This window comes from Castellaniella sp. (assembly GCF_049651205.1).
Classification (GTDB): Bacteria; Pseudomonadota; Gammaproteobacteria; order Burkholderiales; family Burkholderiaceae_B; genus Castellaniella.
The window spans coordinates 456,604-501,716 of the sequence record NZ_JBASBR010000004.1 but is presented as its reverse complement, the minus strand read 5'-3'; the positions used below and the strand labels follow the sequence as shown (position 1 = coordinate 501,716).

The window sequence follows — 45,113 nt, the reverse complement described above, 5'->3', positions numbered from 1 at the left end:
TAAGCGCCAGGATGTTGGTCTGGAAGGCGATGGAGTCGATGACGCCGATGATGTCGGCCACCTGTTGCGACTTGCTGTTGATTTCGCCCATGGTGCCCACGAGCTCTGACACCAGCGAGCCGCCCTGCGTGGCGGTTTTGGCAGCGGCAGCGGCCAGGGTGTTGGCTTGCTGGGTGCTGTCGGCGTTTTGTCGCACGGTGGCGGTGATTTCTTCCATGGTGGCAGCGGTTTCAGCCAGGGAGCTGGCCTGCTGCTCGGTGCGCGAGGACAGATCCAGGTTACCGGCGGAGATCTGGCCGGAGGCCGCGGCAATCGAAGTGGCGCCGCTGCGCACTTCGCCCACAGCTTGGCGCAGGTTGTCACCCATGGCATCCAGTGCACGCAAAAGCTGTCCGACTTCGTCGGTGCCCTGGGCATGAATATGCTGGCTGAGATCCCGGTGGGAGACGGATTCGGCCAATTGCACGGCCTGGCGCATAGGGTGGGTGACAGAGCGAGTGACACGCCAGGCGATCAGGGGGCTGATGATCAGGGCCAGCAAGGCAACCACTCCCAGCACAAGCATGCCCAGGCGATTGTCATGGAAGGTTTTGGCAAATACTTCTTCGGTGAGGCCATTTTGCATGGTGCTGAGCTTGTCGATCGTGCCGGTAATCTGTTGAGTCAGCTCTGGCATCTGGTGGCTGAAAAAGGTGTTGGCCTTGCCAACTTCCCAGTTTTCGAGCCACTTAAAGGCCTCTTTGCGTTTTTCGGCATACGCATCCTGGGCGGCCACGGCTTGCTTGTACAGTGTCTGGGCCGGTGGGTAAGAGATGGCTTTGGCCAGCTCTTTGTGCAGGGAGTCGAGGTGTTGATCAGAGACCTCAAGGGCCTTGCGGGCTTTGCTCTGAGCCTCGGGGTCATTCATGTTGGTGGAGGCCAGGGTGAGGTTATTGTTTACCTCGGTTTCGCGGGCCCACTGCAGAATCAGGGCATTGTTGTGCTGACGCGCTTGCAAGGAGGTACTGGTGGCGTTGCTGTCGAAAATCCGCCACAAGCTGATGGTCGTCAGGATGATCAACATCAAAATGACAAAGCCAAAACCCAAGGCTAGCCGAGTACCAATCTTCAAGTTTTTCATGTGTGCCCTTGCTGGTGTCAGTAAATACCAAATGCCGTGCCGATCAACCATGTGACGTTCTGGTGCAATCAGTTACCGCTTCTGTTTAATCGGTTACCAGCTATTTCAAACTTGATGTGCCGCGTCGGGTAGTGCGGGAAACCCCTAAATCTTGAATTGTTTTAAGATAAGCAGCTTGATTTGTCTGCTCTGGATAAATCTGTGTATTTGCGCCGGCTGCCCGAAGACCCAGGCTAATTGACAAACGCCAATTAGCCGGCTCAAAAGGCGGGCATTCAATCGGGCTTCCATCATGGACACATTTAATTCCACCTCTACCGTGTTTTCAAAGCGCGCTACCCAACTCACCAGTTCCGCCATTCGCGAGATTCTCAAAATCACCGAGCGTCCCGAGGTGATTTCCTTTGCCGGCGGTTTGCCTTCACCCGAGGGGTTCCCTATTCCCGAGCTGCGGGCGGCGTTTGATCATGTTTTGGCCACGCAAGGGGCGACGGCGTTGCAATATGGCCGCACCGAGGGCTATACCCCACTGCGCGAGTGGGTTGCTCAAGACCTTTCACGCCCGGGCGTGTCGATCGATCCCGAAGAAGTGCTGATTGTGTCCGGGTCGCAACAGGCGCTGGATATGCTGGGCAAGCTGTTTATCGATCCCGGCTCACGCGTACTGGTCGAAGCACCCAGCTATCTAGGGGCATTGCAGTCGTTTTCGATGTTTGAGCCTCAGTTTCAGTCGGTGCCCACCGATGCTGGCGGCCTGATCCCCGAATCCCTTACCGCGGATCTCACACAGGGTGCCCGTTTTATTTACGTGCTGCCCAATTTCCAGAACCCCACCGGCCGCTCTCTCGATCTCGCCCGCCGACAAGCGCTGGTGCAACGCTGCGCCACGTTAGGCCTGCCCATCATCGAGGATGATCCCTATGGCGAGCTTCGGTATGCCGGTGAGCCACAACCGGGCTTGCTTGAGCTGGGCCGGCCGGTGGGTGCAACGGTGATTCGCCTGGGTACGTTTTCCAAGGTGCTGGCGCCTGGCATGCGCCTGGGCTATGTTGTGGCACCGCGCGAAATCATCAGCAAGCTGGTGCAGATCAAGCAAGCCACTGATCTGCATACGGCCTCGGTCACACAGATGGCGGTGTTCGAAACCATCCGTCATGGCTTCCTGAAGGCTCACCTGCCCAAGGTGCGGGCCCTGTATCAGCGGCAATGCGGCTATATGCTCGATGCCCTCCGGCAGTACTTTCCGGCAGATGCCTCCTGGACGACACCAGATGGCGGTATGTTCATCTGGGTTACCTTGCGCTCTGGTATCGATACTACCGAGCTTCTGTCGCGCGCCATCGCTCGCAATGTCGCCTTTGTGCCGGGTGCGCCGTTTTACGCCGGCGTGCAGGCACCTGCCAACACCTTGCGGCTCAGCTTCGTCACCGTGCCCGAAGACCTTATCCGCCAAGGCGTGCAAGTGCTGGGAGAACTCATCGGGCCTGCTCAGGCCGCTGCATGAGCGACACCCAGCCATCTCAAGCCCCAAAAACCGCCGGCAATATGCCCGCACCAGGCGCCCTGCCAGATCTGTCTGATATGCGGCAGGACGACTGGGTGGCGCGGTTTTTACCGCCTGCCTGGGGGCCTTATGCGCGCCTGTGCCGGCTGGATCGCCCTGTGGGTACCTGGCTTACTTTGCTGCCCGCGCTGGCGGCTTTGGTGCAGGCGGCCGATGGTTGGCCCACGGTATGGCGTCTGATGATTTTTTCACTGGGCGCGCTGTTGATGCGTGGGGTGGGGTGTACGTTCAATGATATTTTTGATCGCAATTTTGATTACCAGGTTGAGCGCACCCGGTTTCGCCCGCTGACCAGTGGGCAGCTCAGCCTGCGGGCAGCCTTGTGGTTTGTGCTGGCCCAGTTGCTCATCAGTGCCGTTATGCTGCTGGCGATTAATGCATACAGCCGCTGGCTGGCGCTGGTGCTGGTGCCGCTGGTGGTTATTTATCCGCTGTGTAAACGGTTTACCTACTGGCCCCAGGCCGTGCTGGGGATGGCGTTTAATTGGGGCATGCTGATGGCCTGGACAGACACCCGCGATATCCTCCCCTGGTATGGCGTGGCCATGTGGGTAGGGGCGGTGCTGTGGCAAATCGGTTACGACGCGGTATATGCCTACATTGATTTGCGTGACGACCGCATGCTGGGGCTCAAATCCGTGGCCATGTGGTTTGGCAACCATGGCCGCGCATGGATCAGCGGGTTTTATGCCGCCACGGCCGCGCTGTGGTTTGCCGCCGGCTGGGGCATGGGCATGAACTGGCCTTATTACGTGGTGATGGCAGTGATCAGTGGCCATTTTGTTTGGCAGATGGTTCATTTTGATGTGCAGCACCCCGAACGCGGCCTGCGGATTTTTCGCTCCAACATGCAGGTGGGGGTCCTGCTGATTGTGGCTGCGTTGGCCGGAACCGTGCTGCCAGCCTAGTTTTTCCGGCCTGATATTCCGCCAGTCTGATTCCAATTTTTTGTCATGTAGCAGCCCGCTGTTACCCGGGGCTGTTTCTCCCGCACCATAATGAACACACCATATCGAGCAAAGCCGGGCACCTGAATCCGGCCGATTGGTGTTGCATCAAGGTGTATGGCCCGCCCTCCGTGGGTGGCATCCCACATAAACCGGGAGACAAAAATGGAACAACCCGTGATTATTCGCCATCATTCCAGGCGAACATTCCTCAAGGGTGCTGTCGTACTGACAGGCGTACTCACCAGCGGTACCTTGCTGGCGGCACTAGCCCCTTCCAGAGTCTGGGCCCTCGAAGTTCACACGCTCAACCAGCATCAGGCCGATACGCTGCTGACGATGGCCAAACGGCTGTATCCCCACAAAGACCTGCCAGATGCCGTCTATGCAATTCTTGTCAAAGACCTTGATGAGGCTAGCCGGGATGACAAGGTTCATACCCTGGTAAGCGATGGCGTGGCTGCGCTGGACAAGCGGGCAGGGGGCAACTGGTTAAAAGCACCCGCCGACAAGCAACTGGATATCCTCACCGCCATGCAGTCCGATGCGTTCTTCCAGAAAGTACGCGGGCAATGCATTACCTCTCTATACGACAACCAGATGGCCTACAAGCATTTTGGTTATCAAGGTGAGTCCTGGTCCAAGGGTGGCTACATCAAGCGGGGCTTCAACGACCTTACCTGGCTGCCGGATCCTCCCGCATCAGCCAGCCCACCGCCTTTCAATTCCTGAGCATGCGGTGATAACCCAAGGGCATTGTTTTGCCCAAGGTGTGATGCGCGACACATTGAACACAACTTTGTGGGGGCAATATGGCCAAGTATCAACAAAGCGACGACAGCGTGGTGGTGATTATTGGGTCGGGTGCGGGCGGCGGTACGCTTGCCAACGAACTCTGTCAGAAAGGTGTGCAGGTGGTGATCCTGGAGGCAGGAGAGCGGCAAAGCCCGGCCACCTTTATTCAGGACGAATGGGAGTCCTTCAATCAACTGGCCTGGCTTGAACCCCGGACCACTTCGGGATCCTGGCGCATTGCCCGTGATTTCCCCGGGCTTCCGGCCTGGATCTGCAAAACAGTGGGCGGTACCACAACCCACTGGGCCGGGGCATCGCTGCGCCTGCAAGCGCACGAATTCAAGACCAAGAGCACCTACGGGGATATACAGGGGGCCAATCTCCTCGATTGGCCGGTGACGCGCGAAGAAATGGATCCCTACTACGAGCGTGCCGAGAAAAAGATGGGTGTTACCCGTACCAACGGCCTGCCTGGCTTGCCGGGCAACAATAACTTCAAGGTGATGTACAACGGGGCTACCAAGCTGGGCTACAAAGAGGTTAGTACGGGCCATATGGCGATTAACAGTGTTCCTTATGATGGTCGGGGCGCCTGTATCCAGCAGGGCTTCTGCTTTCAGGGGTGCAAGTCGGCAGCCAAGTGGTCTACGCTCTACACAGAAATCCCCAAGGCTGAAGCCACCGGCAAGCTCGAGCTGCGCACGGGCTGCCATGTGTCACGCATCGAGCACGATGCAAAGGGCCACATCAGCGGTGTGGTGTATTTTGATGCCGATGGTAAAGAGCAGCGCCAAAAGGCCCGGGTGGTTTGCGTGGCCGGAAACTCCATCGAAAGTCCCCGGTTGCTTCTGCTGTCCGAATCCTCAAAGTTCGCTCACGGGCTGGCAAATGGGTCGGGGCAAGTGGGGCGCAACTACATGCGGCATACCACGGGCTCGGTGTATGCCGTATTTGACCAGCCCGTCCACATGTATCGCGGTACCACGATGGCGGGGATTGTTCAGGACGAGGTTGTCCATAAGCCGGATCGTGGTTTTGTGGGCGGCTACGAGCTTGAGACCATCAGCCTGGGGCTGTCGTTTTATGCGGCCTTCCTGGATCCGGGTGCTTGGGGGCAAGGGTTTGCCGGCTTTATGGATGATTACACCCGGACAGCCGGCCTGTGGATCGTGGGCGAAGACCTGCCTCAGGCGTCCAATCGCATCACGCTCAATTCGGCGGTCAAGGATCAATTTGGCCTGCCTGTGGCCAATGTGCATTACGATGATCATGCCAACGATGTGGCCATGCGTGATCATGCTTTCCGTCAGAGCGAGGCCATGTACAAGGCTGCGGGGGCTACCCGAACCTTCCGGACGCCGCCGTATCCCTCCACGCATAATCTGGGAACATGCCGCATGAGCCAAAAAGCCGAAGACGGTGTGTGTGATCCGCATGGGCGGGCGCATGAAGTTCCCAATCTGTATATCTCGGACGGTAGCCAGTTCACCACCAGCGGCGCGGAAAACCCGACGCTGACCATCGTGTCTCTGGCAATCCGGCAGGCCGAGCACATTGCGGATCGCATGGCTCGCAAAGAGCTTTGATGTGGGTGTTGCCGGGCCTGTCGCAAGGCTTGTCCGGCAATATGACGGATAGCTTTAACGTAGCAATCGCATGTATAGAGTGGTCAGGCGAAGTGTTTTCCGAGCAGGAGGCGACATGTGTCACATCTATTCCAGCACAGATCCGATTCTCTACGAATCACGCAGCCGGTCTGTGCGCATCGATCGCGTAGTCACCAGCATCAAGCTGGAAAATCTCTTCTGGGATATTCTGTCCCAGATGGCTCACGAAGAAAGCGTCACCACCAATCAGCTGATTTCCCGGCTGCATGACGAGGTGTTTGCCAGTGGTCACGAGGTCGCCAATTTTGCCTCTTTCCTGCGGGTTACCTGTTTGCGGTATTTCGAGCTGCGCTGCCGCTCGATCCGTGATGCCGGCCGGGTGCTCGAGCGCTCGGCGTCTGTCCCCGAGGTTCAGCGTGTGGGTACGGATGTGCTGGCCGCGATGCCCGTAGCTGGGCGCACTTTGGGCTGGGACGATTAATTTTTCATTCTTGCAATGCTTCAAATTTCAAGGAGATCATGATGGCCAAGAAACTATTGATGCTGGTGGGTGATTACGCCGAAGATTACGAAACCATGGTGCCTTTTCAGGCCCTGCAGGCGGTGGGCCACACAGTGCATGCGGTATGTCCGGGCAAGAAATCCGGAGACACCATTGCCACGGCCATCCATGATTTCGAAGGTGCACAAACCTATAGCGAGAAGCGTGGGCATAATTTCACGCTCAATGCCGATTTCGACCAAGTAGACGTTGCGCACTACGATGGCCTGGTGATTGTCGGCGGGCGCGCCCCCGAATACCTGCGCCTGAATGACAAATTGCTGGATATGGTGCGGGCGTTTGATGCAGCCAAAAAGCCCATTGCGTCGATCTGTCATGGTGCGCAGATTCTTGCGGCGGCTGGCATCCTCAAGGGGCGTACCTGCTCGGCGTATCCCGCCTGCGCACCCGAAGTTCGTCTGGCGGGGGGCACGTATGCCGAGATCGGCATCGACCAGGCGCACACCGATGGGCACTTGGTAACCGCACCCGCCTGGCCGGCCCATCCTGCCTGGCTGGCGCAGTTCCTGGCGGTGCTGGGTACGCGCATCTCGCACTAGGTGTTTGTTACGGGTGCCGCCGTCTGGCCGGCACCCGTCTGGCATGGGCATTCATCGGTGTCTTCTCTCATAACGAGCTTGGCGTGGGCTGGTAATTGAGGCTAGACTGATCCATAAAAAAGATCAGGCCCTTTGTATGGCCCATCCAGGAGACATTCGCATGTCCAGCAGTTCGTCTGCACCAGAAACAACGCTTCAGTTCGATTACGTCATTGTTGGGGCCGGATCGGCAGGTTGCCTGTTGGCCAATCGCCTTTCCAAACAGCATCGTGTGCTGCTGATCGAAGCCGGTGGTCCGGATGATTGGCGCTGGATCCACATCCCGGTGGGGTATCTGTACTGCATCGGCAATCCGCGCACCGATTGGTGCTATCACACACAACCCGATCCCGGCCTCAATTACCGCTCTTTGGGTTATCCACGCGGGCGTGTGCTGGGCGGGTCGTCTTCCATCAACGGCATGTTGTACCTGCGCGGGCAAGCTGCCGATTACGACCACTGGCAGTCGCTCGGTAATCCGGGTTGGAGCTGGCAGGATGTATTACCGCTGTTTCGGGATGTCGAAGACCACTACGGTGGTGAAAGCGAGTTCCACGGAGCCTCGGGTACCTGGCGGGTAGAGTCCCAGCGTTTGCGTTGGGCTGTACTCGACGCGTTTCGTGATGCGGCGGCACAGGCCGGCATCCAGCGCACGCCCGATTTCAACCGGGGCGACAACGAAGGCTGCAATTATTTCGAAGTCAATCAGCGGCGTGGTGTGCGCTGGAACGCAGCCAAGGCATTTTTGCACCCCGTCATGAACCGCGCCAATCTGCAGGTGCTTACCGGTGCCCGCGTCGAGCGCATCGAGTTCTCCGGGCGCCGTGCTACCGGCGTAGCGTTTGTGCAAGATGGCCAGCGCCGCCATGCCGTGGCGGGGCGCGAGCTCATCCTCGCGGCTGGGTCTATTGGCTCACCGCAATTGCTGCAGGTGTCGGGGGTCGGGCCCGCAGAGCGCCTGCGCCAGCTGGGGGTTCCAGTGGTGCACGATCTTCCCGGGGTGGGCGAAAACCTGCAAGATCACCTGCAGCTGCGCATGATCTATCGCTTGTCCAAGGGAATGACACTCAATACCCTGGCCAATGCCTGGTGGGGCAAGGTATATATGGGGTTGCAATATGCCCTGTTTCGCCGTGGTCCGTTATCCATGGCGCCGTCTCAGCTGGGGGCGTTTGCGCGTTCTGATGCGTCTCGGACGCGGGCCAATCTCGAATACCACGTGCAGCCCTTGTCGCTGGATAAATTTGGCGATCCTCTGCACCGGTTTCCGGCGCTCACGGCATCTATCTGCAATCTGCAACCCAGCAGCCGGGGGTATGTGCGTATTACCTCGCCCAATGTGGCCGATCACCCCGATATTCTGTGCAATTATCTGCAAACCTCTGAAGATCGTGCCGTGGCTGCCGACGCCCTGCGCCTTACCCGGCGCATCATGACGCAGCCCGCCATGGCGCCCTATCAGCCGCAAGAGTACCTGCCTGGCGAAGCCGTGCAAACACAGGCCCAGCTCGAATCCGCGGCGGGCGATATCGGCACCACCATTTTCCATCCCGTCGGGACATGTAAAATGGGCGTCGATCCTTTGGCGGTGGTCGATCCTCAGCTTCGTGTCCGGGGTATCGAAAACCTGCGGGTGATCGATGCGTCGATCATGCCAGTGATCACGTCAGGCAATACCAATTCGCCCACCATCATGATCGCCGAAAAAGGCGCGCGCATGATTTTAAGCGGCGCCTGACACCCTCCTGGCAAACCCAAAGGCCGTCAGGCAATCCTGTGGTGCCTGTGTTGTCCCTCGCAATACAGGTCATTCGAAGACACCCCTTTACCGGACTCGGACATGGTCAGTCACACCGAAGTCGTGGCCAGCATACTGTTTGCCATTGCTATCATCCATACATTTTCTGTTCCCGTCTTTGCGCGCCTCGCCAATAAGGGTGGACGCCACGCTGGCTTGTGGCACATGCTCTCTGAAGTCGAGGCCGTGTTTGGCGTCTGGGCCTGTGCGCTGTTTGTCTGGATGGCCCTCACGCTTGGGGTCAAGGGTGCAGTCGACTATCTCGATACACGCAACTTTACCGAACCCGCCTTTGTGTTTGTGATCATGGTGGTGGCCGCCAGCCGGCCCATCATCGAGTTGATCCGCATGGCGGTGGAAGTCGTTGCTCGGGCGTTGCCTATTAACAACGAACTCTCTCGCTTCTTTGTCATCCTGACGCTTGTGCCGCTATCGGGGTCACTGATCACCGAACCCGCCGCCATGACGCTGGCTGCGTTGCTGCTGCGCCAGGCGTATTTTTGTCGTCCCGGGCAGGATGGTTTCAAGTACCTGGCCATCGGGGTGCTGTTCGTCAATGTCTCGATTGGTGGTGTGTTAACCGCTTACGCGGCTCCTCCGGTCTTGATGGTGGCAAATACGTTTGGCTGGGACACGGCCTTCATGGCCACCCATTTTGGCTGGCGTGCTGTTGTGGCCGTGCTGTTCAACGGTCTGGTGCTTACCTGGATTTGCCGTCCTTTTTTGCTCAATGGCGATATCGGCGGTGTGCCGGCCGACACCCGGCCGCCAGTGTCCCGCACGGTCATCCTCGTCCATGTACTCTTTTTGCTGGCGGTGGTGCTGTCTTCGCATCACATCAAGATCTTCCTGGGGCTGCTGGTGCTCTTTATGGGCTATGCCCATGCCTATAAGCGCCATCAGTCGCCTCTGCTCTTGCGTGAGGGGCTGATGGTGGGCTTCTTTCTGGCCGGTCTGGTGGTGTTGGGCGGTTTGCAGCAGTGGTGGTTGCAGGATCTGCTGGCAGGTCTGTCGCCCCTGGCGCTGTATGTGGGCGCTACAGCGCTCACAGCGGTTACTGATAATGCCGCACTGACATATCTGGGCTCTCTGGTCGAGGGTACCGATGAGCTTTGGCGCTATATGCTGGTGGCGGGTGCGGTCACCGGAGGCGGCCTGACAGTTATCGCCAATGCACCTAACCCGGCGGGCTTTTCAATTCTCAAAGGCTGCTTCAGCGATGGTTCAATCTCGCCGCTGAAGCTGCTGGGGTCAGCTGCTGTTCCTACGCTGGTGGCAGCCGTGATGTTCATGCTGCCCAATGCCTTCAGTTAAATAATCCTTGCAAAAAGGACTAGAATTCAGGCAGTTGAGATTTACAGGACAAGATTGTGCCTATTTATGTTTACCGGTGCAGCCAGTGTGGCCATCAGCAAGACGTGCTGCAGAAAATTTCTGACCCACGCCTGAGCACCTGCCCGGCCTGTGGTCAGGAAACCTACGAAAAACAAGTGACTGCAGCCGGTTTCCGGCTCAAAGGCTCGGGTTGGTACGAAACCGATTTCCGCGGTAAGTCCGGGTCGCACTCCGAAGGCGTGCTGGGCTCATCCAGCCACTCAGATGCTGCCTCTGGCGGAAATTCAAACACCACACCCGCCAGTGGGACGTCGACGGGCGCAACCAACACGGCGTCTTCGGGCGGCACTGCGTCGTCGTCGGCCAGCACGGCCTCTTCAGGCAGTTCGTCTGCCTCACCGGCTTAAGGCCTGTCACAGGACCCATGCGATTTTTCAAACGCTATTTCGTCACCGGGCTGCTGATCTGGCTGCCTCTGGTGATCACCGTCTGGGTGCTGCTGATGCTGGCAAATACCCTGGATTCTCTGGTGCCTTCGTTTTTGTCGCCAGAAGTTTTGTTTGGTGTGGCTATTCCGGGTTTCGAGCTCGTTCTGGTGCTGTTGATCATCCTGATCACAGGCCTGCTGTGCGCCAATTTTATTGGCCGTGCCATTTTGTCCCGCTGGGAATCCCTGTTGGGTCGCATCCCGTTGGTGCGCTCCATTTATAATTCAGTCAAACAGGTCAGCGATACCGTGTTTGCGCCCAACGGCCAGGCATTCAGACAGGCAGTGCTGGTGCAGTATCCACGCCAGGGTGCCTGGACCATCGGCTTTCTTACCGGCACACCCTGCGAAGAAGTCTCGAAGTGGCTGGTTGACGATTTCATCAGCGTGTATGTTCCCACCACGCCAAATCCTACGTCGGGGTTTTTTCTGATGATGCCGCGTGGCGATGTCCAGGTGCTCGAGATGTCTGTGGATGCCGCCCTGAAGTACGTCGTGTCGATGGGTGTCGTCGCCCCGCCGGTGTTGCCTCAACCTGGCACGCCATTGCCCCCGGATACGCCTGACGTGTCTCTGTCATCACATTAACCGGCAGTATTGCTTTCAAATTTCCCGGAGTTTTTCTTGAACCGTACCTGCTACACCGGTGAGGTGTCCAAATCCCACCTCGACCAGACCGTCACTTTGTTTGGCTGGGTGCATCGTCGTCGCGACCACGGCGGCGTGATCTTCATCGATCTGCGCGATCGTGCCGGCCTGGCACAAATCGTGGTTGATCCCGACAATCAGGCTGTATTTTGCACAGCAGAACGTATCCGCAACGAGTACTGCCTGCGTATTACGGGGCTGGTGCGCATGCGCCCCGAGGGCACGCGCAATCCCGATCTTCAATCGGGCGATGTTGAGATTCTCTGCCGCGAGCTTGAAATCCTTAATCCTTCGGTCACCCCGCCGTTCCAGCTGGACGATGACAATCTGTCTGAAACCACGCGCCTGACGCACCGGGTACTTGATCTGCGCCGGCCGCAGATGCAACGCAATCTGATGCTGCGCTATCGGGTGTCGATGGTGGCGCGCAACTATCTGGATAAGCTGGGCTTCATCGACATCGAAACCCCGATGCTCACGCGCAGCACCCCCGAAGGTGCACGTGATTATCTGGTGCCGTCGCGCGTCAATCCGGGCGAGTTCTTTGCCCTGCCGCAGTCGCCGCAGTTGTTCAAGCAAATGTTGATGGTCGCCGGTTTCGATCGTTACTACCAGATCACCAAGTGCTTTCGCGACGAAGATCTCCGCGCCGACCGGCAACCCGAATTCACCCAGATCGACTGTGAAACCTCCTTCCTCAACGAAGTCGAGATCCGTGAGATCTTCGAGGGTATGGTTCGCGAAATCTATCGTCAGGTGCTCGATGTTGCCCTGCCGGCTTTCCCTGTGATGGGCTGGGACGAGGCCATGCGTCGCTATGGCTCCGATAAACCCGATCTGCGCATTAATCTCGAGTTCACTGATGTGGCCGACCTGATGCAGGATGTGGATTTCAAGGTGTTCTCGGGCCCGGCCAAAGATCCGGCCTGCCGCGTGGTGGCCTTGCGGGTGCCGGGAGGTGCCAGCATGCCGCGCAGCGAAATCGATGCCTACACCCAGTTTGTTGGTATCTATGGTGCCCGTGGCCTGGCCTACATCAAGGTCAACGACGCCTCGGCCATCCCCGAGGGCCTGCAGTCGCCCATCGTCAAAAATATCCACGCCCAGGCGCTTCAAGGTCTGATCCAGCGCACCGGTGCTCAAAATGGCGATCTCATCTTTTTTGGCGCCGATCGCAGCAAAGTGGTCAACGACGCCATTGGTGCCTTGCGCGTCAAAATCGGCCTTAGCGAGTTTGGCCGTCAGCAGGGTCTGTTCCAGGCCGGCTGGAAACCGCTTTGGGTGGTGGATTTTCCCATGTTCGAGTACGACGAGGCCGAAAACCGCTATACCGCAGCGCATCACCCGTTTACCTGCCCGAAGGCAGGCCACGAAGACTTCCTCGAAACCGATCCCGGCAAGGCATTGGCCCGAGCCTACGATATGGTCATGAATGGCTGGGAAGTCGGTGGTGGCTCCGAGCGTATTCACCGTGCTGATGTCCAAACCAAGGTGTTTAAAGCGCTCAAGATCGACGAAGAAGAAGCACGTGCCAAGTTTGGTTTCTTGCTGGATGCCCTGCAGTTTGGCGCACCGCCGCATGGTGGCTTGGCGTTCGGTCTGGATCGTCTGGTTACCCTGATGGCCGGCGCAGATTCCATCCGCGACGTCATCGCATTTCCCAAAACTCAGCGAGCACAGGACCTTCTCGTTCAGGCGCCGTCTCCTGTCGACGAAAAACAGCTTCGAGAACTGCATATTCGTCTGCGCCAGACCGAGGCCAAGTAAGCCAGGAGCACCGGGCCATGGCAGTTGTACGGGTCATCAGCTATAACATTCACAAGGGGCGCTCGGCTTCGGGTGGACGTGAGTCGCTTTCAGATTTGCGGCTGGGGCTCTACGGGCTGCGCCCCGATCTCCTGTTTTTGCAAGAGGTGCAGGGGCGCAACCAGCGCCAGGGCAGCCTGGATGCGCAACACGAATCCCTGGCGGCAGCCATGCATATGGATGCCGTATATGGCCGTAACGCCATCCGTACCGCGACAGACCACGGCAATGCCCTGTTGTCGCGGTTTCCCATTCTGTACCACGAGAATCAGGATATTTCCGATCACCGCCTTGAACAGCGCGGGCTGTTGCATGGTGTCGTGCAGGTCGAGCAGTCACGGGTGCATTGCATCGTGGTGCATCTGGGCTTGCTGGCGGGCGGACGAACCCGCCAGGTACAGGCGCTGGCTGACCGCATTTCTCGTCTGGTGCCTGATGATGAACCCCTGCTCATTGCGGGAGACTTCAATGATTGGAATAATCGTCTGGCGCCTCTGTTCGTTCAGCAGCTGGGGTTGGTCGAGGTGTTTGCAGCCGCGCCTCAGGGCACGGATGAAATCTATCGTCTGCGTCATCGTGTGGCACAGTTGCGCTTGAGGATGCCGTGGTTGTCAGGGCCTCGGATAGGCCCCTCGCCAGCCCTGTCGATGTCAGGGCATTCTGCCCGCCTGACGCCGCCGCCCCGTACCTTTCCGTCGGTGTTTCCGTGGTTGCGCCTTGATCGCATCTACCAGCGTGGGTTTGCCGTGCGCCGTGCGCGGGTACTGCATGGCGCCCCCTGGAAAAAGCTGTCGGATCACGCGCCCTTGGTGGCGGATCTCGAACTGCCCTGACCCTGCTTGCCGTCACGCCGGTAACGGAACTTCTCCGTCTGCCTGTTGTCCAATTCACATCGCAAGGAAATTAGCACTCCACCATATAGAGTGCTAACATAAAACCCGTCTCCCAAAGGATTACCCCATGAGCCACACATCATCCTCCCTGGTGTTGGCGCCGGCCCAGCTTGCGCAGGCCATCTCCAACCCAGGCGCTTTGGGCACCATTGAAGCTTACATTGGTGCCGTTAACCGTTTGCCGATGTTGTCCGCCCAGCAAGAAGCCGATCTCGGCCATCGCTTGCGCGACAATAACGATCTCGATGCAGCCCGAGAACTTGTCCTGTCACATCTGCGGCTGGTGGTTTCGGTGGCGCGTCAGTACCTGGGGTATGGTCTGGCACACGCCGACCTCATTCAGGAGGGCAATATCGGGCTGATGAAAGCGGTGCGCCGGTTTGATCCCGATCGCGGAGTGCGTCTGGTGTCCTTTGCCGTGCACTGGATCCGCGCAGAGATCCACGAATACGTGGTTCGTAACTGGCGTTTGGTAAAGATTGCCACCACCAAGGCTCAGCGCAAGCTGTTCTTCAATCTGCGGCGTATGCGGCCGGATGGCCACTCTCTGGCGCCAGACCAGATGGAAGATATTGCCCGCGAGCTTAATGTGCGCCAGGAAGACGTTGCCGAAATGGAAGTCCGGTTGTCTGGTGGCGATTGCGCCCTGGATGCACCCGCAGGGGACGAAGACCATTTCGCACCGATCGGCTGGCTCTCGGATGTCTCTCAGGCCCCTGATCAGGTGTTGGCTCGCCGCAGCATGGATACCTTGCAGAGTCAGGGTCTTGCAGACGCGCTTGATACGCTTGACGAGCGCTCACAGCACATCGTCAAGTCTCGTTGGCTGGCTGATGACGGCGGTGCCACCTTGCACGAGCTGGCTGCCCAGTATGGCATCTCTGCCGAACGTGTCCGCCAGATCGAGGTCGCGGCACTTAAAAAGCTGCGCTTGGCGCTGGCCGATCAGCAGCCTGATTTTCAGGCAGCCTGAGGGCATATCCCAGCAGTTGGCTCGGCCTGAGGCCGCAGACGCTGTCACGACCATTTACATCTTGATGGGGCACAGCACTGAACCTTTCGGGCAGACACCAGACTAACTGGATATGGGCAGTTGCCAGGCTTGCTGGCCGTGCGCTGCCTGTCGTCCGGTTCAGCTTCTCCTCTTCCCCTCTCTATCGGGCCGGATGTTCACAGGATGCCTTTTTGGCATCCTGTTTTTTGCCCAGTGGTGCCTCGTGGCATACTGACGTACCGAAACCTGTTCAGTCATCATGAAAATAGGCCTTCTGGTCTTTGGCCTGGCCGGCTTGCTGGCCCTTATTTCATTTATGCCACCCCTGGCTGGGCGTCTACGCCTGCCTTACTCAGTTTTGCTGGCCATTGTGGGGTTTGTGCTGGGTGTCATCATCCACGTACATGGCTGGGCACCTGGCGTCGTCGCGGATTTCCTCGATTCTCTCCAGCATTTCGAGATTTCGTCCGAGACCTTCCTCTACGTATTTCTGCCAGTGCTGCTCTTTGAGACTTCACTGGCTATGAATATCCGGCGGTTGATGGATGACATCAGCCCGATTCTGGTCATGGCGATTGTTGCGGTGGTGGTGTGCACCGTGGTGGTGGGCTTTTCGATCTCGGCCATTTCACAGTACGGGCTGATTGTCTGCCTGATGCTGGGCGCTATTGTTGCCACAACTGATCCTGTGGCCGTGGTCGGGATCTTTCGCGAGGTGGGGGCGCCGCGACGTCTCACGACGCTGGTCGAGGGCGAGTCCCTGTTCAATGATGCCGCGTCGATTGCACTGTACTCGGTGCTGCTCAGCGTGATGTTTACAGGCGGCGAAGTCTCCATGACCCAAGTGGCCCGCAGCTTTGTGCTCAGCTTTGTGGGCGGAGGCCTGGCTGGCTTTGCGATGGGGCGACTGGCCACAACACTGTTTGGCTGGCTGCGGGGCTGGCCGGCGGCCGAAGTGACGCTTACCGTGGCATTGGCCTATCTCACATTCTTTATCGCCGAGCACTACCTGGGTGTCTCGGGCGTGGTGGCTACTGTGATTGCCGGTTTGGTGGTGGGGTCAAATGGCCGTACACGGATGTCTCCCACCACCTTTGAACAGTTGGAAGGAGCCTGGGCACAGTTTGGCTTTTGGGCCAATTCGCTGATCTTTCTGTTTGCCGCCATGCTGATCCCGCGGATGATGGCGGAGATCACCTGGATGCAAGTCTTTCTTATCCTGGTGGTGTTTGTGGCAACCCTGTTTGCCCGTGCCGTGATGGTGTATGGATTGCTGCCCTTGCTGGGGCGCCTGCGTTTAAGCACACAGGTGAGCCCCGCCTACCGGGCAGTGATGCTGCTGGGTGGCTTGCGTGGTGCGGTGTCGCTGGCTTTGGCTTTGGCGGTTACCGAGCAGCCAGCCGTGCCGCACGAGGCGCGTCAGTTTATTGCGGTGGTCACCACCGGTTTCGTGTTGATGACGCTTTTCATCAATGGGCTTACCTTGCGGCCCCTGATCGCCCGGCTGGGCTTGGATCAACTGTCGGTGGTCGATCGCACCTTGCGCGACCAGGCCCAGATTGTCGAGCTTGAAGCCCTGCGTGAGCGTATCGATGAAATCGGGCGCAATGAGCATATCGGGCAAGAGGTGCTCGACCGCCTGAGTGCTGTCTTTGATGCCAGCCAGGCGGGGATAGACACGGCACAGGTGCATCAGCTCACCCAAGAGCAAAAAGTGACTGTGGGGATGGGTATTCTGGCTGGCCGCGAGGAAGAGATGTTTTTCGAGACACTCAAGGCACAGGTGGTGGATTGGCGTACGGCAGAATCCCTTCTGGCCCGGGCAGAACGCATGGGGGATGCCGTGCGCACGGGCGGCCTGGCTGGCTTCGAATCCGCGTTGGAGGGCGACTTGCGATATGCGACAGCATTGCGGGTCGGGCTTCGGTTGCATCATATTACTGGCCGGCCTTTTTGGCTGGCTCAGGCGCTGGCGCAGCGCTTTACCAATCTGATGTGCAAGTGGGCTGTCGCGCACCGTCTGATCCGCTTTGCGCGTGATGACGTGCAGCCTTTGCTGGGGCCTGACGTAACCAAGATTATCATCGCCGCACATCGACGGCGGTTAGCTTTGCTGGAGGGCGCGCTGCAGGCCATGACCTTGCAGTATCCAGGCTATGCCCAGCATTTGCAAGAGGCCTATCTGGCACGGATGGCGCGATCAATGGAGCGCATACGTTATCGCGACATGTTGGCGCAAAACCTGATCAGTGGCGAAACCTATTCCGATCTTGTCAAGCAGGTGGAAACCCGTTGGGCCCCCCTTGAAAAGCATGGTGCCCTGGATATTGCCTTGGCTGCGGAGGCGTTAGTTGAGCGGGTGAGCTTCTTTGAGGGGTTGGACGACGCAACCAGATCTGCCATCTGCAAGGTGCTGAAGCCACGCTTGGCGTTTCCCGGGCAAGATATCCCCACGCGGGTGGGACGCAGCCGCGCCATGTACTTTGTGGCATCCGGGGCCGTAGTGCTGGATTTACCCGATAACACCACCGCAGAGCTTGGCAGTGGTCAGATCTTTGGCGAGATGGCCTTGGCCATGGATCATGATTTTCAGGCACGAGTCCGCTCTTTGGGCTATAGCCGCTTGTTGATGCTGCACGAGCGCGATTTCAAGAAACTGCTGGCGCGTTTTCCTGATTTGCGTGACAAGATCGATGCAATCGTGCGTCAGCGTATGCGGGCGGTTGAGGTCTGGCAGCAGTTTCAGTCGGGTGAGCGGCAACATGAGCCCTTGCCAGATTTAACGGCGGTGGCCGCTACAAACATTGAGGGTGAGGAAGTGCTGCTTGCCGCGGCCGCGGATACAGACACATCTGTGGCCAAAGATGTACTGTCAGAAGAAGCACTGGCAAAAGAGGTACCGTCCGAGCGCTTGACGACAGAGCCGCCGGCGGCAGACGATGCGGCAGGCACTACAGCAAAAGCTTGATGTCGTGAGCCATGTCTTCGGGGGTTAACGAAGGCCCCAGCAGCGCACGGGCTTCGCCCTGAATATCCATCAGGTAAAACGCCGACGAGTGGTTCATGGCGTATTGCTCGGGGGTTGGCCCGGCTTCTTTGGCGTAAAACGCCTTAAATGACCGCGCGGTTTTCTCGAGTTGCTCTGGCGTGCCGGTAAGGCCAATGAAATTGGGATCAAATACCTGCACATAGGCTTGCAGCACCGGCGGGGTGTCGCGGGCGGGATCCACAGAAATCATGATGACCTGCACCTTGCTGGCGTCTTTGCCCAGCAGTTGCAGTGCCTGTGCCGCCTGTGCCATGGCTGTGGGGCAGACATCGGGGCATTGCGTGTAGCCAAAGAACACCATCAGCACCTTGCCGGAAAAATCGGCCAGTGTTTTGTGCTGACCATGGGTGTCGGTCATGTCGAGATCGCGGCCCAAGTGGGTACCGGTGATGTCGCTGCCCTCGAAGGGCAGGGGTTTGGCTTCGGAAGAGCAGCCCAGCAGGGCCAATGGAACGCTTGCAAGCAAGCCTGCCAGCACGGTGCGGCGGGCAGGTAAAAAAGAGACAGACATACATTACCTATGTGGCCAGGGGGCTGGGCTGGCCCCGAGGACGCAGAGGGTTAGGTTGCCAGTGCCAACCCGACCCAGTGATCCAGAAGCAGTGCTGCAAAAAGCAGCGCCAGATACAAAATCGAGTACCAGAACAGTTTACGCGCTCTGGCGTCGGAATAGTGGCGATACACCCCCCAGGACTGCCAGACGAAGTAGCCACTGAGCAGGCAGGCGGCGACAAGATAGGCCGGGCCGCTCATGCGGATGACATACGGCAGCAGCGATGCGGCAAACAGCACGACGCTGTAGAGCAGGACGTGCAACTGCGTGAAATTCATCCCATGGGTAACCGGCAGCATGGGCAGGCCGGATTCTTCGTAGTCGTGGTGGCGATACAGGGCCAGCGCCCAGAAGTGGGGTGGTGTCCAGATGAAGATGATGAGGACAAGAATCCAGGCCTCGGCGGGTACGGCATCGGCCATGGCAGCCCAGCCCAGCGCCGGCGGCATGGCACCCGAGAAGCCCCCGATGACAATGTTTTGCGGGGTAAGCGGCTTGAGGATGGCGGTGTAGATAAGGGCATAGCCCACAAAAGTGGCAAACGTAAGCCACATGGTGAGGGCATTGACCCACATATTGAGAATGAACATGCCCGCGCCGCCCAGCACACCGGCCATCAGCAGCACCTGATTGGGGGTGATTTCGCCAGATGCCGTGGCACGCCGGGCCGTGCGCCGCATGCGGGCATCGGTTTCGCGCTCGATCAGGCAATTGACTGAAAATGCCGCTGCAGCCAGCAGCCAGATACCCGCGGTAGCGGCTGCAACGCGCAGGAGATCGGGCAGGCCGGGCACTGCCAGAAACATGCCGATAACGGCGCAAAACACGGCCAGCTGGGTGACGCGTGGTTTGGTAAGCACCAGATATTGATGCAGCAGCGAAGGTGAAGAGGAATGCGGGTTGGCGGTGGTGCTTGTCATGGTGTCATTCTAGGCGTGTTGATGGCCTCTGCCGCTAGGGGGTTTCCCTGCTCGGGACAGACGCCACAGCAGTGTGGTGCTGACCAGTACCAAAGCGGCTGCCCCGCCATTGTGGATCACGGCAATCAGTAGCGGCCATTGGAAGAAAATCGTGGTGAGGCCGGTAAGCAATTGCAGTGCCAGCAGTGCCAGCAGGGCACGTGCGGGGCCTTTCAGGCCGGAGGTATGGCGCCAGCGCCAGGCCAGAACACCCAACAGGGCAATGACCAGAAAGGCGAAATTGCGATGTGTCCAGTGGATGGCCGTCAGGGCGTCCTGGCTGATGATTTCGCCCGAGGAGGCCTGGCCCAGGCCGCGCAGCAATGCAAAGCCGCTGTCAAAGTCCATGGTGGGTAGCCAGGCGCCATGGCAGGTGGGGAAATCCATGCAGGCCAGCGCTGCATAGTTGGTGCTTACCCAACCACCCAGGGCCAGCTGCAAAAATAGTACGACAAAGCCCAATACCATCCAGATACGGCCGTTACCGGCGTGTGCTGGTACTGCCGCGTGTGATTTTTCGCGAGCTGCCAGCCAGGTCAGCATGGCCAGAAGGCTCATGCCCAACACCAGGTGCGTGGTCACCACCACGGGCATCAGGCGATGGGTGACTGTCCAGGCGCCAAAAGCCCCTTGCAGGCACACCAGTCCAAAAATCACGGTTGCCAGCGTGGGGCGATAGGGCAGGCTGCGTCGCAGACGCCAGGCCAGAACCATAAAGCCGATGATCAGCATGCCCAGGATGGCCCCCGCATAGCGGTGGATCATCTCGATCCAGGCCTGAAACGCGCTGACCGGGCCGTAGGGCATGGCTTCGAGGGCTTGCTGAATAGAGGCGTGTGCCCCCAGCGGCGTGAAGTGCCCATAGCAGCCGGGCCAGTCGGGACAGCCCAGGCCCGAGTCGGTCAGGCGCACGAAGGCGCCAAACATGATCAGATCGAATGTCAGGAATGCAGCCAGAAAGACAAGCGTCCGGTAGGTTCGGATTCCTCTGGGTGCAGCCGCCGTTGCGGTTGATGCAGGCTGTGAAGTGTGGTGCGCCACGTAAACGCCTTAGCCGATGCGCGAATTCTTAAGCAGCACGCGGATATCGTCGCGTACGCCTTCGGGATCCTGGCCGTCAGGAAACATCATCATCAGGTGCCCGAGTGGGTCGATGATCCACATGCCGGTGGACAAGGCTGCGGTGGGGTCTGCCGCATCCGGCACCAACCAGGCAGCCAGTTGCGTAGGGTCGGCCCGCAACACATGAGTACCGACATAAGCCTCCGCAACAACCGGTGCAACGGGGGCGTCATCAGTAACCAGCAGGATGCGGTTTATGCGATCAACCTCTTTGCCCTGACTGGCGTGCGAATTACGCAGCACGAACAGTCCGCGCACGCAGGTTTCGGGGCATGCGCCCGGGCCTGTGCTGAGCAGGATCCACTGGCCCTTGAGCTGATTCAGATCGTAGGGTTTGCCGTCGAGCTCTTGCAAGGACAGTTGCTTGGGGATTTCTCTTTGGGGCTCGATGAGCTGGCCGTAATGAGGCTGTGAAGGCGGCCGCAGCCCAAGAGATGGGGCATAGTAGGCAAGCAGGGCAAAGACCACGGGGGCGATGCTGATCAGCAAAATGGCATACACCGGCATCATCGAGCGGTGTCGGGCAGTCGTGGTGGTCATGAGAGGGAATCGTCCGAAGTAGAGAGAGATTTGCGTCGCAGGGTGCGCCATAGTGTGATGGCTGCCGCGATCAGGGCGATGGCTGCAAAACTGGACCATTGCAGCGCATAGTTGTAGTTTTGGCCAGCGTTTTCCGAGGGGCCGGGCCACTCCTGGATCAGGCCGGCATCCTTGGTGGGGGATTGCTGGATAATCACGGGCAATACCGTGAGGCTGGTGGCTTTGGCAAAGGCGTCCAGCGACAAATTCTGCAGGGCCGGCACTGTGCCGTCTGCAGGTGGAAACGGCTGAGGCAAGGTATTATCCGGCGTGCCTGTAAAGACGCCTAGATCCAGCAGGCGGGGAATATGATGCAACAACGTGCCGTTTATTGTCACCAAGCCTTCAGTGGCATACAGCAAGGGCAGTTTTGCAGGCGGCATCGGGCGCGGTAACCAGCCACGCAATACCAGCACGACCGTTTGTGCAGCATCCTGCAGTGCCAGTGGAGTGGCTACCCAAAAGCCGGGCCGGCCCTTTAGGTTACGATTATCCAGCAGTACAGTTAAGGGATTAAGCCAGTGGCCCCGTACAGTAGCACGATGCCAATCGGGGCCATCGGTTTGCGAAGCAGAAAGAACCAGCGGTGCTGCCTGCTGGCCCGCCAGGCGGGCGGCATGGATGGCTTCACGGGTGTGGGCACGACGCAGCTGCCATTGGGCGGCTGCGATACAAATTGAGCCCAGCGCAACCAGCAACACGATGGCTACCCAGGCCTTGGTCCGTGATGTAGGGTGCTGCTGGGTCATAAAGGAAACTATCCATGAAAGTGCTGATTGTCATCCTGTTTCTGGCGATCGTCGCCAGTCTGGGCTCAGCCCTGATCTTTTTGATGCAGGACCGTGGCGGCAGCAACCGGATGGCCTGGGCCTTAACCTGGCGTGTCGGGCTGTCGATTGTGCTGTTTTTATTTTTGCTGTTGGCCCATGCCCTGGGGTGGATTGACGCAACTGGCGTGCCGGTTACCGCAAGGTAAGCCGACACGCCCAAACAGCTTAAATCCAGTAAACAAAAATATACAGGCCCAGCCAGACGACGTCGACAAAGTGCCAATACCATGCGGCGCCTTCAAAGCCAAAGTGATGTTTCGGCGTAAAGTGCCCGCGCACCAGCCGGAACCAGATCACGGTTAGCATGGTAGCGCCCAGAATCACGTGGAACCCGTGAAAACCGGTAAGCATGTAGAACAGCGCGCCAAATGCCCCTGAAGTAAACCGCAGGTTGAGCTCGGTGTACGCATGGTGGTACTCGTATGCCTGGCAGGCCACAAAGGCGAAGCCCAGCAGCACGGTAATTCCGAGCCAGACGATGGTTTTGCTGCGATTGGCTGCACGCAGTGCGTGGTGTGCAATGGTAAGGGTAAGGCCCGAGGTAAGCAGTAGTGCCGTGTTGATGGTAGGCAGCCAGAAAGGCCCGACAGACTCAAATGGAGCAATCGTGCCGGCCGGCCCGAAATTGGGCCAGGTGCCTGTAAACCCGGGCCACAGCAGTGTTTGCGTATCGAGGTTGCTGAGCCACGGTGTGGAGACTTCGCGGGTGTACCAAAGGGCGCCGAAAAACGCCGAGAAGAACATCACCTCGGAGAAAATAAACCACGTCATGCTCCAGCGATAGGAGCGGTCGATGTGATGACTGTTAAGCCCGCCTTCGGATTCGCGAATGGCGTCACCAAACCAGCCAAACAGCACGAGGAACAGACACAGGATGCCTGCCGCGCACAGCCATGGGCCGATGGTGTAATTGTTAACCCACAAGGCCGCCCCCACCAGGGTAGCCAGCATGCAGAGGCTGCCACGGATGGGATGGACGGAATTGGGCGGGACGTAGTAGTAAGGAGCCTTGCCGCTATGTGCCGTCTGTGCCACTGTCATGATGCTTCTCCTCGATTTTTTGTGTTCTAGGCTGCCACCAGCCACACGGCCAGCAACAGCAGCAATACGAAAACCAGACCCCCCAGCAACCCCGCTACCACGATGTGGCCTGGCCCAATCTGGGAGAGGTCTTCGTCGTGGCCGGAGCGCTTGCGCAAGCCCAAAAATGCCCAGGCGATGGTGCGCAGCGATCGCAGGAAACTGCCAGGACCTGTGCTCACCCAACAGCCCCGTACAAGTTGGCGCGTACAAACGTCCAGACCAGGATGGCCACTGCGAAGAGGCCCAAAATCAATCCCAGGCGGCGATTGCGACGACGTTGTTCAGGGGTCATGTCAGGTATCCGTGGTTATAGGTGTCAGCCTTCGTATTGCGGCGGCGTGACAAAGGTGTGGTAAGGGGCTGGCGAAGGCACTGTCCACTCGAGGCCTTCGGCGCTTTCCCAGGGGCTGGCCGCCACGGTGGGGCCTTTGCTGCGCACGGCCTTGACCACTGCCCAGACGAAGATCAGTTGCGAGAACCCGAACCAGAATGCACCAATGGTGGAAATCTGGTGGAAGGTGGTGAACTGTGCGGCGTAGTCGGCGTAGCGGCGTGGCATGCCGGCCAGGCCCAGGAAGTGCATCGGGAAGAACGCGATATTGAAGGAGATCATGCTGCTCCAGAAGTGCAGCTTGCCAAGGCGTTCGTCGTACATGTGCCCGCACCACTTGGGCAGCCAGTAGTAGGCCGCGCCAAAGAGCGCAAATAGTGAACCGGCCACCAGCACATAGTGGAAGTGAGCCACCACGTAGTAGGTGTCTTGTGCCTGTATGTCGATGGGGGCGATGGCCACCACCAGACCCGTAAAGCCCCCGATGGTAAACACGAAGATGAAGCCGATGGCCCACAGCATGGGGGTTTCGAAGGTCATGGAGCCGCGCCACATGGTGGCTGTCCAGTTGAAGACCTTGACCCCGGTGGGGATGGAAATCAGCATCGTGCCGTACATAAAGAACAGCTGTGCGGTAACCGGCATACCGGTGGTGAACATGTGGTGCGCCCAGACCAGGAAGGACAGGATCGCGATAGCGCAGATGGCGTACACCATGGAGGAGTAGCCAAACAGACGTTTACGGGCAAAGGTGGGGATGATCTGCGACACGATGCCGAAGGCCGGCAAGATCATGATGTAGACCTCGGGGTGCCCGAAGAACCAGAAAATATGCTGATACAGCACCGGATCGCCGCCGCCCGCAGCGTTAAAGAAGTGTGTGCCGAAGTGGCGGTCGGTGAGCAGCATGGTGACGGCAGCAGCCAACACAGGCATCACGGCCAGCAGCAGATAGGCGGTAACCAGCCACGACCAGCAGAACAGGGGCATTTTCATGAGGGACATGCCCGGTGCCCGCATATTGAGGATGGTGACGATGATGTTGATGGCCCCCATGATGGACGAGGCGCCCAGCACGTGCACGGCGAAGATGGCGAAGTCCATGCCTGGGCCCATCTGCAGCGACAAGGGCGCGTACATGGTCCAGCCGGAGGCGTTGGCACCGCCCGGCACGAAGAACGAGGTAGTCAGCAAAATGGCGCCCACGGGCAACAGCCAGAAGCTGAAGTTGTTCATCCGGGCAAAGGCCATGTCAGAGGCGCCGATTTGCAGCGGAATCATCCAGTTGGCAAAGCCCACGAAGGCCGGCATGATGGCGCCGAAAATCATGATCAGGCCATGCATGGTGGTGAACTGGTTGAAGAGCTCTGGCTGGAAGAACTGGATGCCAGGCTCGAAAAGCTCGGTGCGCAGCAAAAGGGCCAGGGTGCCGCCCTCAAGCAACATGCAGAACGAGAAAATCATGTACATCGTTCCGATGTCTTTGTGGTTTGTGGCGAAAACCCAGCGCCGCCACCCCGTTGGAACGTGGTGGTGTGCGTGGTCGTCATGACCCACAGTGGGCGGAATGTGGTCTGCGGTGACGCTGCTCATTATTGCCTCCTTCGAGGACGCGCCGCACGTTGGCGACGCGGAAATATCAGTTAATCGATGTGTTCGGGGTGCGGGTCATCAGCGCAGGGCCTTGACATCCGAGGGCTGGACGACGGGGTCGGGCCCTTGTCCGGCGTTGTCCCAGGCGTTGCGGGTATAGGTGATGACAGCAGCCAGTTGCACGTCGCTGAGCTGGTCACGGAACGCCGCCATTGCGGTGCCCGGGTGGCCGTTGAGTTCGGTGAGGATCTGCTCTTTCATGGGTGCCAGAACGTATTTTTTATCGCCATTGAGCGCTGGGAAGGTGCCCGGGATACCCTGACCGTTGGCCTGGTGACAGGCGACGCAGTTGGCGGCAAAAACCTCTTTGCCCTTGGCGACGAGTTCTTCTTTGGTCCATTTCTTGTTGGGATCTTCGGTGACAGCTGCCATCTTGGATTTTTGTTCGTCAGCCCACTTGGCGTAGTCTTCGGCGGATTTGACCTCGACCACAATAGGCATGTAGGCGTGGTTTTTACCGCAGAGCTCGGCGCACTGGCCGCGGTATGTGCCTACTTTCTCGGCACGAAACCAGGTGTCGCGCAGGTAGCCTGGGACGGCATCCTGCTTTACGCCGAAATCAGGCACCATCCAGGCGTGGATGACGTCGGAGGCAGTGAGCACGATACGAACTTTTTTGTCGACGGGCACCACCAGAGGGTTGTCGACTTCAAGCAGGTAGGTATTGCTTTTGGGCTCTGTGCCGTCGATTTGCGCTTGCGGGGTAGAAAGCGTGGAAAGGAAATGCACACCAGTGGCGGGGCCATCGATGTATTCGTAGCCCCATTTCCATTGATAGCCCGTCACCTTGACGGTGAGGTCGGCGCCACTGGTGTCTTTCATGGCGACGACCGTCCGGCTGGCGGGGATGGCCATGCCGATAATGATGAGGAACGGGATGACCGTCCAGGTGAGCTCTATGGAGAGGTTTTCATCAAACTTTGCAGCCTTGTAGCCCTTGGACTTGCGGTGGTTGATGATGGAGTACAGCATCGTCCCGAACACGCCGATGAAGATGATCGTACAGATGATCATGATCATCCAGTGCAGCGAGTAGATCTCGTGGGAGATCGGGGTGACCCCGCGCGTGACGTTTATTTGGTCGACCGCCGGGCCGCCTGGAATGTCCTGTACCTGTGCTGTTGCAGCGCTTACCCACAGCAGCGCACCCATGCCCAACAACCTTCTGACCATCTTCATGTTGTCCCTCTGGTTAGTGTGTTCTTTGGGCGGGTTGACCTTCGTCAAAGACACACGAGGGAAAGACAGGCCCTGCACACATAAATCGGATCGTCAGACCGTAAAATCAAAGTGATTGCGGCCTGCGATGCCCTTATAAGCTTGAAGGGATTATAGCCAAGCGTTGCGGCTTGTACAGTTCTGCGGGCTACTGTTTTCCCTAGTTTAACGGTGTTTGCCGCGTGGTGGCCGGGTTTCTCCCTATCCGGTTCAGGCTTCCACTACAATGCTCCGATGAGCCTCGATTCTGCGGTTTTTACCCTCGACGACATCCTTGCGCGCAACGCGCGGCTAGTGCGTCGTGCGCAGCAGTTGCCTCCGCCCGGCGCGCGTCCTGTCACGCTGTGCAGTCGTGTGGCTGGCTGGATCAACGATCCTGTTCTCACAGCCATCGCCGATCACCCCGCGGTCCACATCGAGCCTGAAGCCGTTCATGTCAATCCCGGGATGGCGGCCCGTTCCGGGCTGGACACGGTGCTGCGTGATCTGGCCGAAGCCTTGCAAAAAGCCGGCCGTATCCGCCACTGGCGCAACGAGCAGCTTGACGTCGTGGCTGAGGGGCGCTTGCTGGGATGCATCGAGCGGGGTGCTGTTCGGCCGCTGGGCCTGCTGACCCACGCGATACATCTCAATGCCTGGGCGCCGGATGGCCGTCTGTGGGTTGCTCGCCGTGCACTGAACAAATCCACCGATCCTGGTCTGTGGGACACCCTGTCCGGTGGGCTGGTGTCTGCCGGCGAGGATCCTGAAGCCGCACTGTTGCGCGAATCCTACGAAGAAGCCGGGCTGGCTGCCGTCGAGCTCTCCAGCCATCAGGCTTTGCGTACGGTGCTGCGGATGCACCGGCGTTTGCCGGATGGTTATCAGGTTGAGAATGTCAGTGTCAGCGACTGCGTTCTGGATGCAGCGGCCGTGCCCACCAACCTGGATGGTGAGGTGCTTGAATTCCGTTGCCTTGCCCTGCCTGACCTCTGGTCGATGCTGACGCAAGGGGCTTTTACCCTAGAGGCTGATCTCTGTATCCTTGATTCTCTACGCCGGCGCCTGGAGGCGCCGGCTGCGCTTGGTCTGTAGTTTGATTCGTGCCGGCATGCTGCTGGCGGAGGTAAACACCATCATGGCTCAAGATTCTTCTAATCCTTTTGTGCTTCCGGGCTTTGGCCAACAAGGCGAGGCAGCCGGCAACCCGCTGCTGGCGGGCCTGGACATGATGCGCCAGGCCTGGCAAAACATGGCAGCCGGCAAGTTGCCGGATGCACCGACCGGCATGCCGTCGATGTCTCTTGAAGACCTCGAACGGCGCATCCGCGAGTTGCAGACCGTGCAAAACTGGCTGCAGCTGAATGCCACCATGCTGGCCAGCACTATTCAGGGGCTGGAGATTCAGCGCAGCACGCTGCAAACCCTGCAATCTTTGTCGGGTGGCGCGTTTGCTTCGGCGGGTGCCCGCAAAGGCCGCGCCCAGGATAAGCAGGCTGCCAGCGCATCTGCAGCTGAGGATACCGGCGGGCAAGCCTATGTTCAGGCTGCCTCCGATTGGTGGAACCTCGTGCAGCAACAATTTGAGCATCTGCGTGAGGCCACGGCTGCCAGCATCGATGAAATGGCTGAAGCTGGCCAGGCGGCAGCCGCGGCCGCAACCGCCCCCAAGGCTGCTGCGCGCAAGGCTGCGCCAAAACGCAGCAAATCCGCTGCCAGCAAGCCGGCTGCCAAAGCCTCCAGCCGCAAGCCGGCCGCCAGAGCATCTGCCAGCCGCAACACCAACACCCGCAAATCCCGTCCTTCCTGATTCACCGCCTCGTTGCGGTTTTTAAATCCTATGTTGAACATCATTATTTTGGCGGCCGGTTTGGGCAAGCGCATGCAGTCTGATTTGCCCAAGGTATTGCACCCCATCGCGGGGCAACCGATGCTCGGCCATGTGCTGGCAGCCGCCCGTGCCCTGTCTCCCGATCGTATCGTTGTGGTGGTGGGGCATGGCGCCGACCGTGTTCAGGCGGCATACGACACACAAGATCTCAAATTTGCCCTGCAGCAGCCTCAACAGGGCACCGGCCATGCCGTGATGCAGGCACTGCCGCAATTGCTTGAGGGTGATGCCGATGACACCAGCCTGGTGCTGTACGGCGACGTACCTTTGGTACAGGTTGATACGCTGCGTGCCCTGTTGCAGGCGCGGGGCAATGGCTTGGCACTGCTTACCGAAACATTGGACGATCCCAGCGGATATGGCCGTATCGTGCGCGACGCACAAGGGCGCGTGCAACGCATTGTCGAGCATAAGGATGCCAGCCCGGCAGAACAGGCCATTCACGAAGTCAATACCGGCATTTTGGCTGCGCCCACGGCGGCGTTGCGGCGTTGGCTGGGTGAGATCACCAACGACAATGCCCAGGGTGAGTACTACCTCACCGATGTCGTTGGCCTGGCAGTTGGCGAGAACCTTCCCGTGGCTCATGCCCAACCCGCTGCGCACTACGAAACCCTCGGTGTCAACAGTCGGGTGCAGCAGGCACAACTCGAGCGCATCTGGCAGGAAGAGCAGGCCAGACGCCTGCTCGAGCAAGGGGTGACTCTAGCCGATCCGGCGCGTTTTGATTTGCGCGGCAGCTTGCAGTGTGGCCAGGATGTCTTCATTGATGTGGGCTGTGTGTTTGAGGGCACCGTGCAACTGGCCGATGGCGTACGGGTGGGCCCGCACTGCGTGGTTCGCGATTCTTCGGTTGCTGCCGGCGCTGTCCTGGATGCGTACTCGCATCTCGAAGGCGCACAAGTGGGGGTGGCGGCACGTATCGGGCCGTATGCGCGGCTTCGTCCAGGGGCGGATGTCGGCCCTGATGCGCATGTGGGCAACTTTGTCGAACTTAAAAAAACCCGTCTGGGGCAAGGCTCCAAAGCCAATCATTTGGCGTATCTCGGGGATGCCGTCATTGGAGAACGCGTCAATATTGGTGCGGGCACCATCACTTGCAACTATGACGGAGTAAACAAGTTTCAGACCGTCATCGAAGATGACGCTTTTATTGGCTCGGATACGCAGCTGGTGGCGCCTGTCACGGTGGGGCGGGGCGCCACCCTGGGTGCCGGCACCACACTGGTGCAAGATGCTCCCCAAGGCCAGTTGACAATTTCCCGTACGCGCCAGCAAAGCATTTCCGGTTGGAAGCGTCCAGTGCGCAAATCCTGACCACATGCGTAAACCCATGCGTTTGATTGTGTTACCTGGCTGGTTACACGGCATGTAATGCAGATCCTACAGATCAACCTCGAAAAAGGCTGGCGCGGCGGCGAGCGCCAGACGTTGTTTATTTTGCAGGGGCTGCAGGCCGCCGGCCATTCGGTTGGCCTTGTCGCGCGTGGCGGTGGGCCCCTGGCTCAACGCGCCAAAGAGGCGGGGATCCCCCTGCTGCCTTGCCGGGGTACAGCCGATCTCTTGCGCACGCTGTGGCGCGTGCGGGCATCCTTTGATGTCATGCATGCCCAGACTGCCCAGGCCATGACTATGCTGGCTGTCTTGCGGCCGGTGCTTAACGCCGCCCTGGTCTTTACCCGCCGCACCGCATTTCAGTCCGGTGGGCGGCCCTGGCGGCAGCGCTGGAAATGGGCACGTGCGGATGCGCTGGTCGCAATCAGCGCAGCAGCGGCGGCAGCCCCCAGAGACTTAGGGCTGGAAGTGCAGCTGATTCCCAGTGCGGTGCAGCCAATGCTGCCTGATCCCGCGCAGGTGCAAGCCCTGCGCGCCCGCTTCGGGCTCGATGGACACCGGGTGCTGGTGACGGCTGCGGCCTTGAGCCCCGAGAAGGATCCCTTGACGCTTATTGAAGCCGTGCATCAGTTGCGTCAGCAATATCCGGATGTGGTGTGTTTGCATTGTGGCGCAGAGGGTGCCGCTGCCGCTGGCGCGCGTGCGCGTGTAGACGCGCTGGGCCTGCAAAAGCACTATCTGTTTGCTGGTTTTCAGTCGCAGGTGGGCAATGCATTGGCGGTTGCGGATGTGTATGTCAGCAGCTCGCGGTTTGAAGCCCTGGGCACCAGTGTGCTGGATGCCTGCCTGGCCGGCTTGCCCGTGGTGGCAACCCGTGTGGGTGGACACCCGGAGATCTTGTTGCCCGATCGCGGTTTGCTGGTGCCCGCAGGTGATGCGGCGCATCTGGCGCAGCGCCTGGCCTGGGTGCTGGATCATCGCGATGCAGCCCGCGAAATGGCCGAACGGGCCCAGGCCCACGTGAGGCAGGAATATTCGGTACCCGCTATGGTAGAGCGTTATCTGCGGTTGTATCGCGGGGTGGTGAGTAATTAAAGCGGCCGCAAGCTTTGGCGGTAGTGGCCGGCACGGGCGGCGTAATCGCGTGCGCTGCGCTCGAGTGCCGCGACTTCGTCGTCTGACAATGTGCGCACCGCTTTGGCAGGGACGCCCAGGATCAGGGAGCGCTCGGGAAATATCTTGCCTTCGGTTACCAGGGCACCTGCACCCACCAGGCTGTGGCGGCCAATCACTGCGCCATTAAGTACCACTGCCTGGATCCCGATCAGGGCACCATCCTGGATGGTGCAGCCATGCAGCATGGCCTGGTGCCCCACGGTCACCTCGCGGCCGATGGTGAGCGGTTTGCCGGCATCCACGTGCAGCACGGCACCTTCCTGGATATTGGAGTTTTCGCCGATATGGATGGGTTCGTTGTCTGCCCGGATTACTGCGCCTGGCCAGACGCTGGTGCCTGCCTCAAGGGTAGCGGCGCCAATAATGGTGGCTTCGGCGGCGATAAACGCAGAAGCGTCGATATGGGGAGACAGGTCTCCCAGTGCGTAGCAGGTCATGGTGATTCCGATGAATAGACAGGGTGAATTGGCTGGTTCAAGGATACTGGCGTCCCGGGGGCTTCACAAGTAATGTCCCCCGGAAACCCATCATCCAGGGCCATGGTGCCGCCTATAATCGCGTCATGACAACCCGTATCCTGATTGTCCGTACGTCCTCTCTGGGCGACCTCGTTCACATGCTGCCCGCGATCAGCGACGTGGCGGCGCATGTGGCCGGCGCAGAGATCGACTGGATCGCCGAAGAATCCTTTGCCGAGATTCCCTCATGGCATCCCGCTGTCCACGAGGTCATCCCCGTGGCGCACCGGCGTTGGCGCAGGCACTGGTGGAGTGCACAAACGCGCCGCGAACGCGCCGCCCTGCGCGAAACCCTGGCCGGGCGCCGCTACGATATCATCCTGGATATGCAGGCTTTGCTGAAATCCGTGTGGCTGGTGCGTCAGGCGCGTGGGCGGCGCCACGGGCTCGACTGGAAGTCTGCGCGTGAGCCCCTGGCATCCCTGTTTTACGACGTCCGCCACCGGGTCGAGTTCTGGCAACCCGCCATTATTCGCCAGCGCACGCTGGCTGCGGCAGCGTTTGGCTATGCCTTTGAGGGCGCTCCCGATTTTGGCCTGCAGGCCATTACTGATGGCGCTGAAGTGCAGCCGGTGGCGCTGATCATGCCGTCGGCCAGCCGTGATGACAAGCTGTGGCCAGCACCTGCCTGGCAACAGGTGTTTGATAATCTGCAGGCGCGCGGGCTGGGCCTGCGTTTGCTGGCGGGTAACGATGCCGAGCAAGACCGGGCCCGGGCCTTGATCGAAGGTCGTGACAATGCCCGGGTGTTGCCGCGTATGGGCTTGCGGCAAGTGGCTGATGAGCTCGCCCAGGCCCGTATCATGGTCGGACTGGACAGTGGCCTGACGCACCTCAGCGCAGGTCTTGGGCGGCCCACCATCGGGATCTACAAAGCGTCCACCCCGGTTCGCACACCCTTGCAGGGGCCTGCCTATACCGCCAGTCTGGGCGAGCGCGGCCAGGCACCGGATGCTGGGCAAGTACTGGCTGCCATCGACGAAGCCCTGGATGCCGCACGGTCGCCCGTTCCTGCGGTGGGGGCTGCATGAGCCGCTACCTGTATTCCCTGCTGTTGATGGTGCTGTCGCCTGTCTTGCTGTGCTGGATGGGTTTGCGGGCACGCCGCGCCGGCGGGAAATGGGCTGTACTAGGTGCCAGCCGGTTTGGGCGCTATGGTAAACAGCCTGTACAAACCGGCGCCATCTGGATTCATGCCGTCAGTCTGGGTGAAACCCGCGCAGCCCACCCCCTGATCCGGGCACTGCTTGATCTCGGTTATTCGGTGTTGCTGACGCATCTCACAGCCACCGGCCGGGCCGAGGGCCAGCGCGCTTATGTGGATGAGATGGCCGCCGGCCGTGTGCAGCAGGCGTGGCTGCCTTACGATTTTCCTGGCGCTACTCGGCGTTTTTTCCATCACTACCAGCCAGCGCTGGGGGTGTTGATCGAACGCGAACTCTGGCCCAATCTGGTGCATGCCTCCACCCAGGCGGAGGTGCCTCTAGTGCTGGCCAGTGCCCGTTTGTCTGATGCTGCCCTGTATCGCACGTTGCGTGTGGGCAGTTTGATGACACAAGCATATGGGCAGCTGGCGCGGGTATATGCGCAATCCTTGGCGGATGCGCAGCGTCTGGAACAGCTGGGCGTGCAGGGCGTCAGCGTGTCGGGCAACTTCAAGTTTGATCTTCCCCTGGATGCTGACAAGGCCGCGCGTGGACGCGCCTTTGCCGGGCAGTTGGGGCGTCAGGTGGTGGCCATTGCCAGCACCCGCGAAGGCGAGGACGCCTGGTTCATTGACGCCATCAAACGTCAGCGGCCACGCCAGGGTGACGGGATCGAAACCTCTTTGCCAGTGCTGTTCATGCTGATTCCCCGGCATCCGCAGCGCTTTGATCAGGCGGCTGATCAGCTGCGTGCTGCCGGGCTTGTATTTGTCCGGCGTACCGAGCTTCTGTCCCTGGGAGACGACAGCAGCTCTGCCGTGTCGGCCTGCAAAAAGGCGGATGTGGTGTTGGGTGATACCCTGGGCGAGATGCCCTGGTATTACGCCGCCTGCGATGTGGCGATTGTGGGGGGTAGTTTTGCACCGCTTGGGGGGCAGAATTTCATCGAAGCCAGTGCCTTGGGCTGCCCTGTGATTGTCGGGCCGCACGTCGCACACTTTGAGCAAGCGGTGGCGGATGCCCGCGCTGCCGGGGCCGCCATGCAGGTTGAAGACGCCGGCCGCGCGGTGCGTCAGGCACTGATGTGGCTGGATCAGCCCGCAGAACGGCACCAGGCCTCAGAAGCTGGACGCCATTGGGTTACCCAGCACAGGGGGGCGGTCAGCCGCGTGGTGCATGGGATTCAGTCCTTGTTGGCTGCTAGTGGGCAGGCAGTGCCGGATCAATCCACAGACAGGCCATGATACTTGCGGCCCAGTGCAATGGTGGCCTTGAAAAAGCCCTCTTTGCTGCCGCAATCGTAGCGCTCGCCATCGTAGCGGTGCCCCACGACCCGTCGTTGTGACAGCATTGCCGATATTGCATCGGTCAGTTGGATCTCCTGACCAACCCCGGCACGGGTCTGGCGCAGAAAATCAAAGATCTCCGGCTCCAGTATGTAGCGCCCGACAACTGCCAGATTGGACGGTGCATCCTTGGGTGCCGGTTTTTCGACGATGTACTCGACACGGGTGTTGCGGCTGTCCATGGCCGGGCCCGAGATGATGCCGTATTTTTGGCTGTCTTGCGGGTCGATGGTCTGGATGGCCAGCACGCTGCCATCGTGCTGATGGGCGGCGTCCACCAACTGGCGGGTCACGGCGGTTTCCGCGTCCAGCAAGTCATCGGCCAGCAACACGGCAAAGGGCTCGTTGCCCACAATGGGGGCGGCGCATAACACTGCGTGGCCCAGGCCCAGGGGTTCTGCCTGACGGGTGTAAATGCAGTGCACGTGATCAGGCAATATCGTGCGGATGACTTCCAGCAACTGGTGCTTGTTCTTGGCTTCCAGTTCGCTTTCAAGTTCCGGCATGCGATCGAAGTGGTCTTCGATTGCCCGCTTGTGGCGTCCGGTGATGAAGATCAGCTCGGTGATGCCCGCTGCCAGCGCTTCTTCTACTGCGTACTGAATCAGGGGCTTGTCCACGATAGGCAGCATTTCTTTGGGCATGGCCTTGGTGGCCGGCAGAAAACGCGTGCCCAGGCCCGCTACCGGGAACACAGCTTTACGGATGGGTTTCATTTTTGTGAGAGTTCTGGAGGAAGAGGGGTGGCGACGATCAGTACTTGCTGATTGCGCTGCGACAAGGGACGTGGCGTGCGCCCGGCATCCGCCGGTGGCGAGCCAAAAAAGCCTTGTCCGTAGGCCAGGACGGCTACGTTGGCTACGACGGCGAGAGTCAGCAAAAAGCGCATGAAGTGTGTGCCGTCAGGGCCTGGTGTGGGTGCACACCCTGGCCTGTGCGGCGGGTAACAGATTGGAGTCGAGTATAGCAATCAGCCCGGTGTGTGGCTGGTTTCTTGTCTCAGGGTGTGTCTGGCGCGTCGTGCCCGGTGTCCCCCTGGCTGGCAAGGAGTGCCAAGCCGTCCAGCACGGGGCTGTCGAGCACATGGACGGGGCCTGGCGGTAAGCTGAGCCGGTGCTGGATGAACGCCAGGCGCGCGCGCACTTCGTCAGCCACCATAGGCCAGCCGCCGCCGCTGGCAAACACAATTGGTGGACGGCCGTGGGCACGGTCGCGGGCCAGTTGCCACTGGCGCATCAGGGCGCCGGCCTGGGCTGCTGCGACACCACTGCTGATGGCATCGTGCGTATTTTGTGGAAAATCGGCCAGGTGGCCGGCCGCCAGTGGCAGTTGTGCCGTGCCCTGAGCCAGGCTGTGCAGCATCAGGGACGGCCCCGGAAAAATCAGCCCACCCAAAAACGCCGGCAGGCAGTCTACCTGTGCAGGCGGTGGCATCAATGTGTCGATAGTGGTGGCCGTGCCGAAGCTGGCCAGTAACGCTGGATGGCCATTTTGCCAGGCAGGATCTGCCCCAAGATGCTGCAACAGGCCCAGCAGGCCCAGCCAGCGATCTGACCCCAGGCGCCCGGGTGGTGTGTAGGGGTTGGAGAGCAAAGTATGCCCGGCCCGGGTATCGCACCAGTGGACGGATACCCCCCAAGTGGCGAGGCAGGCCTGGTTTAACCGCTGGCCGGCCGCAGGGCCCGCCACGTTGGAGCCCAGGATGCGGGTGGGGGGCTGTGGCAGGTAGTGCGCCAGATTGGCCAGATGGCTGTCTTCCAGTGTCAGGGCAGGGGTTTGCCGGGTGTGGGTGACGGGATCCAGCCAGGCGGCTTTACTGCGGGTGTTGCCCGCGTCAATCAGAAGCATCATCGTCGCACCCGCACGGAAATTTCACCCACCGACACCGGGGTGGTGCCGTCGTTGTTACGCAGCAGCAATCGCCCTTGTGGGTCGATGCCGCACGCCACGCCCGTCTGGCGCAGCTTGCCGTTGTCCAGCACATCCAGGATCTGGCCTGCCAGGCCGTCGACTTCTGCGTATTGGGCGGGCAGGTCGGAAAAGCCATGGGCGCTGGCCAGGTTCAGGGCCTCGTGCCAGGTCTGGGCCAGATGGCAGACGCATTGCCCCGCCTGGACGCCCGCTGCCGTCGCGTCGACAGCGCTGATCTCGGACCAGTCGGCTACCTGGCGGTCGAGTGACAGTGAGAGTGCCCGCGCGTCCTGCAAATTGAGTCCCATGCCGATGATGATGAGGTGGTGATCGGCGGTAGGGGCGGTGCCCGCGCGTGTGGATTCGATCAGGATCCCGGCCAGCTTGGCCTGATCCCACTGCACGTCGTTGGGCCATTTCATGTTGATCCGGCTGCGCACTGCCGGGCCAACCAGGCGGCGCAGGGCCTGGCAACTGACCATGCCGATCAGTGGTGCCAGGGTAGGCAGTTGCCGTGCGGGCAAAAAGACATCGAAGGCGCAGGAAAACATCAGGTTTGAGCCCACGCGGTTTTGCCAGGTGCGCCCCGCACGTCCGCGGCCTTGTGTCTGCAGATGCGTGCCCAGCAGCCAGGGCCGATTCATGGCCCCGTGGCGTGCACGATCAAGCAGATCAGCGTTGGTGGATCGCGTCTCGGGCAACCAGTCGGTGTGGCCAAAACGCGGCAAACCGGCCTTGATCTGTGCGGCAAGAACCCCAGGTGGGGGCAATGCAAGCGAAGAAGTATCTGAAGAGGGGGCTGTCATGTCAGTAGAATGACGGTATGTGACATACCGGAGAGCCTTTTATGGGTTTGCGAACGCAACAAGCGGCCTTTCAGGGGATGTCGGGAACCGTTGAATATACCGTGGACCATCCCGAACAGTCACCTGTTGGCTGGGCGCTGGTGCTGCACCCGCATCCTTTGCATGGCGGCACACGCGACAATAAGGTCGTCACCACGGTGGCGCGCACCTGCGTGCAGCGTGGCCTGCTGACCATCCGTCCCAATTTTCGTGGTGTGGGTGGTTCCGAGGGCGTGTTCGATCACGCAGTGGGTGAAACCCGAGATATGGTTGCCTGTGTCGAGCATGTGCGCCAGACATGGCCGCACGCCTGCGCGGGCCCCTGGGCGCTGGCGGGGTTCTCGTTTGGCTCTGCCGTGGCTGCGCAGCTATATGCCGAGCTTGCAGATCTCGACGTGCCGTTGCCGCGCCGCCTGATGCTGATCGGTTGCGCCGTCGAGCGCTTTCGCTATCGTGCCTTGTCGTTGCCACCCGATGTCCTGATGATCCATGGCGAGCAGGATGAAGTGGTTCCGGTTTCCGAGGCGCTGGACTTTGCCAGGACGCATCAGTTGCCGCTGACGCTAGTACCCGATGCCAGCCACTTTTTTCATGGCAGGCTTTTGATCCTGCGCCAGATTGTGCAGCAGGGGCTGGCTGGTCTGCACGAGGCGCCAGACACCGGTGCCTGAACCAATGCACGAGCTGCAAACCATGCTCGCTATGTTTGGGGACGCTTGCGATAAATAGGCTGGATCGCGGCATTTTCACGGCCGTGACAGACAGCCTTCTTTGCGCGTCCTTGTTTCAGTTGCTTTCGTTTTGTCTCGATTTCTCCGGCCCGGGCTTTAAGGCGGCCTTCTGACGCTGCCTATAATGGGCCTCATATTTCGCCTGTTTCAACCTTTCACCGTGAACCTGCCCATGAGATTTTCTCTGCTGACCCTCTCCCGCTTTCGCCTGGCACCTTGGGCGCTTAGTTGCGCCTTGTTGCTTGCCCCGGGCGCGGCGTGGTCGGCTGATGCACCGCAGCCTGCGTCGGCCGAGACCCCTGCTCCCTCCGAGACCATCGGCGTCAGTACCTTGTCCAATATTCCGTTACCCACCTTGGGTGCAAAAGCCTGGCTTACCCTTGACGCCACCAGTGGACAAATCATTGCAGCACAAAATCCCACGGCCGCTGTCGAACCCGCCTCGCTGACCAAGCTGATGTCGGCTTATGTCATCTTTGAAGCCCTGGAGACAGGCAGGCTGAAGCTTGATCAAACTGTACACGTCTCGGAAAAAGCCTGGCGCACCGAAGGCTCGCGGATGTTCATCAACCCCAATACGGATGTTCTGGTGGACGATCTGTTGCAGGGGATGCTGGTGCAATCTGGCAACGATGCCACCGTGGCGCTGGCAGAAGGCGTGGCTGGCAGCGAGTCTGCCTTTGTGGCTCTGATGAACCAGCAGGCTAAGGCACTGGGGATGACGCATACCCATTTCGTCAACTCCACCGGCTTGCCCGACCCTGATCATGTCACCACGGTAGAAGATCTTGCCGTGCTGGCGCGCGCATTGGTGCAGCGGTTTCCGCAATATCGGCACTATGATAGCCAAAAAGAATTTACCTACAACAACATCAAGCAGAGCAACCGCAATCGTCTGTTGTGGGCTGATTCCACCGTCGATGGCCTGAAAACCGGGCACACGCAGTCGGCGGGCTATTGTCTGGTGGCCACGGCCTTGCGTGACGAGCGTCGCGTGGTGTCTGTGGTGGTGGGGGCTGCCAGCGATGCTGCCCGCACCGAAGCCAGCCTCAAGCTGCTGAACTGGAGCTTCAAAAACTTTGACACGGTCAAGCTGCTGGACAAGACCAAGCCGGCAGTGGCGGCGCGCGTCTGGGAAGGCGAGTCTGAAACCGCCGACCTCGGCGTCAACACGCCCTTGTGGATCACGGTTCCTCGTGGCCAGGCCGATCAGATCAAAACGGAAGCCCGCTATACGCAACCCTTGATGGCGCCGCTCACCGAAGGGCAAGCGGCTGGAGATCTGGTGATCTCGCTGGGTGATAAAACCCTGAAGAAGGTGCCGTTGCAAGTGATGCACTCAGTGCCTCAGGCTGGGTTCTTTGGCCGTCTGGTGGATAAGGTTCGGTTGATGTTCCAATAACAGCACATGTCCAGCATTCCTCCCGAAGACTCCCTGATTCGTTACCCCTGCGACTTTCCCATCAAAGTGATGGGGCGGGCGCAGGATACGTTTTTGCCGGCGATGTCCGCACTGGTGCAGGGTTTTATTCCTGACTTCGACCCCGCCACCATCGAGGTGCGTCCCAGCCGCAGTGGCAATTATCTAGGTCTTACCCTCTTGGTCAGGGTGCAATCGCGCCAGCAGCTCGACGACCTGTATCGCGCCCTGCATGGGCATGATCTGGTGTCTGTGGTGCTCTAGGGCGACACCATGCAACTGCGTTGGCTGGATCGTCCCGCGCCATACCTGCCGGTGTGGGAGGCCATGCAGGCCTATACCGAAAACCGCACGGATCAGTCGGAAGACGCCCTTTGGCTGGTTGAGCACGCGCCGGTCTATACCCTGGGCCAGGCGGGGCTGGAATCCCATATCCTCAACCCCCACGGGATCCCGGTGGTGCATTGCAATCGTGGTGGGCAGGTCACTTATCACGGCCCGGGACAGGTGGTGCTCTATACGCTGGTCGATTTGCGCCGCAAAGGGATTTTTGTCCGGGACTACGTCAGCCTTCTCGAGCAGGCTGTTTTGGATACCTTGTCTGTGCTGGGGCTTTCGCAGGCATGCCGCAAACCGGGCGCCCCGGGTATCTATGTGCCGCAATCTGCGCTTGTCCGGCCACAAGGCGAGGCACTGGCCAAAATTGCCGCCTTGGGGATCAAGATCCGTCGTGGGTGCGCCTACCACGGGGTTGCGCTTAACGTATCTATGGATCTCACGCCATTTCTGGGCATCAACCCCTGCGGATATGCAGGCTTGCAGACGGTTGATTTGCAGTCTTGCGGGATCCGTGCCAATCTCGTTGATGTGGGCAATTTGCTGGCCCGGCACTTCAGGCAGGCCTGGCAGGCTGACCACTCTCAAGGAGACCTTGCACATGTCACACTCACCCGATGATCTGGTGCTTGTCGAGCGCCACCAAGACGTGCTCACGCTGACGCTGAACCGGCCCGACCAGTTCAATGCCATGTCAGAAGACATGCTCGATGCACTGCAGGTGCAACTGGACGCCTGCCGCGACGACGCTGCTTTGCGTGCCGTCGTTCTGGCAGCCCGGGGACGAGCCTTTTGTGCGGGTCACGACCTTAAACAGATGCGCACCCACGAAGGCGATGCTGATTACTATCGCGAGCTGTTTACCCGCTGCGGCCGGGTGATGCAGGCCCTGGTAGCGTGCCCTGTGCCCGTGATTGCGCGTGTGCATGGCACCGCCACAGCTGCCGGCTGCCAACTGGTGGCCAGCTGTGATCTTGCTGTGGCGGCCGACAGCGCGCGCTTTGCAGTATCCGGCATCAATGTCGGGTTGTTTTGTTCGACACCCGCGGTGGCACTGACGCGCAACGTACCGCTTAAAAATGCGTTCGAAATGCTGGTGACAGGGCAATTCATCAGCGCTGCACGGGCCGTGGATACCGGCCTGGTCAACCATGTCGTCCCTGATGATCAGCTGGATGTGGCAGTGGCCGGGCTGGTGGACACCATTGTGGCCAAGAGCCCGGTGGCGGTTCGCATTGGCAAAGCGATGCTGTATCGGCAGTTGAATATGCCGCTATCACAGGCCTACGAATACGCCGCTGGCGTGATGACGGAAAACATGCTCACTGATGATGTCTCCGAAGGCATCGATGCCTTCATGCAAAAGCGGGCGCCTCGTTTCACGGGTAAATAAAGGGTTAAATAAGGGTTATCCCTTGTATTTTTGACCCATCTCAAAACGATTGCAAGGGGTTGCGGGTTCAATAAGAGGGTACTTCCGGAGCCCCCTTATGACTGCGCCCTTACCATCCCCCGATCGGCACTCTTTTTTTCATCCCGCGTGGTTGCGCCATTGGGTGCGGGCGGCATGCTCTGTTACCGGCGTTGTACTTTTGTCCGGAGTCATGGCCGCATCGTACGCCTTGGCGTCAGAGTTTGAAACGGTGGTGATTCCGCACGGTACTTTCACTTACCAGGCGCCCGGCGAGTTCCTGGATCACGGCACACCTGTGGATGCCCCCATGATCCAGGGGATGGTGGGCAGCGGCCGCGTGATCATGCGTCGTCAGGTGAGCCAGGCCGAATACGCCGGCTGTGTGCAGGCGGGGGCTTGCAAGCCCCTGGACAAAGGCTTTCGGTCCTTGAATTCTCCGGATTTGCCCGCTGTGGGCGTCAGCTGGGCAGACGCCACAGCGTATGCGGCCTGGCTGTCGCAACAAACAGGGCATACCTGGCGCCTGCCGGAGTATGCCGAGTGGGTGCGTGCCGCCGCTGATCGCTATCGCCCGGAAGGCGCCTTGCCGTCCGATCCGGCTGACCCCGCTGTGCGTTGGCTGGCCCAATATGATCGCGAAATTGCTCGCGCCCGAGGCCGTATCAAGGCTGCCCAGGCGTTTGGCCATTTTGGACTTAACGCGCTGGGCCTGAGCGATATGGCCGGCAATGTCTGGGAGTGGACCAACACGTGCTTTGTCAGCCACCGTGTTGGGGCGCTGGATCTGGCGCCTCGTGAGAACTGTAGTGTGCGCATCCTTGCCGGTGCTCATATTGCTGCCATGCCCGACTTCATCCGCGACCCGCGCAATGGCGCCTGCTCGATTGGCTTACCTCCCGCCAATCTGGGGTTTCGTCTGGTTCGTGAAAACGCAACCGCTTCCTGATGCAGTTTGCGCCAGATCAAACTTTGTTCATCAACCTTAACCTTTGCTGAATAAGTTTGATCTGGCGCAATAAGGGTTAACCCAGCCCATGCCACGATGGTGTTGTCGAACAAGACGACATTATCAAACAGGGAGTTGTATATGAAGGTCTTTCGTCTGTGTATGGCCGCCACGGCTTTGGCTTCGTTGATGGCTGGTGGTGCAGCGCTGGCAGACCCCGCGGATGCCCTGGAGCATATCCGCCCGATGCTGGTCGCCCCGCCCAATGTGATGGCTCATGAGCAAGCCACCAAAGCCAAGCCGCGGGTTGTCGAGTTCACCATGACGATCGAGGAAAAGCAGATCGTCGTCGATGAAGAAAATGGTACGACGCTGCAGGCAATGACCTTCAATGGCACAATGCCCGGGCCAACCATGGTGGTGCATGAGGGTGATTATGTTCAGCTGACGCTCATCAATCCCACCAAAAATACGCTTGAGCACAACATCGATTTTCATGCCTCTACCGGGGCCTTGGGGGGCGGTGCGCTTACCAAGATCAAGCCGGGCGAGCAAACCGTGTTGCGCTTCAAGGCTGATCGCACGGGTGCGTTTATCTACCATTGCGCCCCCGAAGGCATGGTGCCCTGGCATGTGGTATCGGGCATGAGCGGCACGTTGATGGTGCTGCCTCGAGAAGGCCTGAAAGACGGCGACGGCAACAAGCTGCACTACGACAAAGCCTACACGATTGGCGAGTTCGATCTCTATATCCCCAAGGACGAAGAAGGTAATTTCAAGTCGTACGAAACCCCGCTTGAAAGCTATGGCGATACGGTCGAGACCATGCGCAAGCTGGTGCCTTCGCATGTGGTGTTCAACGGCAAGGTGGGCGCGCTCACCGGAGAGGGTGCCCTCACATCCAAAGTGGGTGAGTCAGTGCTGTTTATCCATTCCACAGCCAACCGCGACACGCGTCCGCACCTGATTGGTGGCCACGGGGATTACGTCTGGGCAACCGGCAAGTTCATCAACCGTCCCGAGCGCAATCTCGAAACCTGGTTCATCCCGGGTGGCACGGCAGGGGTTGCTCTGTACACCTTCAAGCAGCCTGGCGTGTATGCCTACGTCAATCACAACCTGATCGAGGCTTTCGAGCTGGGTGCGGCAGGTCACGTCAAGGTCGAGGGCAAATGGGACAACGACCTCATGAAGCAAGTGGTGGCCCCAAGCCCCATCCCCTGACGTAGGGTTTTTCCAACACGCCACATACCAATTACTCACGGAGATTTTCAGATGTTCATCAAGTCCTTAAGCACTGTCGTCCTGGGCATGGCACTGTTGCCCGCCTTGTCGATGGCCAGCGATCACAGCACCCTTAAACAAGGCGAAAAGCTGTATAAATCGGCATGCATTGCCTGCCATAGCACGGGTGCTGCCAATGCGCCCAAGCTGGGTAACAAAAAGGCCTGGGAGCCCATTATCGCCCGCGGCATGGATGAAATGATGTCTGTGGCCACGCATGGCAAGGGCGCCATGCCGGCCCGTGGCGGTACCAAGGCAGATGACGCCGCCTTGCGTGCGGCCGTAGAGTACATGGTCAGCCGCGTGCGCTAAGCCTTGGTACGGTGTGTGGTGTTGCCCGGCCGTTTTGACTCAGGCCTGCCGATGCAGGCCGTCAAAACGAAACAGCGGCTGTTGTTGGCCGGGCTCGTAGACAAGCCACTGTGGGGTATCACCCGAGAGGTTGATATGCACGGTGGCCATGGTGTTTTCGTGGTCGGTATCTTGGGCTGACAGGCGCAGAATCGGCTCTTGTGCATCACTGGTGTCGCGGAGAATCTCCAGGGCGTCGGTGGTGTCTTGCGCGAGTGTGTCGCCCCGTTGCTGCCGGTGTTGCGACGATGCCGTAATGATCTGCGCCAGCCCCTGCTGGGTGTCGTGGATGGCATGGTTGGCATGCACGCGGCGCCCCTGGCGCACGGGCTGCACAGACACGGCCTCTTGGGTGAACTCGACACTGAAGCTGGCGGGTGCGCCCGCCTGGCCAATCCCCAGATGAAACGCCCCCATGCGTGGGTGCTTGCGCAAGATGGTGATCGCTTGTGCGGGCGATTGTGAGGCCAGCAAGGCGCGGGTGAGCATCATGCGGGGCAAGCCCGTAGCCTGCGCTTCTTGCGCGCGGATATTGTTGACGGTGATGGCAACGCCGGCCTGGTTTACCGCAAAGGTGTGCCCGGGCAAGGAGCCCGGATAGACAAACGAGACAAAGGCCGGTGCATCGATGGGCCGAACCCGGGCCAGCCCGCAGGCGCCCGCAAATCCGGGGTCTCCGTCTTCGTTGTGGCTGAGGGATTGTGGTTGCAGCACTGTGGTGCAGCCATCTGGTGCCATTGCCCAGAGATCCCCCCGGCAATTCCATAAAAACACATCCTGGCTGGGCAGGCCCAGGCCTTCGGCCAGGCCGGCGAGCTCGCGATCTATCCACGGAAAATGGCGATGCAGGAGATCGTGCAGGGCGCAGATGCCCGGGTGATCCCGAAATGCCATGACTTGCGCCCAGGCGGCAGACTGCACCAGGTGTCGCTGGCAGGCATCGGCCCCCCATTGCCCGAGTGCCAGGCCGATCTCGTAGTGGGAGCCGTGTGCATCCAGCCACGACAGGGAAGGATCAGGGGACAAATCAGGCATCATAGATAAGCGCCAGTGGCGTGCAGCTGTGCTTCGGCTTGGGAAAGTGCCGTGATGGCGGATCCGCCGCTGTGCATCAGCCATTGTTGGGCCAGCATTTCGACCAATGACTGCAGGGCCACCGTGGAGGGAAAAAACGAGGGCCCCTGGACGGATGCAATGAGGATATGGTCGGCCAGCAAGGCGGTGGGCGCAACCTGGCTGTCGCAAAGTGCCAACAGTGTGCATCCGCGCTGGCGTGCTGCCTGGGCAACTTCCAGGATCTCACGCGAGTAGGGCGCATAGCTGATGACAATGACGGTGTCCTCAGGCTGCAGATGATGTAGATCCAGGCTCATGGTGCCCCCGGCATTGTGCAGCAGATGAACGTTGGGGTGAAATAGGCTGCACAGGTAGCATAGGCTGAATGCTGGTGGGTATGACGACCGAAAGCCGGCGATGGCGATGCGTTTGGCTTTGATCAAGTGCGCCACGGCGCGTTGCATGGCCTGTTGGTTGCTAGATTCCAGGCTGGCGATATTGCGTGCTTGTTGGCTGCTTGCCGTGTGCCAGCTGGCCTCGCCAGGTTCGGAGCGCTCGAGTAGCGATTGTGCGCGAGCGGTATAACTGTTTGGATTGTGTTGGAGGTCGCGGGTAAACACCGCTTTTAGTGTTTCCCAGCCTGGATAGCCCAGGTGCTGTGCCAGCCGCACCAATGTGGCTGGCTGTACTTCGGCTTGCAAGGCCAGCTTGCGGGCCGAAAGCGTGGACACCTGCGCGGGGTGGTCGATGAGGTATCGGGCAGCCTGCTGAAACTGTGGACTGAGCTGGTTGTACTGCGACTGAATATGTTGGATCAGCGCGTCAGGTGTAGCTGGTGGCGGCATAAGAAAACAGATAGACGGTCGTAGAAAGTTGGATTGAATGTTTCGTAATATATGATATCCGAAACATTCGTTG

47 protein-coding genes are annotated in these 45,113 nt (G+C 59.6%); 29 read left to right on the top strand and 18 right to left on the bottom strand.

The genetic code is table 11. From position 1 onward, the window contains the following. The coding region (locus WA928_RS03480; protein ID WP_424299550.1) for a methyl-accepting chemotaxis protein at nt 1-1,120 on the bottom strand (1,120 nt) is incomplete at its 3' end. A gap of 292 nt (nt 1,121-1,412) precedes the next feature. Here WA928_RS03480 and WA928_RS03475 point away from each other — a divergent pair. The 14 genes from WA928_RS03475 to WA928_RS03410 all read left to right on the top strand — a co-directional run bounded on the left by WA928_RS03475 (nt 1,413) and on the right by WA928_RS03410 (nt 18,102). Then, entirely contained in the window at nt 1,413-2,624 is a 1,212-nt protein-coding gene (locus WA928_RS03475) for a PLP-dependent aminotransferase family protein (RefSeq protein WP_424299547.1), read from the top strand. A 41-nt stretch (nt 2,625-2,665) separates the two neighbouring features. After that, nucleotides 2,666-3,592, top strand: a complete 927-nt coding sequence (gene ubiA, locus WA928_RS03470) for a 4-hydroxybenzoate octaprenyltransferase (RefSeq protein ID WP_424299630.1) — start codon at nt 2,666-2,668, stop codon at nt 3,590-3,592. Between the two features lie 204 nt (nt 3,593-3,796). Further along, complete coding sequence (locus WA928_RS03465; protein WP_424299544.1) at nt 3,797-4,363, top strand: tat (twin-arginine translocation) pathway signal sequence; 567 nt, start codon at nt 3,797-3,799, stop codon at nt 4,361-4,363. A gap of 80 nt (nt 4,364-4,443) precedes the next feature. Then, nucleotides 4,444-6,012 carry a GMC family oxidoreductase gene (locus WA928_RS03460; RefSeq protein ID WP_424299541.1) on the top strand — a complete coding sequence of 523 codons (1,569 nt, stop codon included), beginning with the start codon at nt 4,444-4,446 and terminating at the stop codon, nt 6,010-6,012. Between the two features lie 115 nt (nt 6,013-6,127). Further along, nucleotides 6,128-6,514: a ribbon-helix-helix domain-containing protein gene (locus WA928_RS03455; protein ID WP_424299538.1), complete on the top strand. Its 387-nt coding sequence runs from the start codon at nt 6,128-6,130 to the stop codon at nt 6,512-6,514. A 41-nt stretch (nt 6,515-6,555) separates the two neighbouring features. Beyond that, nucleotides 6,556-7,134, top strand: coding sequence for a DJ-1/PfpI family protein (locus tag WA928_RS03450; RefSeq protein WP_350380245.1), 579 nt, complete (start codon nt 6,556-6,558; stop codon nt 7,132-7,134). Nucleotides 7,135-7,294: 160 nt separating this feature from the next. Beyond that, the gene (locus WA928_RS03445; RefSeq protein WP_424299535.1) at nt 7,295-8,911 is read left to right on the top strand and encodes a GMC family oxidoreductase; all 1,617 of its coding nucleotides are present in this window, start codon (nt 7,295-7,297) and stop codon (nt 8,909-8,911) included. A 102-nt stretch (nt 8,912-9,013) separates the two neighbouring features. Then, on the top strand, nt 9,014-10,285 hold the full coding sequence (locus WA928_RS03440) for a putative Na+/H+ antiporter (protein ID WP_424299532.1): 1,272 nt from the start codon (nt 9,014-9,016) through the stop codon (nt 10,283-10,285). A 56-nt stretch (nt 10,286-10,341) separates the two neighbouring features. Beyond that, nucleotides 10,342-10,713 (top strand): FmdB family zinc ribbon protein, encoded by a 372-nt coding sequence (locus tag WA928_RS03435; protein ID WP_424299529.1) that lies wholly within the window; start codon nt 10,342-10,344, stop codon nt 10,711-10,713. Between the two features lie 17 nt (nt 10,714-10,730). Further along, nucleotides 10,731-11,381 (top strand): DUF502 domain-containing protein, encoded by a 651-nt coding sequence (locus WA928_RS03430; RefSeq protein ID WP_424299526.1) that lies wholly within the window; start codon nt 10,731-10,733, stop codon nt 11,379-11,381. Between the two features lie 36 nt (nt 11,382-11,417). Further along, complete coding sequence (gene aspS, locus WA928_RS03425) at nt 11,418-13,208, top strand: aspartate--tRNA ligase (RefSeq protein ID WP_424299523.1); 1,791 nt, start codon at nt 11,418-11,420, stop codon at nt 13,206-13,208. A 17-nt stretch (nt 13,209-13,225) separates the two neighbouring features. Beyond that, a complete protein-coding gene (locus tag WA928_RS03420; RefSeq protein ID WP_424299520.1) occupies nt 13,226-14,080 on the top strand; it encodes an endonuclease/exonuclease/phosphatase family protein in 855 nt (284 codons plus the stop codon). Nucleotides 14,081-14,207: 127 nt separating this feature from the next. After that, nucleotides 14,208-15,113 carry an RNA polymerase sigma factor RpoH gene (gene rpoH, locus WA928_RS03415; protein WP_424299517.1) on the top strand — a complete coding sequence of 302 codons (906 nt, stop codon included), beginning with the start codon at nt 14,208-14,210 and terminating at the stop codon, nt 15,111-15,113. Nucleotides 15,114-15,393: 280 nt separating this feature from the next. Next, the gene (locus tag WA928_RS03410) at nt 15,394-18,102 is read left to right on the top strand and encodes a cation:proton antiporter (RefSeq protein ID WP_424299514.1); all 2,709 of its coding nucleotides are present in this window, start codon (nt 15,394-15,396) and stop codon (nt 18,100-18,102) included. Here WA928_RS03410 and WA928_RS03405 read toward each other — a convergent pair. From WA928_RS03405 to WA928_RS03385, 5 genes are all read right to left on the bottom strand, one after another. Then, nucleotides 18,086-18,694 (bottom strand): SCO family protein, encoded by a 609-nt coding sequence (locus WA928_RS03405; protein ID WP_350380107.1) that lies wholly within the window; start codon nt 18,692-18,694, stop codon nt 18,086-18,088. The genes WA928_RS03410 and WA928_RS03405 overlap by 17 nt on opposite strands. Before the next feature lie 50 nt (nt 18,695-18,744). Further along, on the bottom strand, nt 18,745-19,656 hold the full coding sequence (gene cyoE / locus WA928_RS03400; protein WP_350380105.1) for a heme o synthase: 912 nt from the start codon (nt 19,654-19,656) through the stop codon (nt 18,745-18,747). Nucleotides 19,657-19,665: 9 nt separating this feature from the next. Next, nucleotides 19,666-20,679, bottom strand: a complete 1,014-nt coding sequence (locus WA928_RS03395; RefSeq protein ID WP_424299627.1) for a COX15/CtaA family protein — start codon at nt 20,677-20,679, stop codon at nt 19,666-19,668. A 66-nt stretch (nt 20,680-20,745) separates the two neighbouring features. Further along, the gene (locus tag WA928_RS03390) at nt 20,746-21,357 is read right to left on the bottom strand and encodes an SCO family protein (protein ID WP_424299510.1); all 612 of its coding nucleotides are present in this window, start codon (nt 21,355-21,357) and stop codon (nt 20,746-20,748) included. Beyond that, the gene (locus WA928_RS03385) at nt 21,354-22,145 is read right to left on the bottom strand and encodes an SURF1 family protein (protein WP_424299507.1); all 792 of its coding nucleotides are present in this window, start codon (nt 22,143-22,145) and stop codon (nt 21,354-21,356) included. Before WA928_RS03385 ends, WA928_RS03390 begins: the two co-directional genes overlap by 4 nt. Nucleotides 22,146-22,159: 14 nt before the next feature. Between WA928_RS03385 and WA928_RS03380 the strand changes: the two genes are divergently transcribed. Further along, nucleotides 22,160-22,372: a twin transmembrane helix small protein gene (locus WA928_RS03380; protein ID WP_350380098.1), complete on the top strand. Its 213-nt coding sequence runs from the start codon at nt 22,160-22,162 to the stop codon at nt 22,370-22,372. Nucleotides 22,373-22,391: 19 nt separating this feature from the next. On the opposite strand, the gene WA928_RS03375 is transcribed toward WA928_RS03380, so the two are convergent. The 5 genes from WA928_RS03375 to coxB form a co-directional block, all read right to left on the bottom strand. After that, a complete protein-coding gene (locus WA928_RS03375; protein WP_350380096.1) occupies nt 22,392-23,267 on the bottom strand; it encodes a cytochrome c oxidase subunit 3 in 876 nt (291 codons plus the stop codon). Nucleotides 23,268-23,293: 26 nt separating this feature from the next. Next, a complete protein-coding gene (locus WA928_RS03370) occupies nt 23,294-23,488 on the bottom strand; it encodes a DUF2970 domain-containing protein (RefSeq protein WP_350380093.1) in 195 nt (64 codons plus the stop codon). After that, nucleotides 23,485-23,601, bottom strand: a complete 117-nt coding sequence (locus tag WA928_RS03365) for a cytochrome oxidase small assembly protein (RefSeq protein ID WP_350380090.1) — start codon at nt 23,599-23,601, stop codon at nt 23,485-23,487. The genes WA928_RS03370 and WA928_RS03365 overlap by 4 nt, the downstream gene beginning before the upstream one ends. Before the next feature lie 24 nt (nt 23,602-23,625). Then, nucleotides 23,626-25,233: a cytochrome c oxidase subunit I gene (gene ctaD / locus WA928_RS03360; protein ID WP_424299502.1), complete on the bottom strand. Its 1,608-nt coding sequence runs from the start codon at nt 25,231-25,233 to the stop codon at nt 23,626-23,628. 78 nt (nt 25,234-25,311) lie between these two features. Continuing rightward, the gene (gene coxB, locus WA928_RS03355; protein ID WP_424299499.1) at nt 25,312-26,472 is read right to left on the bottom strand and encodes a cytochrome c oxidase subunit II; all 1,161 of its coding nucleotides are present in this window, start codon (nt 26,470-26,472) and stop codon (nt 25,312-25,314) included. A 273-nt stretch (nt 26,473-26,745) separates the two neighbouring features. On the opposite strand from coxB, the gene WA928_RS03350 reads away from it, so the two are divergent. Genes WA928_RS03350 through WA928_RS03335 form a run of 4 tightly spaced genes read left to right on the top strand, consistent with a single transcriptional unit; the run spans nt 26,746 to nt 30,811 of the window. Then, the gene (locus WA928_RS03350) at nt 26,746-27,585 is read left to right on the top strand and encodes an NUDIX hydrolase (protein WP_424299496.1); all 840 of its coding nucleotides are present in this window, start codon (nt 26,746-26,748) and stop codon (nt 27,583-27,585) included. Nucleotides 27,586-27,628: 43 nt separating this feature from the next. Next, nucleotides 27,629-28,300, top strand: a complete 672-nt coding sequence (locus WA928_RS03345) for a PhaM family polyhydroxyalkanoate granule multifunctional regulatory protein (RefSeq protein ID WP_424299493.1) — start codon at nt 27,629-27,631, stop codon at nt 28,298-28,300. Between the two features lie 30 nt (nt 28,301-28,330). After that, a complete protein-coding gene (gene glmU, locus WA928_RS03340; RefSeq protein WP_424299490.1) occupies nt 28,331-29,698 on the top strand; it encodes a bifunctional UDP-N-acetylglucosamine diphosphorylase/glucosamine-1-phosphate N-acetyltransferase GlmU in 1,368 nt (455 codons plus the stop codon). A 57-nt stretch (nt 29,699-29,755) separates the two neighbouring features. Continuing rightward, a complete protein-coding gene (locus tag WA928_RS03335; RefSeq protein ID WP_424299487.1) occupies nt 29,756-30,811 on the top strand; it encodes a glycosyltransferase family 4 protein in 1,056 nt (351 codons plus the stop codon). Here WA928_RS03335 and WA928_RS03330 read toward each other — a convergent pair. After that, a complete protein-coding gene (locus tag WA928_RS03330) occupies nt 30,808-31,329 on the bottom strand; it encodes a gamma carbonic anhydrase family protein (RefSeq protein ID WP_424299485.1) in 522 nt (173 codons plus the stop codon). The genes WA928_RS03335 and WA928_RS03330 overlap by 4 nt on opposite strands. A 125-nt stretch (nt 31,330-31,454) precedes the next feature. Here WA928_RS03330 and waaC point away from each other — a divergent pair, with 125 nt between their 5' ends. Further along, nucleotides 31,455-32,441, top strand: coding sequence for a lipopolysaccharide heptosyltransferase I (waaC, locus tag WA928_RS03325; protein ID WP_424299482.1), 987 nt, complete (start codon nt 31,455-31,457; stop codon nt 32,439-32,441). Further along, nucleotides 32,438-33,799: a 3-deoxy-D-manno-octulosonic acid transferase gene (locus WA928_RS03320; protein WP_424299479.1), complete on the top strand. Its 1,362-nt coding sequence runs from the start codon at nt 32,438-32,440 to the stop codon at nt 33,797-33,799. Before waaC ends, WA928_RS03320 begins: the two co-directional genes overlap by 4 nt. Here the strand turns inward: WA928_RS03320 and galU are convergent. The 4 genes from galU to WA928_RS03300 form a co-directional block, all read right to left on the bottom strand. Next, nucleotides 33,778-34,617 carry a UTP--glucose-1-phosphate uridylyltransferase GalU gene (gene galU / locus WA928_RS03315; protein ID WP_350380070.1) on the bottom strand — a complete coding sequence of 280 codons (840 nt, stop codon included), beginning with the start codon at nt 34,615-34,617 and terminating at the stop codon, nt 33,778-33,780. The two genes, WA928_RS03320 and galU, sit on opposite strands and share 22 nt — an antisense overlap. Beyond that, nucleotides 34,614-34,790 carry a hypothetical protein gene (locus WA928_RS03310; protein WP_424299476.1) on the bottom strand — a complete coding sequence of 59 codons (177 nt, stop codon included), beginning with the start codon at nt 34,788-34,790 and terminating at the stop codon, nt 34,614-34,616. Before WA928_RS03310 ends, galU begins: the two co-directional genes overlap by 4 nt. A gap of 110 nt (nt 34,791-34,900) precedes the next feature. Continuing rightward, a complete protein-coding gene (locus WA928_RS03305) occupies nt 34,901-35,752 on the bottom strand; it encodes a type III pantothenate kinase (RefSeq protein WP_424299473.1) in 852 nt (283 codons plus the stop codon). Continuing rightward, the gene (locus tag WA928_RS03300; protein WP_424299470.1) at nt 35,749-36,618 is read right to left on the bottom strand and encodes a biotin--[acetyl-CoA-carboxylase] ligase; all 870 of its coding nucleotides are present in this window, start codon (nt 36,616-36,618) and stop codon (nt 35,749-35,751) included. Before WA928_RS03300 ends, WA928_RS03305 begins: the two co-directional genes overlap by 4 nt. Nucleotides 36,619-36,659: 41 nt before the next feature. Here WA928_RS03300 and WA928_RS03295 point away from each other — a divergent pair, with 41 nt between their 5' ends. The 8 genes from WA928_RS03295 (at nt 36,660) to WA928_RS03260 (ending at nt 43,100) form a co-directional block, all read left to right on the top strand. After that, nucleotides 36,660-37,328: an alpha/beta hydrolase gene (locus WA928_RS03295; RefSeq protein WP_424299467.1), complete on the top strand. Its 669-nt coding sequence runs from the start codon at nt 36,660-36,662 to the stop codon at nt 37,326-37,328. A 232-nt stretch (nt 37,329-37,560) separates the two neighbouring features. After that, on the top strand, nt 37,561-38,790 hold the full coding sequence (locus tag WA928_RS03290) for a D-alanyl-D-alanine carboxypeptidase family protein (RefSeq protein ID WP_424299464.1): 1,230 nt from the start codon (nt 37,561-37,563) through the stop codon (nt 38,788-38,790). Nucleotides 38,791-38,796: 6 nt separating this feature from the next. After that, a complete protein-coding gene (locus tag WA928_RS03285) occupies nt 38,797-39,072 on the top strand; it encodes a DUF493 family protein (RefSeq protein ID WP_424299461.1) in 276 nt (91 codons plus the stop codon). Nucleotides 39,073-39,081: 9 nt separating this feature from the next. Then, nucleotides 39,082-39,765 carry a lipoyl(octanoyl) transferase LipB gene (lipB, locus tag WA928_RS03280; RefSeq protein ID WP_424299458.1) on the top strand — a complete coding sequence of 228 codons (684 nt, stop codon included), beginning with the start codon at nt 39,082-39,084 and terminating at the stop codon, nt 39,763-39,765. Then, the gene (locus WA928_RS03275; protein WP_424299455.1) at nt 39,746-40,537 is read left to right on the top strand and encodes an enoyl-CoA hydratase; all 792 of its coding nucleotides are present in this window, start codon (nt 39,746-39,748) and stop codon (nt 40,535-40,537) included. Before lipB ends, WA928_RS03275 begins: the two co-directional genes overlap by 20 nt. A 211-nt stretch (nt 40,538-40,748) precedes the next feature. Then, nucleotides 40,749-41,504 (top strand): SUMF1/EgtB/PvdO family nonheme iron enzyme, encoded by a 756-nt coding sequence (locus WA928_RS03270; protein ID WP_424299452.1) that lies wholly within the window; start codon nt 40,749-40,751, stop codon nt 41,502-41,504. A 141-nt stretch (nt 41,505-41,645) separates the two neighbouring features. Further along, nucleotides 41,646-42,728, top strand: coding sequence for a copper-containing nitrite reductase (nirK, locus tag WA928_RS03265; RefSeq protein WP_424299449.1), 1,083 nt, complete (start codon nt 41,646-41,648; stop codon nt 42,726-42,728). Between the two features lie 51 nt (nt 42,729-42,779). After that, nucleotides 42,780-43,100: a c-type cytochrome gene (locus WA928_RS03260; RefSeq protein WP_424299446.1), complete on the top strand. Its 321-nt coding sequence runs from the start codon at nt 42,780-42,782 to the stop codon at nt 43,098-43,100. Between the two features lie 39 nt (nt 43,101-43,139). Here the strand turns inward: WA928_RS03260 and WA928_RS03255 are convergent, their stop codons facing one another. Both WA928_RS03255 and WA928_RS03250 read right to left on the bottom strand, forming a co-directional pair. Then, complete coding sequence (locus WA928_RS03255; protein ID WP_424299443.1) at nt 43,140-44,177, bottom strand: C45 family autoproteolytic acyltransferase/hydolase; 1,038 nt, start codon at nt 44,175-44,177, stop codon at nt 43,140-43,142. Beyond that, complete coding sequence (locus WA928_RS03250) at nt 44,174-45,040, bottom strand: MurR/RpiR family transcriptional regulator (RefSeq protein ID WP_424299440.1); 867 nt, start codon at nt 45,038-45,040, stop codon at nt 44,174-44,176. The genes WA928_RS03255 and WA928_RS03250 overlap by 4 nt, the downstream gene beginning before the upstream one ends. Between the last annotated feature and the right edge of the window lie 73 nt (nt 45,041-45,113).

Coding starts and splice junctions, on each gene's coding strand:
- WA928_RS03475 (WP_424299547.1), top strand. CDS start 1,413: ATGGACACATTTAATTCCACCTCTACCGTGTTTTCAAAGCGCGCTACC.
- ubiA (WP_424299630.1), top strand. CDS start 2,666: ATGCCCGCACCAGGCGCCCTGCCAGATCTGTCTGATATGCGGCAGGAC.
- WA928_RS03465 (WP_424299544.1), top strand. CDS start 3,797: ATGGAACAACCCGTGATTATTCGCCATCATTCCAGGCGAACATTCCTC.
- WA928_RS03460 (WP_424299541.1), top strand. CDS start 4,444: ATGGCCAAGTATCAACAAAGCGACGACAGCGTGGTGGTGATTATTGGG.
- WA928_RS03455 (WP_424299538.1), top strand. CDS start 6,128: ATGTGTCACATCTATTCCAGCACAGATCCGATTCTCTACGAATCACGC.
- WA928_RS03450 (WP_350380245.1), top strand. CDS start 6,556: ATGGCCAAGAAACTATTGATGCTGGTGGGTGATTACGCCGAAGATTAC.
- WA928_RS03445 (WP_424299535.1), top strand. CDS start 7,295: ATGTCCAGCAGTTCGTCTGCACCAGAAACAACGCTTCAGTTCGATTAC.
- WA928_RS03440 (WP_424299532.1), top strand. CDS start 9,014: ATGGTCAGTCACACCGAAGTCGTGGCCAGCATACTGTTTGCCATTGCT.
- WA928_RS03430 (WP_424299526.1), top strand. CDS start 10,731: ATGCGATTTTTCAAACGCTATTTCGTCACCGGGCTGCTGATCTGGCTG.
- WA928_RS03420 (WP_424299520.1), top strand. CDS start 13,226: ATGGCAGTTGTACGGGTCATCAGCTATAACATTCACAAGGGGCGCTCG.
- rpoH (WP_424299517.1), top strand. CDS start 14,208: ATGAGCCACACATCATCCTCCCTGGTGTTGGCGCCGGCCCAGCTTGCG.
- WA928_RS03410 (WP_424299514.1), top strand. CDS start 15,394: ATGAAAATAGGCCTTCTGGTCTTTGGCCTGGCCGGCTTGCTGGCCCTT.
- WA928_RS03405 (WP_350380107.1), bottom strand. CDS start 18,694: ATGTCTGTCTCTTTTTTACCTGCCCGCCGCACCGTGCTGGCAGGCTTG.
- cyoE (WP_350380105.1), bottom strand. CDS start 19,656: ATGACAAGCACCACCGCCAACCCGCATTCCTCTTCACCTTCGCTGCTG.
- WA928_RS03390 (WP_424299510.1), bottom strand. CDS start 21,357: ATGACCACCACGACTGCCCGACACCGCTCGATGATGCCGGTGTATGCC.
- WA928_RS03385 (WP_424299507.1), bottom strand. CDS start 22,145: ATGACCCAGCAGCACCCTACATCACGGACCAAGGCCTGGGTAGCCATC.
- WA928_RS03380 (WP_350380098.1), top strand. CDS start 22,160: ATGAAAGTGCTGATTGTCATCCTGTTTCTGGCGATCGTCGCCAGTCTG.
- WA928_RS03375 (WP_350380096.1), bottom strand. CDS start 23,267: ATGACAGTGGCACAGACGGCACATAGCGGCAAGGCTCCTTACTACTAC.
- WA928_RS03365 (WP_350380090.1), bottom strand. CDS start 23,601: ATGACCCCTGAACAACGTCGTCGCAATCGCCGCCTGGGATTGATTTTG.
- ctaD (WP_424299502.1), bottom strand. CDS start 25,233: ATGAGCAGCGTCACCGCAGACCACATTCCGCCCACTGTGGGTCATGAC.
- coxB (WP_424299499.1), bottom strand. CDS start 26,472: ATGAAGATGGTCAGAAGGTTGTTGGGCATGGGTGCGCTGCTGTGGGTA.
- WA928_RS03350 (WP_424299496.1), top strand. CDS start 26,746: ATGAGCCTCGATTCTGCGGTTTTTACCCTCGACGACATCCTTGCGCGC.
- WA928_RS03345 (WP_424299493.1), top strand. CDS start 27,629: ATGGCTCAAGATTCTTCTAATCCTTTTGTGCTTCCGGGCTTTGGCCAA.
- glmU (WP_424299490.1), top strand. CDS start 28,331: ATGTTGAACATCATTATTTTGGCGGCCGGTTTGGGCAAGCGCATGCAG.
- WA928_RS03335 (WP_424299487.1), top strand. CDS start 29,756: ATGCAGATCCTACAGATCAACCTCGAAAAAGGCTGGCGCGGCGGCGAG.
- WA928_RS03330 (WP_424299485.1), bottom strand. CDS start 31,329: ATGACCTGCTACGCACTGGGAGACCTGTCTCCCCATATCGACGCTTCT.
- waaC (WP_424299482.1), top strand. CDS start 31,455: ATGACAACCCGTATCCTGATTGTCCGTACGTCCTCTCTGGGCGACCTC.
- WA928_RS03320 (WP_424299479.1), top strand. CDS start 32,438: ATGAGCCGCTACCTGTATTCCCTGCTGTTGATGGTGCTGTCGCCTGTC.
- galU (WP_350380070.1), bottom strand. CDS start 34,617: ATGAAACCCATCCGTAAAGCTGTGTTCCCGGTAGCGGGCCTGGGCACG.
- WA928_RS03310 (WP_424299476.1), bottom strand. CDS start 34,790: ATGCGCTTTTTGCTGACTCTCGCCGTCGTAGCCAACGTAGCCGTCCTG.
- WA928_RS03305 (WP_424299473.1), bottom strand. CDS start 35,752: ATGATGCTTCTGATTGACGCGGGCAACACCCGCAGTAAAGCCGCCTGG.
- WA928_RS03300 (WP_424299470.1), bottom strand. CDS start 36,618: ATGACAGCCCCCTCTTCAGATACTTCTTCGCTTGCATTGCCCCCACCT.
- WA928_RS03295 (WP_424299467.1), top strand. CDS start 36,660: ATGGGTTTGCGAACGCAACAAGCGGCCTTTCAGGGGATGTCGGGAACC.
- WA928_RS03290 (WP_424299464.1), top strand. CDS start 37,561: ATGAGATTTTCTCTGCTGACCCTCTCCCGCTTTCGCCTGGCACCTTGG.
- WA928_RS03285 (WP_424299461.1), top strand. CDS start 38,797: ATGTCCAGCATTCCTCCCGAAGACTCCCTGATTCGTTACCCCTGCGAC.
- lipB (WP_424299458.1), top strand. CDS start 39,082: ATGCAACTGCGTTGGCTGGATCGTCCCGCGCCATACCTGCCGGTGTGG.
- WA928_RS03275 (WP_424299455.1), top strand. CDS start 39,746: ATGTCACACTCACCCGATGATCTGGTGCTTGTCGAGCGCCACCAAGAC.
- WA928_RS03270 (WP_424299452.1), top strand. CDS start 40,749: ATGGCCGCATCGTACGCCTTGGCGTCAGAGTTTGAAACGGTGGTGATT.
- nirK (WP_424299449.1), top strand. CDS start 41,646: ATGAAGGTCTTTCGTCTGTGTATGGCCGCCACGGCTTTGGCTTCGTTG.
- WA928_RS03260 (WP_424299446.1), top strand. CDS start 42,780: ATGTTCATCAAGTCCTTAAGCACTGTCGTCCTGGGCATGGCACTGTTG.
- WA928_RS03255 (WP_424299443.1), bottom strand. CDS start 44,177: ATGATGCCTGATTTGTCCCCTGATCCTTCCCTGTCGTGGCTGGATGCA.
- WA928_RS03250 (WP_424299440.1), bottom strand. CDS start 45,040: ATGCCGCCACCAGCTACACCTGACGCGCTGATCCAACATATTCAGTCG.